Origin of the sequence: Citrobacter farmeri, assembly GCF_019048065.1 — a bacterium.
GTDB classification, from domain to species: domain Bacteria; phylum Pseudomonadota; class Gammaproteobacteria; order Enterobacterales; family Enterobacteriaceae; genus Citrobacter_A; species Citrobacter_A farmeri.
In genome coordinates, this window is sequence record NZ_CP077291.1 from 230,686 (window position 1) to 288,356 (window position 57,671).

40 protein-coding genes, 2 tRNA genes, 3 rRNA genes and 1 riboswitch (2 of these 46 only partly in view) are annotated in these 57,671 nt (G+C 53.6%); of the genes, 33 read left to right on the plus strand and 12 right to left on the minus strand.

The genetic code is table 11. The features are described from left to right. The 3 genes from metF to I6L53_RS01120 form a co-directional block, all read left to right on the plus strand. On the plus strand, positions 1-684 hold the 3' portion of the coding sequence (gene metF, locus I6L53_RS01110; RefSeq protein ID WP_042325609.1) for a methylenetetrahydrofolate reductase. Its footprint begins 207 nt before the window's first position; 684 of the gene's 891 nt are visible here — the last part of the coding sequence; its start codon lies off the left edge, out of view; its stop codon occupies positions 682-684. A 166-nt stretch (positions 685-850) separates the two neighbouring features. Then, positions 851-3,031 carry a catalase/peroxidase HPI gene (gene katG / locus I6L53_RS01115; protein ID WP_042325611.1) on the plus strand — a complete coding sequence of 727 codons (2,181 nt, stop codon included), beginning with the start codon at positions 851-853 and terminating at the stop codon, positions 3,029-3,031. 108 nt (positions 3,032-3,139) lie between these two features. Beyond that, positions 3,140-4,045 (plus strand): DMT family transporter, encoded by a 906-nt coding sequence (locus I6L53_RS01120; RefSeq protein ID WP_042325613.1) that lies wholly within the window; start codon positions 3,140-3,142, stop codon positions 4,043-4,045. A gap of 44 nt (positions 4,046-4,089) precedes the next feature. On the opposite strand, the gene gldA is transcribed toward I6L53_RS01120, so the two are convergent. Genes gldA through ptsP form a run of 3 tightly spaced genes read right to left on the minus strand, consistent with a single transcriptional unit; the run spans position 4,090 to position 8,381 of the window. Beyond that, positions 4,090-5,193: a bifunctional L-1,2-propanediol dehydrogenase/glycerol dehydrogenase gene (gene gldA, locus I6L53_RS01125; protein WP_000374020.1), complete on the minus strand. Its 1,104-nt coding sequence runs from the start codon at positions 5,191-5,193 to the stop codon at positions 4,090-4,092. A 12-nt stretch (positions 5,194-5,205) separates the two neighbouring features. Then, positions 5,206-5,868: a fructose-6-phosphate aldolase gene (fsa, locus tag I6L53_RS01130; protein ID WP_042325614.1), complete on the minus strand. Its 663-nt coding sequence runs from the start codon at positions 5,866-5,868 to the stop codon at positions 5,206-5,208. A gap of 11 nt (positions 5,869-5,879) precedes the next feature. After that, positions 5,880-8,381 carry a phosphoenolpyruvate--protein phosphotransferase gene (gene ptsP, locus I6L53_RS01135; protein WP_042325616.1) on the minus strand — a complete coding sequence of 834 codons (2,502 nt, stop codon included), beginning with the start codon at positions 8,379-8,381 and terminating at the stop codon, positions 5,880-5,882. 308 nt (positions 8,382-8,689) lie between these two features. Here ptsP and I6L53_RS01140 point away from each other — a divergent pair, with 308 nt between their 5' ends. The 5 genes from I6L53_RS01140 to I6L53_RS01160 all read left to right on the plus strand — a co-directional run bounded on the left by I6L53_RS01140 (position 8,690) and on the right by I6L53_RS01160 (position 13,707). Then, positions 8,690-9,769 carry a PTS fructose transporter subunit EIIC gene (locus I6L53_RS01140; protein ID WP_042325619.1) on the plus strand — a complete coding sequence of 360 codons (1,080 nt, stop codon included), beginning with the start codon at positions 8,690-8,692 and terminating at the stop codon, positions 9,767-9,769. Between the two features lie 15 nt (positions 9,770-9,784). Continuing rightward, positions 9,785-10,105, plus strand: a complete 321-nt coding sequence (locus I6L53_RS01145; RefSeq protein WP_042325620.1) for a PTS fructose-like transporter subunit IIB — start codon at positions 9,785-9,787, stop codon at positions 10,103-10,105. Positions 10,106-10,207: 102 nt separating this feature from the next. Further along, positions 10,208-12,505 (plus strand): formate C-acetyltransferase, encoded by a 2,298-nt coding sequence (locus I6L53_RS01150; RefSeq protein WP_042325622.1) that lies wholly within the window; start codon positions 10,208-10,210, stop codon positions 12,503-12,505. Then, a complete protein-coding gene (locus tag I6L53_RS01155) occupies positions 12,471-13,349 on the plus strand; it encodes a [formate-C-acetyltransferase]-activating enzyme (RefSeq protein ID WP_042325624.1) in 879 nt (292 codons plus the stop codon). Before I6L53_RS01150 ends, I6L53_RS01155 begins: the two co-directional genes overlap by 35 nt. 1 nt (position 13,350) lies before the next feature. Further along, positions 13,351-13,707: a PTS fructose-like transporter subunit IIB gene (locus tag I6L53_RS01160; protein ID WP_042325626.1), complete on the plus strand. Its 357-nt coding sequence runs from the start codon at positions 13,351-13,353 to the stop codon at positions 13,705-13,707. On the opposite strand, the gene I6L53_RS01165 is transcribed toward I6L53_RS01160, so the two are convergent. From I6L53_RS01165 to argE, 4 genes are all read right to left on the minus strand, one after another. Continuing rightward, positions 13,694-14,545 carry a helix-turn-helix transcriptional regulator gene (locus I6L53_RS01165; protein ID WP_042325628.1) on the minus strand — a complete coding sequence of 284 codons (852 nt, stop codon included), beginning with the start codon at positions 14,543-14,545 and terminating at the stop codon, positions 13,694-13,696. The two genes, I6L53_RS01160 and I6L53_RS01165, sit on opposite strands and share 14 nt — an antisense overlap. 87 nt (positions 14,546-14,632) lie before the next feature. Further along, positions 14,633-16,366 carry a phosphoethanolamine transferase CptA gene (locus I6L53_RS01170; protein WP_042325632.1) on the minus strand — a complete coding sequence of 578 codons (1,734 nt, stop codon included), beginning with the start codon at positions 16,364-16,366 and terminating at the stop codon, positions 14,633-14,635. A 205-nt stretch (positions 16,367-16,571) separates the two neighbouring features. Continuing rightward, on the minus strand, positions 16,572-19,223 hold the full coding sequence (ppc, locus tag I6L53_RS01175) for a phosphoenolpyruvate carboxylase (RefSeq protein ID WP_042325633.1): 2,652 nt from the start codon (positions 19,221-19,223) through the stop codon (positions 16,572-16,574). Positions 19,224-19,456: 233 nt separating this feature from the next. Continuing rightward, positions 19,457-20,608 carry an acetylornithine deacetylase gene (argE, locus tag I6L53_RS01180; protein ID WP_042325634.1) on the minus strand — a complete coding sequence of 384 codons (1,152 nt, stop codon included), beginning with the start codon at positions 20,606-20,608 and terminating at the stop codon, positions 19,457-19,459. Between the two features lie 88 nt (positions 20,609-20,696). Here argE and argC point away from each other — a divergent pair, with 88 nt between their 5' ends. From argC to argH, 3 genes are all read left to right on the plus strand, one after another. Then, complete coding sequence (gene argC / locus I6L53_RS01185) at positions 20,697-21,701, plus strand: N-acetyl-gamma-glutamyl-phosphate reductase (RefSeq protein WP_042325635.1); 1,005 nt, start codon at positions 20,697-20,699, stop codon at positions 21,699-21,701. Positions 21,702-21,708: 7 nt separating this feature from the next. Beyond that, positions 21,709-22,485 carry an acetylglutamate kinase gene (argB, locus tag I6L53_RS01190; protein ID WP_094465789.1) on the plus strand — a complete coding sequence of 259 codons (777 nt, stop codon included), beginning with the start codon at positions 21,709-21,711 and terminating at the stop codon, positions 22,483-22,485. Between the two features lie 120 nt (positions 22,486-22,605). Continuing rightward, entirely contained in the window at positions 22,606-23,979 is a 1,374-nt protein-coding gene (argH, locus tag I6L53_RS01195; RefSeq protein WP_042325638.1) for an argininosuccinate lyase, read from the plus strand. A 63-nt stretch (positions 23,980-24,042) separates the two neighbouring features. Here argH and araD read toward each other — a convergent pair whose 3' ends face one another. Further along, positions 24,043-24,735 (minus strand): L-ribulose-5-phosphate 4-epimerase, encoded by a 693-nt coding sequence (gene araD / locus I6L53_RS01200; protein ID WP_042325640.1) that lies wholly within the window; start codon positions 24,733-24,735, stop codon positions 24,043-24,045. A 440-nt stretch (positions 24,736-25,175) separates the two neighbouring features. Between araD and I6L53_RS01205 the strand changes: the two genes are divergently transcribed. From I6L53_RS01205 to oxyR, 8 genes are all read left to right on the plus strand, one after another. Further along, positions 25,176-25,985 carry a DeoR/GlpR family DNA-binding transcription regulator gene (locus I6L53_RS01205; protein ID WP_042325682.1) on the plus strand — a complete coding sequence of 270 codons (810 nt, stop codon included), beginning with the start codon at positions 25,176-25,178 and terminating at the stop codon, positions 25,983-25,985. A gap of 145 nt (positions 25,986-26,130) precedes the next feature. Then, on the plus strand, positions 26,131-27,135 hold the full coding sequence (locus I6L53_RS01210; RefSeq protein WP_042325643.1) for a substrate-binding domain-containing protein: 1,005 nt from the start codon (positions 26,131-26,133) through the stop codon (positions 27,133-27,135). A gap of 63 nt (positions 27,136-27,198) precedes the next feature. Beyond that, positions 27,199-28,713, plus strand: a complete 1,515-nt coding sequence (locus I6L53_RS01215) for a sugar ABC transporter ATP-binding protein (RefSeq protein WP_042325644.1) — start codon at positions 27,199-27,201, stop codon at positions 28,711-28,713. After that, positions 28,706-29,698, plus strand: coding sequence for an ABC transporter permease (locus I6L53_RS01220; RefSeq protein ID WP_042325647.1), 993 nt, complete (start codon positions 28,706-28,708; stop codon positions 29,696-29,698). Before I6L53_RS01215 ends, I6L53_RS01220 begins: the two co-directional genes overlap by 8 nt. Before the next feature lie 13 nt (positions 29,699-29,711). Further along, complete coding sequence (locus I6L53_RS01225) at positions 29,712-30,764, plus strand: ABC transporter permease (protein WP_042325649.1); 1,053 nt, start codon at positions 29,712-29,714, stop codon at positions 30,762-30,764. Beyond that, a complete protein-coding gene (locus tag I6L53_RS01230; protein ID WP_042325651.1) occupies positions 30,757-31,638 on the plus strand; it encodes an L-ribulose-5-phosphate 3-epimerase in 882 nt (293 codons plus the stop codon). The genes I6L53_RS01225 and I6L53_RS01230 overlap by 8 nt, the downstream gene beginning before the upstream one ends. A 10-nt stretch (positions 31,639-31,648) precedes the next feature. After that, entirely contained in the window at positions 31,649-33,133 is a 1,485-nt protein-coding gene (locus I6L53_RS01235) for an FGGY-family carbohydrate kinase (protein WP_042325653.1), read from the plus strand. A 265-nt stretch (positions 33,134-33,398) separates the two neighbouring features. After that, positions 33,399-34,316, plus strand: a complete 918-nt coding sequence (gene oxyR / locus I6L53_RS01240) for a DNA-binding transcriptional regulator OxyR (protein ID WP_042292657.1) — start codon at positions 33,399-33,401, stop codon at positions 34,314-34,316. On the opposite strand, the gene sthA is transcribed toward oxyR, so the two are convergent. After that, positions 34,299-35,699: a Si-specific NAD(P)(+) transhydrogenase gene (gene sthA, locus I6L53_RS01245; protein ID WP_042325654.1), complete on the minus strand. Its 1,401-nt coding sequence runs from the start codon at positions 35,697-35,699 to the stop codon at positions 34,299-34,301. The genes oxyR and sthA overlap by 18 nt on opposite strands. Before the next feature lie 198 nt (positions 35,700-35,897). On the opposite strand from sthA, the gene fabR reads away from it, so the two are divergent. Next, a complete protein-coding gene (gene fabR, locus I6L53_RS01250) occupies positions 35,898-36,551 on the plus strand; it encodes an HTH-type transcriptional repressor FabR (RefSeq protein ID WP_084196680.1) in 654 nt (217 codons plus the stop codon). Further along, positions 36,548-36,907 (plus strand): YijD family membrane protein, encoded by a 360-nt coding sequence (locus I6L53_RS01255; RefSeq protein WP_042325658.1) that lies wholly within the window; start codon positions 36,548-36,550, stop codon positions 36,905-36,907. Before fabR ends, I6L53_RS01255 begins: the two co-directional genes overlap by 4 nt. A gap of 49 nt (positions 36,908-36,956) precedes the next feature. Here I6L53_RS01255 and trmA read toward each other — a convergent pair whose 3' ends face one another. Further along, on the minus strand, positions 36,957-38,057 hold the full coding sequence (trmA, locus tag I6L53_RS01260) for a tRNA (uridine(54)-C5)-methyltransferase TrmA (RefSeq protein WP_042325661.1): 1,101 nt from the start codon (positions 38,055-38,057) through the stop codon (positions 36,957-36,959). A 114-nt stretch (positions 38,058-38,171) separates the two neighbouring features. After that, positions 38,172-38,364: riboswitch (cobalamin riboswitch) on the plus strand. 65 nt (positions 38,365-38,429) lie between these two features. On the opposite strand from trmA, the gene btuB reads away from it, so the two are divergent. The 7 genes from btuB to rrf all read left to right on the plus strand — a co-directional run bounded on the left by btuB (position 38,430) and on the right by rrf (position 46,604). After that, a complete protein-coding gene (btuB, locus tag I6L53_RS01265; protein WP_042325664.1) occupies positions 38,430-40,268 on the plus strand; it encodes a TonB-dependent vitamin B12 receptor BtuB in 1,839 nt (612 codons plus the stop codon). Further along, a complete protein-coding gene (murI, locus tag I6L53_RS01270; protein ID WP_042325665.1) occupies positions 40,213-41,064 on the plus strand; it encodes a glutamate racemase in 852 nt (283 codons plus the stop codon). Before btuB ends, murI begins: the two co-directional genes overlap by 56 nt. 377 nt (positions 41,065-41,441) lie before the next feature. Continuing rightward, a 16S ribosomal RNA gene (locus I6L53_RS01275) occupies positions 41,442-42,983 on the plus strand. 69 nt (positions 42,984-43,052) lie between these two features. Then, positions 43,053-43,129: transfer RNA gene (locus I6L53_RS01280), tRNA-Ile, on the plus strand. 109 nt (positions 43,130-43,238) lie between these two features. After that, positions 43,239-43,314 (plus strand) — tRNA-Ala (locus tag I6L53_RS01285). 172 nt (positions 43,315-43,486) lie between these two features. Continuing rightward, positions 43,487-46,393, plus strand: a 23S ribosomal RNA gene (locus tag I6L53_RS01290). Positions 46,394-46,488: 95 nt separating this feature from the next. Continuing rightward, positions 46,489-46,604: ribosomal RNA gene (rrf, locus tag I6L53_RS01295) — 5S ribosomal RNA — on the plus strand. The 16S, 23S and 5S rRNA genes sit together here with 2 tRNA genes alongside, the layout of an rRNA operon. Positions 46,605-46,720: 116 nt before the next feature. On the opposite strand, the gene I6L53_RS01300 is transcribed toward rrf, so the two are convergent. After that, positions 46,721-47,158 (minus strand): acetyltransferase, encoded by a 438-nt coding sequence (locus I6L53_RS01300; RefSeq protein ID WP_042320956.1) that lies wholly within the window; start codon positions 47,156-47,158, stop codon positions 46,721-46,723. A 156-nt stretch (positions 47,159-47,314) separates the two neighbouring features. Here I6L53_RS01300 and metA point away from each other — a divergent pair, with 156 nt between their 5' ends. From metA to aceK, 4 genes are all read left to right on the plus strand, one after another. Beyond that, on the plus strand, positions 47,315-48,244 hold the full coding sequence (metA, locus tag I6L53_RS01305; protein WP_042320959.1) for a homoserine O-acetyltransferase MetA: 930 nt from the start codon (positions 47,315-47,317) through the stop codon (positions 48,242-48,244). Between the two features lie 268 nt (positions 48,245-48,512). Continuing rightward, entirely contained in the window at positions 48,513-50,114 is a 1,602-nt protein-coding gene (gene aceB, locus I6L53_RS01310; RefSeq protein WP_042320961.1) for a malate synthase A, read from the plus strand. 155 nt (positions 50,115-50,269) lie between these two features. After that, positions 50,270-51,574, plus strand: a complete 1,305-nt coding sequence (gene aceA / locus I6L53_RS01315; protein WP_042321470.1) for an isocitrate lyase — start codon at positions 50,270-50,272, stop codon at positions 51,572-51,574. A gap of 102 nt (positions 51,575-51,676) precedes the next feature. After that, positions 51,677-53,401, plus strand: a complete 1,725-nt coding sequence (aceK, locus tag I6L53_RS01320; RefSeq protein ID WP_042320963.1) for a bifunctional isocitrate dehydrogenase kinase/phosphatase — start codon at positions 51,677-51,679, stop codon at positions 53,399-53,401. A gap of 112 nt (positions 53,402-53,513) precedes the next feature. Here aceK and iclR read toward each other — a convergent pair whose 3' ends face one another. Then, the gene (iclR, locus tag I6L53_RS01325; RefSeq protein WP_042320966.1) at positions 53,514-54,338 is read right to left on the minus strand and encodes a glyoxylate bypass operon transcriptional repressor IclR; all 825 of its coding nucleotides are present in this window, start codon (positions 54,336-54,338) and stop codon (positions 53,514-53,516) included. Between the two features lie 195 nt (positions 54,339-54,533). Here iclR and metH point away from each other — a divergent pair, with 195 nt between their 5' ends. After that, a protein-coding gene (metH, locus tag I6L53_RS01330) for a methionine synthase (RefSeq protein WP_042320969.1) crosses the window boundary here: on the plus strand, positions 54,534-57,671 show its 5' portion. The gene runs 546 nt beyond the window's last position; 3,138 of the gene's 3,684 nt are visible here — the first part of the coding sequence; it begins with the start codon at positions 54,534-54,536; its stop codon lies off the right edge, out of view.

A 57,671-nucleotide genomic window follows, 5' to 3' on the forward strand; every position in this document is an offset into this window, starting at 1 on the left:
ACGCACAGCATTATCAAAGGGATTAAAGATCGCACGGGTCTGGAAGCCGCACCGCACCTGACCTGTATTGACGCGACCCGTGATGAATTGCGCACCATTGCGCAGGACTACTGGAACAACGGTATCCGCCACATTGTTGCGCTGCGTGGTGACCTGCCGGCGGGTAGCGGTAAACCGGATATGTATGCTGCCGACCTGGTGAGTCTGCTGAAAGAGGTGGCTGACTTTGATATCTCCGTCGCTGCTTACCCGGAAGTACATCCGGAAGCGAAAAGCGCGCAGGCGGATCTGCTCAATCTGAAGCGTAAAGTGGATGCCGGGGCTAACCGCGCAATCACCCAATTTTTCTTTGATGTCGAAAGTTACCTGCGTTTTCGCGACCGCTGCGTCTCCGCGGGCATCGACGTAGAAATCATTCCTGGTATTCTGCCGGTCTCGAACTTTAAGCAGGCGAAGAAGTTTGCTGATATGACCAATGTGCGCATTCCATCGTGGATGTCACAAATGTTTAACGGCCTTGATGACGATGCGGAAACCCGCAAACTGGTGGGGGCAAATATCGCCATGGACATGGTGAAAATTTTAAGCCGGGAAGGGGTAAAAGATTTTCATTTCTATACACTTAACCGCGCTGAAATGAGCTACGCGATATGCCACACCCTGGGTGTCCGACCGGGTGTATAAAATGCCTCGGCCCTCCCCGGAGGGCTTTTTTACACCTCATTTTGATCTACATCTCTGTAACTAAAAATATAAAAGGTATCAGCTATCGAATCTGTGGATTATTTCGACTATATCTTATCTCTGTAGGTGTATATCGTAATGTAAACACTGTAAAGGGAGCATATAGATGAGCACGCCAGACGATATCCATAACCCGACGTCCGCCGGAAAATGTCCTTTTCATCAGGGCGGCCATGACCAGAGCGCTGGAGCAGGAACAACCAGCCGTGACTGGTGGCCTAACCAGCTTCGCGTCGACCTTTTAAACCAACATTCCAATCGCTCAAACCCGCTGGGTGAAGATTTCGATTACCGCAAAGAATTCAGCAAATTAGATTATTCCGCGCTGAAAGGCGATCTCAGAGCGCTTCTCACTGAATCTCAACCGTGGTGGCCTGCTGACTGGGGAACGTATGCCGGTCTGTTTATCCGCATGGCCTGGCACGGTGCTGGTACCTATCGTTCCGCTGACGGGCGCGGCGGCGCGGGTCGTGGACAGCAGCGTTTTGCTCCCCTGAACTCCTGGCCGGATAACGTGAGCCTGGACAAGGCGCGTCGTCTGTTGTGGCCAATCAAGCAAAAATACGGACAGAAAATTTCCTGGGCAGACTTGTTTATTCTGGCGGGTAACGTTGCGCTGGAAAACTCGGGCTTCCGTACCTTTGGTTTCGGTGCAGGTCGCGAGGACGTCTGGGAACCGGATCTGGATGTGAACTGGGGCGATGAGAAAACGTGGCTTGCCCACCGTGACCCGGAAGAACTGGCCAAACGGCCTTTAGCCGCCACCGAGATGGGGCTGATCTACGTTAACCCGGAAGGCCCTAACGCCAGTGGTGAACCGCTTTCTGCGGCCTCCGCGATTCGTGCAACCTTTGGCAACATGGGGATGGACGATGAAGAAACCGTCGCGTTGATTGCGGGCGGTCATACGTTGGGTAAAACCCACGGCGCAGGCCCCGCGACACATGTCGGGCCGGACCCGGAAGTGGCACCGATCGAAAACCAGGGTTTAGGCTGGAAAAGCGATTTTGGCAGCGGTGCGGGCGCGGATGCGATTACCTCCGGACTGGAAGTGGTCTGGACGCAAACCCCAACCCAATGGAGCAACTACTTCTTCGAGAACCTGTTCAAATATGAATGGGTACAGACGCGCAGCCCGGCTGGTGCAATCCAGTTTGAAGCGGTTGATGCGCCAGAAATCATTCCCGATCCGTTCGACCCGTCGAAAAAACGTAAGCCCACCATGCTGGTCACCGACCTGACGCTGCGCTTTGATCCGGAATTCGAAAAAATTTCCCGTCGCTTCCTGAACGATCCGCAGGCGTTTAACGAAGCCTTTGCCCGTGCGTGGTTCAAATTGACCCACCGTGATATGGGGCCAAAAGCGCGTTACATCGGACCGGAAGTGCCAAAAGAAGATCTGATTTGGCAGGATCCGCTGCCGCAACCGACTTTCAATCCAACAGAAGAAGATATCCTGAGCCTGAAGTCTGCGATTGCCGCGTCTGGCCTCTCTGTTGGTGAACTGGTGTCCGTCGCGTGGGCATCTGCGTCGACCTTCCGCGGTGGTGATAAACGTGGCGGGGCGAACGGTGCGCGTCTGGCATTAGCGCCGCAACGCGGTTGGGATGTCAATGCGATTGCCACGCGTGCGCTGCCGGTTCTGGAGAAAATTCAGCGTGACTCGGCTAAAGCCTCGCTGGCCGATATCATCGTTCTGGCCGGAGTTGTAGGGGTTGAACAAGCCGCCAGCGCCGCAGGTGTCAGCATTCACGTACCGTTCACCCCCGGTCGCGTGGACGCGCGTCAGGATCAGACGGATGTTGAGATGTTTGAACTGCTCAAACCTATCGCTGATGGTTTCCGTAACTATCGCGGTGAACCTGGCGCGGCAACGACAGAGTCTCTGCTGATTGATAAAGCGCAGCAGTTGACCCTGACCGCACCGGAAATGACCGTGCTGGTGGGTGGTCTGCGCGTTCTTGGTGCGAACTACGATGGCAGCAAGCACGGCGTCTTTACCGATCGTCCGGGCGTCCTCAGCAATGACTTCTTCGTCAACCTGCTGGATATGCGTCACGAATGGAAACCGGTTGATGAGTCAAACGAACAGTTTGAAGGTCGCGATCGTCAGACGGGTGAAGTGAAATACACCGCTTCCCGCGCGGATCTGGTCTTTGGCTCTCATGCGGTATTGCGTGCTCTGGCGGAAGTGTATGCCGGTAGCGATGCGCATGTGAAGTTCGTGAAGGACTTCGTCGCGGCATGGGTGAAAGTGATGAACCTGGACCGCTTCGACCTGCAGTAATCCCGATACTGACGTAATCTGCACCCACTTCAGCGACTGCCTGCAGTCGCTGAAGTGTATTAGTAGGGGTATAGTGTCCGCAGAAAACGTCAATCTACTGGAACTATCATGTCTGTCTCAGGAAAGGGCAATCCACTGGCAATCGGTGGTCTTATCTTGCTAACCCTTATCTGGAGCTATAGCTGGATTTTTATGAAGCAGGTCACGAGCTATATCGGCGCGTTCGACTTCACTGCATTACGCTGTATCTTCGGAGCCTTCATTTTATTCATTGTTCTCCTCCTGCGCGGTCGCGGCCTGCGCCCGACGCCGTTTCGGTTTACGCTGGCAATTGCACTGTTGCAGACCTGCGGGATGATTGGCTTTGGTCAGTGGGCGCTGGTCAGCGGTGGGGCGGGAAAGGTCGCGATTTTGACCTACACCATGCCATTCTGGGTCGTTATTCTGGCGGCGCTATTTCTGGGCGAGCGCCTGCGACGCCTGCAATACGCGGCGATCGCCATTGCGGCAATGGGGCTGGTGCTGGTAATGCAGCCGTGGCAACTGAATTTATCCACGTTGAAAAGCGTACTGCTGGCGCTTCTTTCCGGGGTGAGCTGGGGGGCGAGCGCCATTGTTGCTAAACGCATGTACGCCCGCCATCCGCACGTGGATTTGTTATCGTTAACGGCCTGGCAGATGTTATATGCCGCACTGGTGATGAGTGCGGTGGCCTGGCTGGTTCCGCAGCAGGAGGTTGACTGGCAGCCGGTGGTCCTCTGGGCACTGGGATATAGTGCGATTCTGGCGACAGCACTGGCCTGGAGCTTGTGGCTGTTTGTTCTGAAAAATTTGCCTGCCAGTATCGCCAGTTTAAGCACTCTGGCGGTGCCAGTCTGTAGTGTGCTGTTTTCCTGGTGGTTGCTTGGCGAAAATCCCGGTCCTGTCGAGGGCGGGGGAATTGTGCTGATCGTTCTGGCGCTGGCCATTGTCAGCCGCAAAAAGCGCGAAGTACGGACGGTAGAACCGATTTGATGGCATGAGAAACACTCCCGGCTATGCCGGGAGTGTAGCGCGTGTTATTCCCACTCTTGCAGATAGCGCTGACCGTACTGGTCGGCAACCAACAGCGCCGCATAAACCTGATCCGGCGTTGCGCCGCCAGGCATGTTGTGAATGGTTTCGCCTTCCGCACAGGAGGCTTCCGCCACGATACGCATCTTCGCCGGAATATCCTGTTTGATATCCAGTTGCGCCAGCGTAATCGGCAGACCGACGGAATGGCACAGTGCGGCAACGGTCTCAATCTCTTCAACCGGCGCATTTTCCAGAACCAACTGAGTCAGCGTACCAAACGCCACTTTTTCACCGTGGTAGTAGCGGTGCGCATCCGGGATCGCCGTCAGGCCATTGTGAACCGCGTGTGCGGCAGCCAGACCGCCGCTTTCAAAGCCGACGCCACTCAGATAGGTGTTAGCTTCAATCACGCGCTCAAGCGCTGGGGTGACGACGTGCTGCTCGGCGGCCAGCATCGCTTTTTCACCCTCTTCGAGCAGCGTGTTGTAGCACAGTTCAGCCAGCGCCAGCGCCGCCTGAGTGCATTTGCCGCCTGCCATGGTGATCGCACCGCTGCGTGAACACGCGCGCGCTTCAAACCAGGTTGCCAGCGCATCACCAATCCCTGCGGCTAACAGACGCGCCGGAGCACCAGCAACAATTTTGGTATCGACAATAACCATATGCGGGTTATGCGGTAGCAGCAGATAACGATCAAATTCACCGGCATCGGTGTAGATTACGGAAAGGGCGCTACATGGCGCATCGGTTGAGGCGATGGTCGGCGCGATCGCCACAGGCAGGTTCATAAAGTGGGCAAGGGCTTTCGCGGTATCCAGCGTTTTGCCGCCGCCGATGCCGAGAACAGCGCCACACTGCGCGTTTTCCGCCACGCTGCGCAAACGGTCGATCTCGTTTTGCGAGCATTCACCGCCAAACGGCGCAACTTCCAGCGCCAGTCCTGCATTTTTAAAGCTTTTTTCCAGCTCGCCCTGGGCGAAACCGAGAACAAATTTGTCGCCGACAACCAGCCAACGTTCAGCCAACGGCTTGAGGTATTCGCCAAGACGAGTGATGACATCTGCACCCTGGATGTATTTACCAGGTGATTGAATAATGCGATCCATACTTTATCTCCCTTACAGGTTGATGTTACCGAATGCGTTTTTCCAGTCTTGCTCAAACTTCTCAACAGCTGACTGTACCGCAGGGGTATCGAGCATTTGTTGCGCTACATCTAAAGGAAGGGTGATCGCTTCGCAACCCGCCAGCAGACAATCCAGCGCCTGACGCGGGGTTTTAAAACTGGCGGCCAGCACCTTGCTTTTCGGCGCATGCCGTTCCAGCAGCGTCTGTAATTCCTGTACCGTGCGGATACCATCTCCGCCCTGGGCATCCACGCGGTTGACGTAAGGCGCAACATATTTCGCCCCCGCCAGCGCGGCAAGCAGCCCCTGAGACGCGCTGTATACAGCGGTGCCCAGTGTAACAATGCCCTCTTTTTTCAACTGCTTGATAGCGACCAGTCCTTCAGAGGTGACCGGAATTTTCACCACAATTCCCGGAACGGCATTGTTCAGACGTTTGGCTTCGTTCACCATCCCTTGCGCATCGCGGCTCATGGTCTGGGCAAACAGAATGCCGTGCTCACCAATGACCTTTTGCAGACGCGGCAGTACATCCCAGATAGATTCTTTGCTTGCCGCCACAATGCTTGGGTTGGTTGTCACCCCGGCGATGGGAAAGATGCGGGCCAGACGTTCGACTTCCGCCACATTGGCGCTATCCAGATACAGTTCCATTTTGCTTCCTCTTAAAGTTCAAGCTCATGTTGCAGCAGGTTGGCAATCGCGTCTGCAGACGCGGCGTTCACCAGCGCGTTGCGAAATTCTTCGTGCATAATGCGACGAGCCAGGCGCGAGAAGATACGCATGTGCTGGTCACCCGCAGCGTGTTTGTTGAGCGTCAGCATGATGATGAACTGCGCCTCGTCATCCCCCCAGCGTACGGGGGCGTTCAGGCGCGCAACGCTTATCGTGGACTGCTCAATATGCTCAGATTTGCTGTGCGGAATAGCGAAACTGAAGCCCAGTCCGGTGGAGAATACCGCCTCGCGAGCCCACAGATCGGCTTCCAGTTTGCGGGGATAGCGGCAGCGGCTGGCGAGCAGCAGGTTGTCGGTCATCCCTTTGATCACCTCTTCTTTGCTGCGCCAGTCGCTGTCGAGGGTGATGCACTGGGCGGTGACCAGCGGGGCATCCTGCTGCGTCATGCGGAACTGCGCCAGCAGATGCTCTACTTCCAGCGATGTACGACAGGCCATCGCCTGATTCAGCAACTGTCGGCAGGCGCGGCTGTCGAGTTGCGCCATCCGCGCTTTGGCGGCAGGAATGGCGGGGGCGCTCATGCTGATTTCGTCCAGTCCCAGCCCGACCAGCAGCGGCAGAACGGAACCTTTTGCCCCGAGTTCGCCACACAGACCGATCCATTTCCCCTGACGATGTACTGCCTGCACCGCAAAATCCAGCGCGCGCAGGAAGGCCGGGTTCAGGCTGTTGTAGTGGCGGGTGACTTTGGCATTATCGCGGTCAACGGCCAGCAGGTATTGCGTCAGATCGTTACTGCCAATGCTAAAGAAATCAATTTCTTCACAACACTGATCGATGATGAACATCACTGACGGGACTTCCAGCATAATGCCGAGCGGAATCTTCTCATCAAATGGGATCTGCTCATTGCGCAGTTGCTGTTTGGCTTCCGCCAGTTTCTCTTTCACCCACAGGATCTCTTCCATTGAGGAGATCATCGGGATCATAATTTTCAGGCTACCGTGCGCCGATGCGCGGAGGATCGATCGGAGCTGAGTGGTAAACAGCGCGGCATACTCTTCATAGATACGAACGGCGCGATAGCCGAGGAACGGGTTGGTTTCGGCTGGAATATTCAGGTAATCAACGGGTTTATCGCCGCCGATATCCATCGTGCGCACAATAATGCTGCGTCCTTGCGAGGATTCCAGCGCCTGGCAAAAAATGTTGTACAGCTCGTTCTCTCCTGGAGCGCTGATCCGGTCCATATACAGCATTTCGGTACGGAACAGACCAACCGCCTCCGCGCCGTTGCCGAATGCCGCCTGCGCTTCCACGGAGTGGGCGATGTTGGCGGCAACTTCCATTCGGATACCATCAGCCGTGCGCGCTTCCTGGGTCAACCAGACACGCTGTTGCTCGCGCAGCGCCTCATGTACGCGGGCTTCCTGCTGATAGTAGCGGCTGACGGGTTCGTCAGGCGCGACCACCACCGCCCCTGCATTGCCGTCGATATAGACCTCTTGCTGCAGCCACGGGGTTAAGGCATCAATCGTGACGCCAACCAGCGTGGGAATATTGAATGAACGAGCAAGAATCACGGTGTGCGAGGTGGTGCCGCCGCTTTTCAGCAACAGCCCTTTGAGGAACGTTTTATCCAGTTCCAGGAACTGACTGGGCGTCAATTCATCCGCCATGCAGACGGTCGGCTGGGTCAGTTTTCCGGGGGCCGGAAAGCGTTTTTCGCCATAGATATGTTGCAGCAACTGGAAGCAGACGTCGCGGACGTCAAGCGCGCGTTCCTGCAAATAGCTGCTGCTGGAACGGGCAAACTCTTCGCAGAAGTGGTTGGCGCTGTCGACAATCGCCTGCGCGCAGCTTAAGCCGCGAGAAACGCCAGCCAACAGATGCTGGCGCAGGGAGGTATCGCCTGCCAGCGAACGGTGGGCCTCCAGAATGGCGCTGGTGGCACCGTCGCTGTCGAGCAAACGAAACTCAATGTTTTTCACCAGGAGCCTTAAGCCGCGATCCAGCGCCGATTGCTCGCTTTCCGCATCGTTTGCTGCGGGGAGTTCGCCGAGTGCATTGAGATCCAGCGAAGAGAGAAGCGTCAGGATACCGCCAGCGCTACCACTGCAAACGCTGCGGGCGCGGAAAAGCCGCGGATTCAGGTGAGTTAGCGAGGCCGGCAGCGGTTCTAATTCGCTGTTACTGACCTCTGTCAGCGGCGCGTCACAGAGGGGGAACTCGTCGCGCAGCCACTGGCCCAGGCGCTGATGGGCATCGGCTTCATCCGCTCCTGTAATGAGCAACTGGCAATGATCGCCGGCCAGCGTATCCGTGCCAATCAGCGCCAGTGCGCTCTTGGCGTTGCCCTTACGATCGGTTCGCAGGTTGTGCCACTCAATGTGTGAAGTAAAGGTATTACACAGTGTCTCAACATGGCTTGCCGGGCGTGCATGGACGCCATTGGGCAGCTCACAGGTAAATTCCACAATCAGGGCCATTGCCTCTCTCCCATAACGGTTTTCTGCCTACAGGATAAAAGGCCTTGCTTGTTCGCTGCCATGTGACAATTCTGCCAAAAACTGGACAAATGTAATGTAAGGCGAAAAGTGGGAGATAGTTCACAACTCCTCGTGGTGTCCATGAATTCTCTTATTCCTCAACTTATGAGGCGGATCCCATTTTTGTACTGACATTACAAAAATCCAGTAAATGGCCTTTTTATCCACTGTCTGCGCCCTTGCGGATTGCCTATTGTTTGCCACAACAACGTTATGGATATGGGCAAACACCTGCCCGGGAGCGACTTATGAATGAGTTGGTACAAATCCTGAAAAACACCCGTCAGCATCTGATGACGGGGGTGTCGCATATGATCCCCTTTGTGGTCGCGGGCGGCATATTACTGGCGGTCTCCGTCATGTTGTATGGCAAAGGCGCAGTGCCTGATGCCGCGACCGATCCGAATCTCAAAAAACTGTTTGATATCGGCGTGGCCGGGCTGACGCTGATGGTGCCTTTCCTCGCGGCGTACATCGGTTATTCCATTGCCGAACGCTCCGCGCTGGCACCCTGCGCGATTGGTGCCTGGGTGGGCAACAGCTTCGGCGCCGGGTTCTTTGGGGCGCTGATTGCCGGGATTATTGGCGGCATCGTCGTTCACTACCTGAAAAAAATCCCGGTCCATAAGGTGCTGCGTTCCGTGATGCCCATCTTTGTGATCCCTATCGTCGGAACCTTTATCACGGCGGGCATCATGATGTGGGGGTTAGGCGAACCCGTAGGCGCGTTGACGGTCAGTCTGACCCAGTGGTTGCAGGGCATGCAGCAGGGCAGCATCGTGATGTTGGCGGTGATTATGGGACTAATGCTGGCCTTTGACATGGGCGGGCCGATCAACAAAGTTGCCTACGCTTTCATGCTGATTTGCGTAGCGCAAGGGGTTTACACCGTGGTGGCCATTGCGGCTGTGGGGATCTGCGTGCCGCCGCTGGGCTTAGGACTGGCGACGCTGGTGGGGCGTAAAAACTTCTCTTCTGAAGAGCGCGAAGCCGGTAAAGCCGCGCTGGTGATGGGCTGTGTGGGCGTTACCGAAGGGGCGATTCCTTTTGCCGCCGCTGACCCGCTGCGCGTCATTCCTTCCATCATGCTGGGCTCGGCCTGTGGTGCGGTCACTGCGGCGCTGTTCGGGGCGCAGTGTTACGCCGGTTGGGGCGGACTGATTGTTCTGCCGGTAGTTGAAGGCAAACTGGGCTATGTCGCCGCGGTGGCGGTGGGTGCGGTGGTTACGGCTGTCTGTGTGAACGTGCTGAAAAGTCTGGCGCGGAAGAATGTCTCTCAGACCGACGAGAAAGAAGACGATCTGGATTTAGATTTTGAAATTAATTAAGTGAGGAGTGGCGTCATGACGAAAATTATTGCAGTAACCGCATGTCCTTCAGGTGTTGCACATACCTATATGGCCGCCGAAGCGCTGGAAAGCGCAGCCAAAGCAAAAGGTTGGGAAGTGAAAGTTGAGACGCAGGGCTCGATTGGTCTGGAAAATGAACTGACACCCTCTGATGTGGCGCAGGCAGATATCGTCATTCTCACCAAGGATATCGGGATCAAATTTGAAGAGCGTTTTGCAGGCAAAACCATCGTACGCGTCAACATCAGCGATGCGGTAAAACGCGCTGACGCGATCATGAACAAGATTGGCGCGCATCTGGCGCAGACAGCGTAACCGTTTTGTTTGCCGGATGGCGGCGTTGCCTTATCCGGCCTACGAATCTGTAGGCCGAATAAGCGTAGCGCCATCAGGCATTCATGCCCACAGGAGTCCCTCATGACCAACCGTATCCATCGTCTCAAAACCGCCCTTTTTAAAAATAACCGTGAAATCTCACTTGAACGTGCGATGCTGTATACCGCCAGCCATCAGCAGACGGAAGGGGAACCGGTTATTTTACGTCGGGCGAAAGCGACGGCTTATATTCTTGAGCATGTCGCGATTTCGATTCGTGATGAGGAACTGATTGCCGGTAACCGTACCGTTAAGCCACGGGCGGGCATCATGTCGCCGGAAATGGATCCGTACTGGCTGCTCAAGGAGTTGGATCAGTTTCCGACCCGTCCCCAGGATCGTTTCGATATCAGTGAAGAAGATAAACGCCTCTATCGCGATGTGCTTTTCCCTTATTGGGAAAAACGGTCGATGAAGGATTTCATCAACGGTCAGATGACGGATGAGGTCAAGGCCGCCGTCAGCACCCAGATTTTTAGCATCAACCAGACGGATAAGGGACAGGGGCATATCATCATTGATTATCCGCGTCTGCTGAATCACGGACTGGGTGAACTGGTGGCGCAGATGCGCGCGCACTGCCAGCAGGAACCGGATAACGTCTTTTATCAGGCGGCGCTGCTGCTGCTGGAGGCATCGCAGCGCCACATTCTGCGCTATGCCATACTGGCGGAAAGCATGGCTGAACGCTGTACGGACGCCACGCGTCGCCAGGAATTGCTGACGATTGCCGCCAACTCGCGGCACAACGCGCAGGATAAGCCGCAAACCTTCTGGCAGGCGTGCCAGTTGTTCTGGTACATGAATATCATTTTGCAGTACGAATCTAACGCCAGTTCGCTGTCGCTGGGGCGTTTCGATCAGTACATGCTGCCGTTTTATCAGGCGTCGCTGACGCAGGGTGAAGATCCCGCATTCCTGAAAGCGTTGCTCGAATCGCTGTGGGTGAAATGCAATGACATCGTGCTTTTGCGTTCGACCAGCAGCGCGCGTTATTTCGCCGGTTTCCCGACCGGGTATACCGCTCTGCTTGGCGGCCTGACGGAAAATGGCCGCAGTGCGGTAAACGTGCTTTCGTTCCTTTGCCTGGATGCCTACCAGAACGTGCAGTTACCTCAGCCAAATCTGGGCGTACGTACTAACGCGCTGATTGATAAGCCGTTTCTGATGAAGACCGCCGAGACCATCCGGCTGGGTACCGGTATTCCACAGATCTTTAATGACGAAGTGGTGATCCCGGCATTCCTCAATCGGGGGGTCTCACTGGAAGATGCACGTGATTACGCGGTGGTGGGGTGCGTGGAGTTGTCGATTCCGGGCAGAACCTACGGCCTGCACGATATCGCCATGTTCAACATGTTGAAGGTTATGGAGATAAGCCTCTATGAGAATGAAGGCAATCGCGAGCTGACCTGGGACGGCCTGCTGGCGCATATTCGCGCCAAAATTAGCCACTACATCACGCTGATGGTCGAAGGCAGCAATATTTGTGATATCGGGCACCGTGACTGGGCGCCGGTGCCGCTGCTCTCCTCGTTTATCAGCGACTGTCTGGAAAAGGGATGTGACATCACCGACGGCGGCGCGCGCTATAATTTCTCCGGCGTACAGGGCATTGGTATCGCCAACCTCAGCGACTCCCTGCATGCGCTGAACGGACTGGTGTTTGATCAGCAGCGGCTCAGTTTCGACGAGTTGCTTGCGGTGTTAAAGGCTAACTTCGCCACGCCGGAAGGGGAAAAGATCCGCGCAAGGCTGATCAACCGCTTCCAGAAGTACGGTAATGATATTGATGAAGTGGATGACATCAGCGCCGAACTGCTGCGTTATTACTGCAAAGAGGTGGAAAAATACCAGAATCCGCGCGGCGGCCAGTTTACACCGGGCTCCTATACCGTTTCCGCGCACGTTCCGTTGGGGGCGGTGGTTGGGGCGACGCCGGACGGGCGTTTTTCCGGAGAGCAACTGGCGGATGGCGGTCTGTCGCCGATGCTCGGGCAGGATATGCAGGGACCGACGGCGGTACTCAAATCGGTCAGTAAACTGGATAACACGCTGCTGTCCAACGGAACGTTGCTGAACGTGAAGTTCACGCCCGCCACGCTGGAAGGCGAGGCAGGATTACGCAAGCTGTGTGATTTTCTGCGCGCCTTTACCCAGCTAAAATTGCAGCATATTCAGTTTAACGTGGTGAATGCTGAAACGCTGCGGGAAGCGCAGCTTCGTCCCCAGGATTTCGCCGGGCTGGTGGTGCGTGTCGCAGGGTATAGCGCCTTCTTTGTCGAGCTGTCGAAGGAGATCCAGGATGACATTATTCGCCGCACCGCGCATCAGTTGTGAGGTTATGGCGTCGCGCGACGAGGAGGTTGCGCGCATCTTCAATATTCAACGCTATTCGCTGAATGACGGTCAGGGGATCCGCACGGTGGTTTTTTTTAAAGGCTGCCCGCATACCTGCCCGTGGTGCGCCAATCCGGAATCGATCTCGCCACGGATTGAAACGGTGCGACGGGAAAGTAAATGTCTGCACTGTTCGCCATGTCTGCGTGATGCTGATGAGTGTCCGTCCGGGGCGTTTGAGCGGATTGGTCGCGACGTTACCCTGGATGAACTGGAACGTGAGGTGATGAAAGATGATGTTTTCTTTCGCACCTCTGGCGGCGGGGTGACGCTGTCGGGCGGCGAAGTGCTGATGCAGGCGGCTTTTGCTACGCAATTCTTACAACGTCTGCGGCGCTGGGGTGTGCACTGTGCGATTGAAACGGCAGGCGATGCTCCTGTCCGTCGACTGCTTCCGCTGGCGAAAATGTGTGATGAGGTGCTGTTCGATTTAAAGATCATGGAGCCTGAACGGGCTCGTGAGATTGTGGCGATGAATATGCCGCGCGTGCTGGCTAATCTACAGATGCTGGTGGAGGAGGGGGTGAATGTGATCCCCCGCTTGCCGCTAATCCCCGGCTATACGCTCACGCATGAGAATATGCAGCGTGCGCTGACGTTGCTGTTATCGCTTGGTATAAAGCAACTGCACCTGTTACCGTTTCATCTCTACGGCGAACCGAAATACCGGTTGCTTGGGCGGCAATGGTCGATGAAGGACGTCCCGGCGCCAACGGAACAGGTTGTCGCCCAAATGCGTGAGATGGCGGAGAACGCAGGCTTTCAGGTCACAACGGGAGGTTAATATGTCCATTTCAACAGGGCGATATCTGGTTGCGGTGACGGCCTGCGTAAGCGGCGTGGCGCATACCTATATGGCAGCTGAACGACTGGAGAAGTTGTGTCAGCAGGAAAAGTGGGCCATCAAGATTGAAACGCAGGGGGCGCTCGGCACGGAAAATCGCTTAACCGAAGAAGATATCCGCCGGGCGGATGCCGTGCTGCTGATTACCGATATTGAGCTGGCGGGCGCGGAACGTTTCACCCAATGCCGCTATGTCCAGTCCGGGATTAACGCCTTTCTGCGCGAACCGCAGCGTGTAATGAGCGCGGTGCGTAAGTTACTTTCCGCTCCGCAATATACCCATCTTATTCTGGAGTAACCTGCTTTTCCGTTAGCTGGCTGTGATACTGACGACGATATTCTGACGGCGAGCGTTCGGTATTTTTTCGAAAAAGGCGGCAAAAGTAGTTACTGTCAACAAATCCACAGGTGTGCGCGACCTCTTTCACTTTTAAGTCGTAGCCTTTCAACAATGTTTTTGCATGTTCCAGTCGCGTATGGTTCAGGTATTCGTTGAAGCCGACAGCCCCCGTCTTTTGGAACAGATGTGAGAGGTAGTTCGGCGAGATATAGAACGCCTGCGCTACCGATTCCCGGGTGAGCGGTGATGCGTAACGCTCGTCGATATAGTCGCGGATAGCCTCAAACAACGCCTGGCTGCGTGAGGCGGTTTGAATCTGGCTGCCAAGCAGATCGCGACAGTGGCTGAGCAGGCTGGCGACAATCAGCCGCGCTGTCTGCTGCTCCTGTGGTTGCATCTGCATTTCATTGAGTGTCTGCAACAGAAAGGAACCGATACGCGGGCCACGGCGCGCCACGTGCTGTTTGACCAGGTTCTGATAGGTTTTTCCGTCCCATTGCACCACGCTGAATCCCAACTGTTGCTTACCAAACAGAATACTGAGCGTGATCACCGGGACTCGCCACTGCGGGAGGTTCCAGCCCCCTGCCGGCACATAGAGCACGTCGTATGGGGTGAGTGCGTCGGCAAGGCTGGCGTCGCTCAGTTCACCTTCCAGTACGATTTCCAGACGGGGAAAATCGACCTGATACGCCAGTTCCGGGATGGGAGTGAGCGTACTGGCAAAGAAAATCTGGCGCAACGGCGCGGGGCCATGAATCAGGCGAGAAAGGAGATGGCTGACGTCTTGATACATGATGATCCCTTGCGTTGCGCAGACAGGGAAACAGTAACCGCCATGGTGAAAAAAGGCCACTCTAAAAAGCGTGGCCTGTTGAATGACTTACTGATTTCCTACCTGATCGCCATACGGCAGGCTGTCGTAGTCAATCAGCGCATTTTTCTTGTACGGGTTGCCAATCCAGCGCGTCGTTTCTTTGAACTGCGGGCTGGTGATGGAACGCGTCGGATCGTAATCGTCGTAGGTCAAACCGGCTAAGTCGGACCAGGTGTGGATCAGTTCCGAGCTACTGTACTTACGATTCACAGCCTGTGAGAAATCACGCGGATGTGCGGCCTGCCATTTCTCTGAGGTCCACAACAGGAACGGCACGGTATACATGTGACGCGTTGGGTTGTCCTCGTTGCGACCCTGGGTTTTATGCGGCGGGGTGTCATACACCTCTTCCCCGTGGTCGGAGAAATAGAGCAGGAATCCGTTCGGATCGGTTGCTTTATAATCCTTAATCAGGCTCGCGACGACCTTGTCGTTATACAGGTTGGCGTTGTCGTAATCGTTATACGACTCCTGCTCTTCTGCGTTCAGACCTGGCGGGAGATGATCGGTACTGCCGTCGAATTTGCCCTGGTCTTCCGGGTAGCGGAATTTGTACTTAATGTGTGTGCCCAGCAGATGAACAATGATGAACTTTTTCGGGGCCGGGTCAGCCATGATTTTCTTAAATGGCGCCAGCACGTTAGTGTCGTATTCGCGAGCGCTTTGCGTACGCTGCTGGTTCATATAAAACTGCTCGTCGGTCTGCTTAGAGAAGACCGTCAGCATGGTGTTACGGGCGGTCATCGTCTGCTGGTTTGTGATCCACCAGGTTTTGTATCCCGCCTGTTTCATCATGTTCATCAGCGACGGTTTCGTCAGATACAGATCCGGGTTTTTCTCGTTCGCGAAGGTCAGCGCCTGCTGCAAGATTTCGATCGTGTAAGGGCGTGAGGTCACGACGTTGTTAAACACGGTCAGATTCGGATCTGACTTATGCAGCTCGTCCAGTTCCGGTGTCGTTTCACGCGGATAACCATACAGACTCATGCGGCCACGTTGAGTAGACTCGCCAATCACCAGCACCAGCGTGCGCGGCGCGTCGCCAGAGTTGTCTTTAAAATTGGCCAGCGGAGGCAGGGCATGGTTCTGGCTCAACAGGTTGTTGAGGGAGGTCAACTGGCGCTGATACTGATAATACCCAATAACAAACTGCCATGGGGCGGCCGGTTCCATACGCGAGGAGAGGCCGCTTAGCGTCTTCTCATACGGTGAATTGCCAAACGCAGAACGAACCACAAACGGGTTCAGAATCAGTCCATACAGCAACGCAAAAGAGACGAGCCACCGCCAGCGTCCGGGAATATAGACGGGGCGCAGTCGCGTCCAGAGAAATACGGCGACGACGGTATAAGCCAGCGCAATAGCGATGATTTTCAGACTGAAGTACTGGCTCAGGTATTCGCTGGCTTCGTTGGCATTGGTCTCAAACATCACGAACAGGACGCTTTGCGAAAACTCTTGTCCATAGATGACGAAATAGCAGAGCGAGGCCAGCGACGTAGCCCACAACACGACCCCCACCACCGCAGCAATAATGCGGGTCCGACTCGGGAACAGGAAAATCGGGATCAGCCAAAGGGAACTGTAAAGTAACGAGTCACGCAGTCCATTGGTACCGCTGAAACCCGTAATTAAAATAATGACCTGTAATAAGGTGGAGAAAAACCAAAAATAGAGAAGCGCCCAGCCAAGGGCTTTCCAGCTAAATGATGGCGTAGACTGGAGAGTTGTGGATTGCATATTGTCAGCCTGTCTTTAAACGTGGTGCCAAACGTAGCGACTAAACCTTAAGAGAATCTGAAGCACCGGCGCAAAGGCGCACGTTGCTCTGGAAAAATCTCACAGTGGAAAAAACAGACAGGAATATAGTGAATGTGCAGGGGTTATGACAGAAATATTTTCGCCGCCGCGCGCGCAATAGCACGCGCGGCGGCTGAGGGGTAAATTAGCCGGTATTACGCATACCTGCCGCCACGCCAGCGATGGTGACCATCAGCGCCTGTTCAACACGAGGATCGGGCTCTTTGCCTTGTTGTTCAGTCAGTCGCGAGCGGTGTAACAGCTCAGCCTGCAGGACGTTCAGCGGGTCGGTGTAGATATTACGTAACTGGATGGACTCGGCAATCCACGGGAGGTCGGCCATCAGGTGTGAATCGTTGGCAATGGCCAGCACCACTTTGATGTCCTCTTCCAGCAGTTCGCGCAGTTCTTTGCCCAGCGGCCACAGCTCTTTCGCGACGAGTCGCTGATCGTAATATTCCGCCAGCCACAGATCCGCTTTCGAGAACACCATTTCCAGCATGCCGAGACGAGTGGAGAAGAACGGCCAGTCGCGGCACATCGCTTCCAGTTCGCTCTGCTTACCATCTTCGACCACTTTCTGCAGCGCAGTACCGGCTCCCAGCCAGGCTGGCAGCATCAGACGGTTTTGTGTCCAGGCGAAGATCCACGGAATGGCGCGCAGGGATTCCACACCGCCGGTCGGGCGGCGTTTCGCCGGACGTGAGCCAAGCGGCAGTTTGCCCAGTTCTTGTTCCGGCGTTGCGGAGCGGAAGTACGGGACAAAGTCTTTATTTTCACGCACATAACCACGATACACGTCACAGGAAATGACCGAGAGTTCGTCCATGATATGACGCCAGGCGTCTTTGGGTTCCGGCGGCGGCAGCAGGTTCGCTTCCAGAATTGCACTGGTGTACAGCGACAGACTGCTGACGGTGACTTCCGGCAAACCGTATTTGAAGCGGATCATCTCGCCCTGCTCGGTCACGCGCAGACCGCCTTTCAGGCTGCCCGGCGGTTGTGAAAGCAACGCGGCATGGGCCGGCGCGCCCCCGCGACCGATAGAACCGCCGCGGCCGTGGAACAGCGTCAGCTCGATGCCCGCTTTCTCACAGGTTTTGATCAACGCATCCTGCGCCTGATACTGCGCCCAGGAGGCGGCCATCACTCCGGCGTCTTTTGCCGAGTCGGAATAGCCAATCATCACCATCTGCTTGCCCTGAATCAGACCGCGATACCAGTCGATGTTCAGTAGTTGAGTCATCACATCGTCGGCGTTGTTCAGGTCGTCGAGGGTTTCAAACAGCGGCGCCACCGGCATGGCGAAGCCAATTCCAGCCTCTTTCAGCAGCAGATGCACGGCCAGCACGTCAGACGGCGTTTTAGCCATTGAGATGACATAGGCGGCAATCGAACCTTTTGGCGCTTCGGCAATGACTTTACAGGTGTCGAGCACTTCACGAGTGTCATTGCTCGGTTCCCAGTTACGCGGCAGCAGCGGGCGTTTGGAATTCAGTTCGCGGATCAGGAAAGCCTGTTTGTCCGCTTCTGACCAGCTTTCGTAATCTCCGATACCGAGGTAGCGGGTCAGTTCACCCAGCGCTTCGGTGTGGCGGGTACTTTCCTGACGGATATCAATACGCACCAGCGGAACGCCAAAACATTTCACGCGACGCAGGGTGTCGAGCAGTTCGCCGTTGGCGATAATGCCCATGCCACAGGCTTGTAGCGACCGGTAACAGGCGTACAGCGGTTCCCACAGCTGTTCGTTTTGTGTCAGCAGACCTGCCGGTTTCGGCAGCTTCTCGCCTTTCAGACGCGCTTCCAGCCAGGCCTGGGTCGCCATCAGGCGTGCGCGCAGGTTTTTCATCAGATAGCGGTAAGGCTCCGATGCGCCTTCTTCACCGACCATCGCTAACAGTTCCGGCGTGGCATCGACCATTGACAACTCAGAAACCAGAACATGAATATCTTTCAGGAACAGGTCGGTTGCTTTCCAGCGGCTCAGCAGCAGAACGTGGCGGGTGATATCCGCGGTCACATTTGGGTTGCCGTCACGGTCGCCGCCCATCCACGAGGTGAAGCGAACCGGAACGAAATCAACAGGCAACTGGTAGCCCAGATTATCTTCCAACTGCTCGTTTAGTTCGCGTAAATAGTTCGGTACGCCCTGCCACAGGCTGTTCTCAACCACCGCGAAGCCCCATTTGGCTTCATCAACCGGGCTCGGGCGCTGCTTACGAATTTCATCGGTGTGCCAGGACTGCGCAATCAGCTGACGCAGACGGCGCATCAGCTGGTGGCGTTCGTATTCAACAATATCTTTGTTATCGAGTTGCTTCAGGCAGGCGTTGATTTCGCCCATTTTGTGGATCAGCGTGCGACGGGTAATTTCCGTCGGATGTGCAGTCAACACCAGCTCCAGGGACAAAGACTCCACCGCTTTTTTGATGATGGCGTCGTTCAGGTCCGGCTGGCTTTTCAGTTTACGCAGGGTGCGGGCAATCACTTCCGGGTTGCTGGCGCCTTCACCTTTTGGCGAACTGCTGTGATATTGCTCGGCGGTGTTGGCCAGGTTCAGGAACTGGCTAAACGCGCGTGCGACCGGCAGCAGCTCGTCATTCGACAGATTTTGTAGCGTGGTGAGCAACTCCTGGCGATGAGCTTCATTGCCAGCGCGTGAGGATTTTGACAGCTTACGGATTGTTTCTACGCGATCAAGAATGTTCTCTCCCAGCGCATCCTTGATGGTTTCTCCCAGCACTTTGCCGAGCATACTGACATTACTACGCAACGCGGAATATTGTTCGTTCATATTAACCCAGACACCCCATCTTTAATCTATGAGTCCTGTGATCAGGACATTTGTTAATTCATCTCACTTTATAAAGCCACGTAAAAAACCATTCGTCAATTGCGGCGAAATCGCTTCAGCAAACGAATAAATGTCGACAATTTACGAAATTTAATTCATTTTGCGGCAGATAAGTATTACTTATGAAATTGTGACAAAAGTCACCCTCCAGTGTTACCGGAGAGTGATGAAGATCAGTGCCAGCAGAAGTGATGAACAACCTGGGTAATCAGTTCACGCGTCGGTTTGATGAACCGGGTTTCCAGATATTCATCCGGTTGGTGCGCCTGATTAATCGAGCCCGGGCCCAGCACCAGCGTCGGACACAGGGTCTGAATAAATGGCGCTTCGGTGCAGTAGTTCACCACATCGGTTTTCTCGCCCAGCAGTTTCTCTACCACTTCAACCAGCTGATGGTCCGGCGGACATTCGTAGCCTGGGATCGGCGGATGGAGTTCGGAAACGGTCAAACGACCCGGCCAGCGCTCACTCACCGGCGCCAGGGCTTCTGTCAGCAGGCCATCCAGGTCGCCCAGCGTCATGCCCGGCAGCGGACGGATATCCATATGCAGTTCACAGCAGGCGCAAATTCGGTTCGACGCGTCGCCCCCGTGCAGACTGCCCAGATTCAGGGTGGGGTACGGTACGGTGAAGGCGTCGTAGTGATACCGCGATTTCAGGGTGTCGCGCAGCTGCATAATGCGACCAATCGCGTCGTGCATCAGTTCAATAGCGTTAACGCCACGCGCCGGATCGCTGGAGTGGCCGGACTGGCCCATCACCCGCACTGCCGTTGAAATATGGCCTTTGTGAGCGCGAATCGGCTGTAGCGATGTAGGCTCACCGATGATCGCGCAATCAGGACGAATCGCCGTGTTTTCTGAGAAGTAACGCGCTCCCGCCATGCTGGTCTCTTCATCTGCCGTCGCCAGGATGTAGAGCGGTTTTTTCAGCTGTGTCACATCGACGTCGCGAAGCGCGTCGAGAATAAAAGCGAAGAAGCCCTTCATATCCGCCGTCCCCAGGCCGTAGAGCTTGTTGTCATGCTCGGTGAGGGTGAAGGGATCGCGCGTCCAGCGCCCATCGTCAAACGGTACGGTGTCGGTATGACCCGTTAGCAGTAAACCGCCCGCACCTTGTCCGGTGCTGGCCAGCAGATTAAATTTATTGCGGGTTCCCGGAACCGGTTGAATCTCAACGTTGAAACCGAGATCGCTGAACCAACCCGCCAGCAGATTGATTAAAGACTCATTGCTCTGATCCAGCGCTTCTTCGGTAGCGCTGATGGATGGCGTGGCAATCAGGGCGCGGTAAATCTCGATAAATGGCGGTAAGTTCATTTTCATTGTTGACACACCTTAGGTCGTGATAGTATCAATATTCATGCAATAAATGTGCATAAAAATACATTAACGTTGAGCATAAAGGAACCTGATGTTGAATACGCTGATTGTAGGCGCTAGCGGTTATGCGGGCGCAGAGCTTGTAAGCTACGTGAATCGCCACCCCCATATGACCATAACCGCTTTGACCGTCTCAGCGCAAAGCAATGATGCGGGAAAGTTAATTTCTGATTTGCATCCGCAGCTTAAAGGCATCGTCGATCTGCCGTTGCAGCCGATGTCCGATATCAGCGAGTTTACCGATGGCGTGGATGTGGTTTTTTTAGCCACCGCCCACGAAGTCAGCCATGACCTGGCGCCGCAATTTCTGGCTGCCGGTTGCGTGGTCTTCGACCTTTCCGGTGCCTTCCGCGTAAACGATGCCGGGTTCTACGAAAAATATTATGGTTTCACCCATCAGCACCCCGAACTGCTTGCGCAAGCCGTTTACGGTCTGGCGGAGTGGAGCAGCGACAAACTGAAAGAGGCGAATCTGATTGCGGTGCCGGGGTGTTATCCCACGGCGGCGCAACTCTCTCTTAAGCCATTGATTGATGCCGGGTTGTTGGATTTGGCGCAATGGCCAGTGATTAACGCGACCAGCGGTGTCAGCGGTGCGGGGCGTAAAGCAGCGCTGTCTAACAGCTTCTGCGAAGTGAGCCTGCAACCGTATGGCGTGTTTACCCATCGTCATCAGCCGGAGATTGCCACCCATCTGGGGACCGAGGTGATTTTCACCCCGCATCTGGGTAATTTTCCGCGTGGGATTCTGGAAACGATCACCTGTCGACTGCGGCCGGGTGTGACCCATGCGCAGGTCGCTGAGGTATTGCAGCAGGCGTATGGTGATAAACCGCTGGTACGTCTGTATGACAAAGGCGTTCCGGCGCTGAAGAATGTGGTTGGGTTGCCGTTCTGCGATATCGGTTTCGCCGTACAAGGTGAACATTTGATTGTGGTGGCTACCGAAGATAACTTGTTGAAAGGTGCCGCCGCACAGGCAGTGCAGTGCGCCAATATCCGTTTCGGCTTTGCTGAAACGCAGTCTCTTATTTAAGGGTGCAATGATGAGTCCATTAATTATCAAGCTGGGTGGTGTATTACTGGATAGTGAAGAGGCGCTGGAACGTCTTTTTACCGCGCTGGTGAACTATCGTGAGTCGCATCAGCGTCCACTGGTCATTGTGCACGGCGGCGGCTGTGTCGTCGATGAACTGATGAAAGGGCTCAACCTGCCGGTGAAAAAGAAAAATGGCCTGCGCGTTACGCCTGCCGACCAGATCGACATCATCACCGGTGCGCTGGCGGGGACGGCAAACAAAACGCTGCTGGCCTGGGCGAAGAAGCATCACATTGCCTCCGTTGGTCTGTACCTTGGCGATGGCGATAGCGTAAAAGTGACTCAGCTCGACGAAGAGCTCGGCCATGTTGGACTGGCGCAGCCGGGTTCGCCTAAGCTGATTAACACGCTGTTGGAAAATGGTTTCCTGCCGGTCGTCAGTTCGATTGGGGTGACGGAAGAAGGGCAACTGATGAACGTGAACGCGGACCAGGCGGCGACGGCGCTGGCGGCGACGCTGGGGGCGGATCTGATCCTGCTCTCCGACGTGAGCGGGATTCTCGACGGTAAAGGTCAGCGTATTGCTGAAATGACCGCCGCGAAAGCGGAGCAACTGATCGACCAGGGCATCATTACGGATGGCATGATTGTGAAGGTGAATGCCGCACTGGATGCTGCGCGCACGCTGGGGCGTCCGGTGGATATCGCCTCCTGGCGTCATGCCGAGCAACTCCCGGCGCTGTTCAACGGCACGCCGATCGGTACGCGTATTCTGGCGTAATTATGTTGTGCCCGATGGCGGCTACGCCTTATCGGGCCTACGAAAACACAACCTGTAGGCCGGATTAGCGCAGCGCTATCCGGCAGTGACATTCAAAGAACGAATTTAAGGAAGCATGTTATGGCACTTTGGGGTGGGCGTTTTACTCAGGCAGCAGATCAGCGGTTCAAACAGTTCAACGATTCGTTGCGCTTTGATTACCGTCTGGCGGAGCAGGATATTGTTGGCTCTGTCGCCTGGTCCAAAGCGTTAGTCACCGTCGGCGTGTTGACCGCTGACGAACAGCTTCAGCTCGAAGAGGCGCTGAACATTCTGCTGGAAGAGGTCCGTGCCAATCCTCAGCAGATTCTGCAAAGCGATGCCGAAGATATTCATAGCTGGGTGGAAGGCAAACTGATCGACAAAGTAGGGCAATTAGGTAAAAAGCTGCATACCGGGCGTAGCCGTAATGACCAGGTCGCCACCGATTTGAAACTGTGGTGCAAAGAGACGGTGACCGAACTGCTTACCGCCAATCGTCAGTTGCAAAGCGCGCTGGTCGAGACGGCGGATAATAACCAGGATGCGGTGATGCCGGGATATACCCACCTGCAGCGTGCGCAGCCGGTGACGTTTGCGCACTGGTGTCTGGCCTATGTCGAAATGCTGGCGCGCGATGAAAGCCGTTTGCAGGATGCGTTGAAGCGTCTGGATGTTAGCCCATTAGGCTGTGGCGCTCTGGCAGGGACGGCGTATGAAATCGATCGTGAACAACTGGCCAGTTGGTTGGGTTTTGCCTCGGCAACGCGGAACAGTCTGGACAGCGTCTCCGATCGCGACCACGTGCTGGAACTGCTGTCGGACGCCGCTATCGGTATGGTGCATCTGTCGCGTTTTGCCGAAGACCTGATTTTCTTTAACACGGGTGAGGCGGGCTTTGTCGAGCTTTCCGATCGTGTGACCTCCGGTTCGTCGCTGATGCCGCAGAAGAAAAACCCGGATGCGCTGGAGTTGATTCGCGGTAAATGTGGCCGTGTTCAGGGGGCATTGACCGGCATGATGATGACGCTGAAAGGGTTGCCGCTGGCTTATAACAAAGACATGCAGGAAGACAAAGAAGGTTTGTTCGACGCGCTCGACACCTGGCTGGACTGCCTGCATATGGCTGCGCTGGTGCTGGACGGTATTCAGGTGAAACGTCCGCGTTGTCAGGAAGCAGCGCAGCAGGGTTATGCTAACGCCACCGAACTGGCGGATTATCTGGTCGCGAAAGGCGTCCCGTTCCGTGAAGCACACCATATCGTGGGGGAAACGGTCGTGGAGGCGATTCGCCAGGGGAAACCGCTGGAAGATCTGCCGCTGGCCGACCTACAGAAATTCAGTAGCGTCATCGGCGATGATGTCTATCCGATCCTCTCATTGCAGTCATGTCTGGACAAGCGCGCGGCGAAAGGCGGCGTGTCTCCTCAGCAGGTTGCGCAAGCGATCGGCTATGCGAAGGCGCGTCTGGCATAACGATTATCCGGTTTCACTCAGCCTGGCGCGATGCCAGGCTTTTTTATGTCACTGCATCAGGCATTACTGACCATAGTAGGCATTCGCGCCGTGCTTCCTTAAAAAGTGCTTGTCCAACAATGTTTGCTGCATCGCGGTGAGATGGGGTTGCAGTTGCAGTGTGAATAAATTCATATAGGCGATCTCTTCAAGTACAACGGCGTTATGCACGGCATTGGCAGGGTCTGTGCCCCAGGCAAAGGGTCCATGACTGTTTACCAGTACGGCAGGAATCTGGCAGGGAGAGAGCCCTCGTTGTTTAAAGGTTTCAATGATGACGCTGCCGGTGTCGTATTCGTAGCGTCCGTTGATTTCGTCATCCCGCATGGGGCGTGTACAAGGAATGGCGCCATAGAAATAATCCGCATGGGTTGTGCCCAGCGGCATTAAATCTTTTCCGGCCTGCGACCAGATGGTGGCGTGGCGGGAATGGGTATGGACGATGCCGCCAATGTCTGGAAAGGCGTGATACAGCGCCAGATGTGTGTCGGTATCAGACGACGGTTTTTTGTTTCCTTCGACAACGTTCCCACTGTGAATATCGACGACGACCATATCATCCAGATTCATATCGTCATAGTCGACACCGGAAGGTTTAATCACCATTACCCCTTTTTCGCGATCAATTCCGCTGACATTTCCCCAGGTAAAGGTGACCAGTTGATGAGCCGGCAAAGATAAATTAGCGGCAAGCACTTTATTCTTCAGTGTATTCATTCTTTACTCCTGAATTACCGTTTGATTTTATAAAAAACGGATGTCCTCTCGTTCTTTAATTGGCGTGGTTTCAAAGTTTTTATTTAAATTACGCCGAATAAAGAAGATGTAAAATTCAGACTGATGCTTTATACGTGCAAAACAACGAAAACGGTCAAACTCGGAACAATTCGGTCATGTTTTTACGTTTTATGCGTGCCCGCCCATGACCGAATGGTGGTTTTTCCGTGGAGGCAACAGAGAGAAATAGCGATATTTTGTGATTTATGTTGTGTTTTTTGATTGTTTGTTGCTTTTGTTGCAATTGAATTTTTGGCTTTTATCACGTTACGATGTGTGTGTTATTGCTGTAAAACGATCCTTGACACTACTCACTTTAATTCTGGGCAAAAAGATTAATGATAAACACATGATGGAATCGGATGTCGTGGGTCAATATTATGTTGCAGGCAGAACGTTATAAAATGATTTGTGCGCATGTTCAGAAAATGGGTGCAGTGCGCGTTACGGAACTGTCGCAATTATTTCAGGTTTCGCAGGAAACGATTCGCAGAGATCTGACGAGGTTGGAAAAAAATAAGAAACTCACCCGCAGCTTTGGTGGTGCAGTTTCACTGGATACGCCGGATGTTACGTCTGTGACAGTTGAAGACAATGCCTGGCAAACAAATAGCGTGGATCGGGCGGAATCTTTTCGTAAACGTACGGAAGAACATCCTGACGTTAAAGCAAAAATCGCCAAGGCAGCACTCCAGTTTATTCATCCAGGCGACTGCATTTTGATGGATAACAGCAGCACCTGCTGGTTTCTGGCCCGGCAAATCCCGGATATCGATATTACGGTCGTGACCAATTCACTCCGTATTATCCAGGCGTTAGCTTGCCGGGATAACGTTCGTATTATCGGTATTGGCGGTGAGTATTCCGAGCGTCATGATGATTTTCATGGCCCGGTTGCGGAGAGCGCCATTAGAAACTTTCAGATTAATAGTTTCTTTTTTTCCTGTCAGGGCTTGAACCTGGAAAATGGAATCCGTGATGGCAGTGAAATAAATGCCCGACTGAAACAGGTTATGTTACAGGTTTCGGCAAAAAAAATACTCATGGTTGACTCCAGTAAGTTCGAACAGTTTGCCTTTAGTAAAATATGTATGTTGGATGAAATTGATATTATGGTTACCAATAGTTGTTGTGATGAGCGTTACCGTAGTTTGCATCCACAGTTAAATGTTGTTGAAGTTGATAAGTAATAGATGTGAATCGTTATCTGAATAATTGAGATAACATCCCGATTATTTAGCCAATACCAGAGAAAAGTTGAAATTAATAAAAAGTCAGGCTGATATTTTTATCGGGTTTCCCTGACACATGACGCTATTTCTTAAGGAAATTACGATGAAAAAATTAATCTTACCCTGCCTGATGAGTGCTGTTTTGACATCCACTGTTGCCTGGGCGGAACAACCCGCTACACCGCAAAAAGCAAACAAACCTTTTACGATGGGTGTTGTGGTTAAGGTGGGAGGCATTCCCTGGTTTAACGTAATGGAACAAGGTATTAAGGAAGAAGGAAAAGCATTAGGCGTTAATGCCTGGCAAGTGGGGCCGACGACGGCAGACCCGGCTGAACAGGTCCGCGCCATCGAAGATTTAATTGCTAAAAAAGTCGATGTGATTGGCGTAGTGCCAAATGACGCGAAAGTCCTGGAGCCTGTTCTGAAGCGCGCGCAGGAAGCGGGTATTAAGGTCATTACGCATGAGTCGCCAAACCAGGCGAATGCTGACTGGGACTTTGAATTGCTTAACACCCAGACAATGGGTGCCAACCATATGAAAGATATGGCGAAATGCATGGGTGAAGAAGGAAAGTACGCCATGTTCGTGGGAAGCCTCACAGTGCCGCTGGTGAATGACTGGGCCGATGCCGCTATCGCATATCAGAAAGAGCATTATCCGAAAATGACGCTGGTTGAAGATCGCTTTGGCGTGGCGGAATCGGTAGATGATTCGATGCGTACTGCGAATGACCTGATGTCAAAATATAAAGATCTCAAAGGGATCATGTCATTTGGTTCGCAAGGTCCGATTGGCGCAGGCCGCGCAATTGATAAGCGTAAGAAAAACGACGCGATTTGCGTATTTGGTACATTCACGCCGGGACAGGGAATTAAGTTGCTGGAAAAAGGCGCCATTGATGGCGGATATATTTCTAATCCGATGACGGCGGGCAAAGTCTTTGTTCAGGTCGCCACGGCGATGATGAACGGCGAACCGATTAAGGATGGCGTAAAACTTGGCGATATGGGGCAAATTAACGTTCAGAACAATACCATTCTGAGTGATAACCCTGAAAAACTCGATCTTGAAAATACGCAACGTTTAGTGAAGTTAGGTTTGTAATTTTAGGTTTCATCACCGGGCCCGTCGTGGCCCGGATATCCTTTAGTCGTTCAGGAGCCGCAGATGACCCATATTGCAGAGCGAAATGCAGATGTGCCGTTAGTGACGTTGAAATCGCTGACTAAAAGCTTCGGCGGTCATCAGGCATTAAAAAATATTGATCTCACGCTAAATAAAGGTGAAGTCCACTGCCTTGCGGGGGCGAATGGTTGTGGCAAAAGCACGTTAATAAAAACGTTGAGCGGCGTTTATACCCCGGATACCGGTAGTGAAATTATCATTGATAATAAATCGTGGAGCAGACTTTCACCCGATAAAGCGCGTGAGTTAGGCATTCAGGTTATTTACCAGGATCTCTCTTTGTTTCCTAACCTGACGGTAGCTGAAAATATTGCCTTTGAATACAACCTGAAAGGGTATTTGCGCTGGCATAAAAAATCCCACCTGAAAGCCGTATCGCAGAAAATTATTCAGGAACTGAATTTTAATCTCGATGCAGATGCGCTGGTTCAACATTTGCCTATTGCGCAGCGCCAGCAGGTGGCGATTTGCCGTGCGCTGGTCGCAGAAGCCCGACTGGTTATCATGGATGAACCAACGGCTTCGCTTACCCGCACCGAAGTGAACCAGCTATTACGAACGGTGAATTATCTCCGTGATAAAAATATCACGGTGGTTTTTGTCAGCCACCGACTGGATGAAGTCAAAGAAATCTCCGACCGTATTACGGTGATTCGCGACGGTGAAATTATCGGAACCTGGGCGGCAGATCTATTGTCGCCGGGACGGATTACTGAACTGATGACCGGCAGAACGATCGTTCATCAGAAAAAATTACCGAATAGTATTGGTGGGAAAGTCGTTCTTGAACTGAATAAATTGAGCCGTAAAGGACAATTTGAAGATATTTCCTTCCAGCTTCACCAGGGGGAAGTGCTGGGATTATGTGGCTTATTAGGGTCAGGGCGAACAGAACTGGCATTGAGCCTTTTTGGTATTACCCACCCAGACAGTGGGGATGTTTATCTGGATGGGAAGAAGGTTGTGATTAAAGATAATACGCAAGCCGCGAAGTTGGGTATTGCTTATGTCTCTGAAGATCGCCTGACGCTGGGGGCCGTTTTACCGCAATCGGTCAGTGATAATATGGTGCTCTCGATCCTGAACCGGTTAAAAACACCCTGGCAATGTATTGATGAAAAGCGCCAGGAGACCCTTGTTAAGGAATGGATTCAGGATCTGGATATTAAAGTCACCGATCCTGATAACCCGTTGTCCACGCTTTCTGGCGGTAACCAGCAAAAAGTGGTGTTGGCGAAATGGATTTTGACTCGCCCGAAAGTATTGATTCTCGATGCGCCAACGGTAGGCGTTGATATTGGTGCGAAAGACAGTATTTATCAGCTTATCCACCGGCTTTCCGGTGTCGGTATCTCGGTGTTGCTGATTACTGATGAAGCGCCAGAAGCGTATTACAACTGCGATCGTATTTTCCATATGCAGCGCGGAAAGATTATTAACGAACTGCTGCCTTCTCTCTATACCGAACAACAACTCGCAGAGGTGATTAATGGCTAGTGTATTGCAGCCCCGGTTTCCACGTTCGGTCGAAGGATGGCTGGGCTGGGTTATTGTCCTGATGCTGGCGCTTTTTTCTCTGATGAGCGATGAGTTTCTGTCGATTCAGAATTTGCTGGACCTTACCGAAAGCTATGCCGTAACGGGGATTTTCGCCCTCGGTTTGTTTGTCGTACTGGTGACGGGAGGCATTGATATTTCGTTCGCAGCTGTCGCTTCCGTGGTGCAGTACATTGTGGCGTCGCTGTTGTTGAATGAGGCGATCGCGAATCCGCTGCTGTGCCTTGGGCTGGCGATTGTGCTGGGCGTCCTGTTTGGCCTGATTAACGCGATCCTTATTTATTACCTCAATGTGGTTTCCATCATTATCACTATCAGTATGCAATCACTGCTATTTGGCATGTTGATGTGGCTGACAAATGGTCACAGCATTTACGACTTGCCTGACTGGTGGGTGACCCAGCGATCCCTTTTCAGCTTTGGGTTTGAGGGGGAAGTTTATCAGGTTGGGCTGCCGTTGGTGGTGATGCTGGGCATGGCCTGCTTCACCTGGGTTGTGATGAATAAAACCCACATTGGACGTCAGCTTTATGCCGTGGGCGGCAGTACTGAGTCGGCGCGGCGTATTGGGATTCGGGTTTCACTCATTTATCTGTTCGCCTATGGCTATCTTGGCGCTGCGGCCGCGATTGGGGGAATGCTTCAGGCTTATCGTATGAGCGAGGTCGTGCCCAATGCGTTGGTGGGAGGGGAACTGGATGTACTGGCTGCCGCGGTGTTAGGGGGGGCGAGCTTATCCGGTGGTCGCGGGTCAGTTATTGGCACGTTGATGGGGGTGTTCCTCATCGGCATTCTGAAAAATGGTCTCAACCTGGTAGGTGTCTCCAGCTACTTCGTCAACATCGTCATCGGGGTGGTCATTGTCTCGGCAATTTGCGTCACTCACTACAAAAAACGTAAAGAAACGGACGTTGGATTCGTCTGACAGGGGGCTTGAAATGAAAAAACAGGCATATTTACCAATTGATGGCACCAGCTCCGGTTTACTGGCGATATGTTTTATCGCGGTAGTGGCATTTAGTGTGGCGATGCCCGGACGTTTTTTTACCGATAATACTTTTCTGAGTATTGCCTTCCAGTTGCCAGAACTGGGGCTGCTCACCTTCGCAATGTTTGTCCCTATGCTGAGTGGCGGGTTGAATCTGGCGATTATCGGCACGGCGAATTTGACCAGTCTGTTTATGGCCTGGCTGTTAATCCAGTATGTGCCTGCTGAGGCGTCTACCGGCCTGCAGTTGTGGTGGTTATTTCTGGCGATGCTGGGCGCGATGATGATCGCCATCGTGATAGGCGCTATCACGGGGATCATTATTTCCCGGGTGGGGGCGCACCCGATTCTGGTCACGCTGGGCAGTATGACGATTATCAGCGGCATTGGCATTTATCTTACCAAAGGGGCAGCTCTCAGTGGGATGCCACCCATTGTCCGCAGTATGGGGTCGGAAGTGATTTATGGCGTGCCGGTTCCCATGGTGATTTTTATTGTCACGACGATCATGCTGGCACTGTTCCTCGGAAAAACCCGCACAGGGAAGGTTATTTACATGTGCGGCAGCAATATCAATGCTACCTGGTTTAGTGGTATTCGGACCGACCGTGTACTGATGGCTATTTATGCCATATCCAGCCTGCTTTGCGTGCTGGCTGGACTCATTATGCTGGCCCGCTTTAACTCTGCGCGTATGGGCTATGGCGATTCTTATCTACTGCTGACAGTGCTGGCCATTGTTCTTGGCGGCACCGACCCATTCGGTGGAGTGGGTAAAGTCGGGCATGTCTTCTGCGCGCTGTTAGTGCTCCAGGTTATTGCCACCGGGCTCAGCCTGTCAGGACTGAGTCTGCATTTCAATCTGGCTGTATGGGGAATAACGTTGATTGCCGCCCTGGCCTTTAAGTTCTTCAAACAAAAATGGCAGGCGCGGCGTGCCATGAATAACAGCCTGAAAGCATTTCAACAACAACTGGCCACTCGAGAGGGAAATAATGCGTAGCCATCCATTAGGTATTTATGAAAAGGCGCTTCCCCGGAACACCAGTTGGGTAGAAAAACTGGCGCTGGCGAAATCATGCGGGTTTGATTTTGTTGAAATGTCAGTCGATGAAAGTGAAGAGCGGCTGGCTCGTCTGGACTGGTCGCTTGCCGAACGCATGGAAATTATTAGCGCCATTCAGAAAACCGGCGTGCGTATTCCGACTCTGTGTTTATCGGCTCACCGCCGGTTCCCGTTCGGTAGTCACGATAGCGACACCCGACAGCAAGCGCGAACGATCATGCAAAAAGCATTACGGCTGGCGCAGGATTTGGGTATTCGAACCATCCAGCTTGCCGGGTATGACGTCTATTACGAGCCGCAGAATGATGACACTATCGCCTCGTTTGAGGATGCGATGGCCTGGGTGGCGGAGCAGGCTGCGGCCGCACAGGTGATGTGTGCTGTGGAAATTATGGATACACCCTTTATTAACTCCATCAGTAAATGGAAAGTGCTGGATGAAAAAATCAATTCTCCGTGGTTTACCGTTTACCCCGATGTCGGCAATCTCACTGCATGGGGTAATGAGCTGGAAAGTGAGTTGGCAAAAGGTATCGACCGGATTGCCGCCATCCATCTCAAAGATACCTTTCCGGTGACGCCGGATTCGCCTGGGCAGTTTCGCGATGTTCCCTTTGGTGAAGGGTGTGTAGATTTCGTTAAGCTTTTCAGAATATTGCGTCGTCTGAACTATAGAGGGACTTTCCTGATTGAAATGTGGACAGAAAAATCCCCTGAACCGTTACTGGACGTTATCCACGCGCGCCAGTGGATAGAAAGTAAGATGCAGGCGGCGGGGTGGTATGACGAGCGTTCGTTTATCGCGAGATAAGGAGAGGACGATGAACCATTACTTTATGGGCATTGATTTGGGCGGCACCGTCACCAAAGCGGGGATCTACACTGCCGAGGGGAGAGAAATCACGGTGGCGGCTCAGACCTTATCGTTACTCAGCCCACAGGCAGGATTCTGCGAACGCGATATGGATGCCCTTTGGGCGGCAACGTGTGAGGTTATCCGGCGTGCGTTGGCTGAAAGTCATCTGTCGGCGGAACACATTACCGGAATCGGTTTTTCTTCACACGGCAAAGGACTTTATCTGGTCGATAAGTCAGGAAGGCCAGTACGCAACGGGATTGTCTCTTCGGATTCCCGGGCGCAGTCTCTGGTTACGGCCTGGAAAGCGCAGGATATCGACCGTCTGGCGTATCCGCATAGCTTTCAGCAGTTATGGCCTTCACATCCTGCGGCATTGCTTAGGTGGCTGAAACAGCACGAACCGGAACGTTACGCGCGTACGGGTTATGTGTTGATGGCCCACGATTATATCCGTTATCGTTTGACGGCTGAATTCACCTGTGAAGAAACCAATATTTCGGGAAGTCAGTTATTTAATTTACAGCGGAATGATTTCGATCCTGCGCTGTTCACCCTGTTCGGCATTGAAGAGATGATGGACTGCATGCCGAAGGTGATTGGTTCCGCTGAGCTGGCAGGGGTTGTCACAACGGACGCCGCTGCATCATGCGGATTAAAAGCAGGAACGCCGGTATTTGGCGGGGTGTTTGATGTCGTTGGCGCGGCAATGACTTCCGGCGTTTATGACAGTACGCAGCTCAGTGCGGTTGCCGGAACGTGGTCGATTGCCACCCGTGTTTTTAATGAAATCATCCCGGCAGACTATCCGTATGTATGGGGTAAATTCAGTATTCCGGGGCACTATTTCGCTCACGAAGGCAGCCCCACCTCCGCCAGCAATCTGACCTGGTTTATTCAGCACTTTTTACCGGCAATGCAGGATGACCATGACACGCTTAACCAGTGGGCGGCGCGTGGGTATGAGAAACCCGACAGCATTCTGTTTTTCCCCTGGTTGTACGGTTCGAATTATGATGACTCACTGAGTGGCGGATTCTTCGGGTTGGGGGGGCACCACGACGCGGCAGACATTGTTTACGCTATCTATCAGGGGATAGTGTTCTCGCACTTACTGCATCAGGACAAACTGTTGCAGCTCGGAGACGGTACTCAAACGATTCGTTTCACCGGCGGCCCTACGCATTCACGTATCTGGATGCAAATGTTTTGCGATGCCAGCAATTTGCCGCTTGAAATTGTCGACGTTGAGCAGTCTGGTTGCCGGGCGGCGGCGATGTGTGCGGCTGTAGGCACAGGTGATTATCCTGGGTTTGAGCAGGCAATTAAAGCGACCCTGCCACCGGTGATTCGTCTGGAGCCGGATGCGAAGAAACACCGTATGTTGCGTAGCCGTTTCGAACGGTTCAGGCGTATCGCCGACGCGCTGAGTACCGTCGAACATGAGTAACGACCTGTTTCAGTCTTATCACTGCCTGGCGTTAAGCCGGGCTTTTTTATGTAAAAAAAAATGCGGACCGTCGGTCCGCAAAAGTTCACGTTGGCTTTAGTTATTTGGGTATGAGAGAGACTCTCAGAACGGGCAGTGGCTTCAAGGGTTAAACGAGACCGCTCCGTTTCTGTGATGGATTATCAGACAGAAAGCTTGATAGGGATAATCGTTCGTTGCTATGCTACCTATCGCCATGAACTATCGTGGCGATGGAGGATGAATAATGAATATTCGTGATCTTGAATACCTGGTGGCATTAGCCGAACATCGCCACTTCCGGCGCGCGGCGGACTCCTGTCACGTCAGCCAGCCAACGCTGAGCGGTCAAATCCGCAAGCTGGAAGATGAACTGGGCGTGATGCTGCTGGAGCGTACGAGTCGTAAAGTGCTTTTCACCCAGGCAGGTTTACTGCTGGTGGATCAGGCACGCACCGTGCTGCGTGAGGTCAAAGTGCTCAAGGAGATGGCAAGCCAACAGGGCGAGACCATGTCAGGCCCGCTGCACATTGGTTTGATTCCCACTGTTGGTCCTTACCTGCTGCCGCATATTATTCCGATGCTGCACCAGACTTTCCCGAAGCTGGAAATGTATCTGCATGAAGCGCAGACCCATCAGTTGCTGGCGCAACTGGATAGCGGCAAGCTCGATTGTGTGATTCTGGCGCTGGTGAAAGAAAGTGAGGCATTTATTGAAGTGCCGCTGTTCGACGAGCCAATGCTGCTGGCGATCTATGAGGATCACCCGTGGGCGAATCGCGACTGCGTGCCGATGTCCGATCTGGCAGGCGAAAAACTGCTGATGCTGGAGGACGGTCACTGCCTGCGCGATCAGGCGATGGGTTTCTGCTTTGAAGCCGGTGCTGACGAAGACACCCACTTCCGCGCGACCAGTCTGGAAACGCTGCGTAACATGGTGGCGGCGGGAAGCGGTATTACGTTGCTGCCGGCGTTGGCGGTTCCACAGGAACGCAAGCGCGATGGCGTCGTGTATCTGCCCTGTATTAAGCCAGAGCCACGTCGCACGGTAGGACTGGTTTATCGTCCGGGTTCACCTCTGCGCAGTCGCTATGAGCAACTGGCAGAGGCCATCCGTGGTGCGATGGATGGCCATTTCGACAATGCGTTAAAAAAGGCGGTTTAAGCCATTTAGCGCGGCGACCCGATAGGCTTCCGCCATGGTCGGATAGTTAAAGGTGGTGTTAACGAAGTACTCAATCGTGTTACCACCACCTTTCTGTTCCATAATCGCCTGACCGATGTGAATAATCTCGGCAGCGCGCTCGCCAAAGCAGTGAATTCCCAGAATTTCTTTTGTTTCCCGATGAAACAAAATCTTCAGCGTGCCCACGTTCATGCCGACGATTTGCGCACGCGCCAGGTGTTTAAACTGGGCTCGTCCCACTTCGTAAGGCACTTTCATCGCCGTCAGTTGCTGTTCGGTTTTACCCACGGAACTGATCTCGGGAATGGTATAAATCCCGGTTGGGATATCTTCAATCAGATGCGCGTTCGCTTCTCCTTTCACCAGCGCCTGGGCGGCAATGCGCCCCTGGTCGTATGCCGCGGATGCCAGGCTCGGGTAACCAATCACATCACCTACCGCGTAAACATGTGGCAGCGCGGTCTGGTACATGCTGTTGACCTTGAGTTGACCACGGCTGTCGGTTTCCAGACCGATATTCTGTAACGCCAGGGAATCGGTATTCCCGGTACGACCATTGGCATACAGCAGGCAATCGGCCTTCAGTTTCTTACCGGACTTCAGGTGCATGATCACGCCGTCATCGCAGCCTTCGATCTTCTCATACTCTTCATTGTGACGAATGACGACGCCACTGTTCCAGAAGTGGTAAGAGAGGGAGTCGGACATCTCCTGATCGAGGAACGCCAGCAGACGATCACGGGTGTTGATGAGGTCAACTTTGACTTCCATTCCGCGGAAAATCGACGCATATTCGCAGCCGATCACCCCGGCGCCATAAATAATGACGTGGCGAGGTTCGTGGTGCAGGCTGAGGATCGAATCGCTGTCATAAATGCGCGGGTGCGAGAAGTCCACATCTGCCGGATGATAAGGGCGCGAGCCACAGGCAATGACAAACTTCTCTGCCGTCAGGGTCTCAACCGTACCATCATGGCATTCCAGCGCCAGCGTGTGTTCGTCAACAAAATGGGCGTTGCCCTGCAAGATTTCACAGTGATTACGCTCATAAAAACCCTGTCGCATCCGTGTTTGTTGATTTATCACGTTGTCGGCATGGTTGAGAATATCGGCGAATGAGGAACGGAGCAGGCGGGAATGATCGCTGTAAAGAGGATTCTGATTGAATTCGATAATACGACTGACTGCGTGACGGAGCGCTTTCGACGGGATGGTGCCCCAGTGGGTGCAACCGCCGCCAACGTTATGATAACGCTCGATAACGGCAACGCGAGCTCCTTGCTTAACCAGACCCATTGCAGCACCTTCGCCGCCGGGGCCGGAACCTATTACTATGGCATCGTAATCGTAGGAATGTGGCATGGTAAGGCTTACCTGTTCTTATACATAAAAGCAACAGAATAGTAACATCATTGCCGGGATAACCCAATTATCGTTGTGCTTTTTTGCGAAGCTGAAGCACAAACTGCGCGTAAACAATCATTCACAAAGCGGAAGAAGCAGATTAACTTTGAACTCTGGTATAGTGCCAGACAAGACATTTGGAAGGATTCAGACATCGTGATGGGCGTTAGAGCGCAGCAAAAAGAAAAAACCCGGCGTTCGCTGGTTGAGGCCGCATTTAGTCAACTAAGCGCGGAGCGTAGCTTCGCCAGTCTCAGTTTGCGTGAAGTTGCGCGTGAAGCGGGCATTGCGCCGACCTCGTTTTATCGTCATTTCCGTGATGTTGATGAACTTGGCCTGACCATGGTCGATGAAAGCGGTCTGATGTTACGACAATTGATGCGCCAGGCACGTCAGCGTATCGCCAAGGGCGGGAGTGTGATCCGCACCTCGGTCTCCACATTTATGGAGTTCATCGGTAACAACCCCAACGCCTTCCGTTTATTATTGCGTGAACGTTCTGGCACCTCAGCGGCTTTCCGTGCCGCCGTTGCGCGAGAAATTCAGCACTTCATCGCGGAACTTGCGGACTATCTGGAACTCGAAAACCATATGCCGCGTGCGTTTACTGAAGCGCAAGCCGAAGCGATGGTGACGATTGTTTTCAGCGCAGGCGCCGAGGCGCTGGACGTGGGCGCGGAACAGCGTCGGCAGTTAGAAGAGCGACTGGTATTGCAGCTGCGCATGATTTCGAAAGGCGCGTATTACTGGTATCGCCGTGAACAAGAGAAGATGCCCCTTATTCCGGGTAACGTGAAGGAAGAGCAATGAAACAGTCAGTTCAGGATAAAGGTACGCTGTTGCTGGCGCTGGTCGCTGGCTTGTCGATCAATGGCACATTCGCGGCGCTGTTTAGCTCCATCGTGCCGTTCTCTGTATTCCCGATTATCTCGCTGGTGCTGACGGTGTACTGTCTGCATCAACGTTATCAGAATCGCACCATGCCTGTGGGGTTACCGGGCCTGTCTGCCGCCTGCTTTATTCTCGGCGTTCTGCTTTACAGCACCGTGGTGCGCGCGGAGTATCCGGATATCGGTTCCAACTTCTTCCCGGCGGTTCTGTCGGTCATTCTGGTCTTCTGGATCGGGGTGAAAATGCGTAACCGCAAGCAGGAAGTGTCGGAATAAGCGCTGTGGACCGGATGAGGCGCGGCGCGTCATCATCCGGTACCGGAAATTACTTCGCCGTCAACAACACCCCACATTCCATATGATGCGTATACGGAAACTGATCAAACAGCGCCAGGCGTGAGATGTTATGCGTCTGGCTTAACGTTTCCAGGTTCTTACACAATGTCTCTGGGTTACATGAGATATAGAGAATGCGCGGGTAGGCCTGCACCATTTTCTCCGTCTCGCTGTCCAGACCGCTGCGGGGCGGATCGACAAAAATCGTTTCGCACTGATAGCTTTTCAGATCGATGCCCTGCAAGCGGTTAAACTCGCGTACGCCGTTCATCGCCTGCGTAAACTCTTCCGCCGCCATGCGGATAATCTGCACGTTATCAATCTGATTCGCCGCAATGTTGTATTGCGCGGCGGCAACCGATGGCTTGGCGATTTCGGTCGCCAGTACGCGCTCAAAGTTGCGCGCCAGCGCGAGTGAAAAGTTGCCATTTCCGCAGTACAGTTCAAGCAGATCGCCTTTCGATTCGCGGGTGACATCCAGCGCCCACTCCAGCATCTGAATGTTCATTGCCGCATTGGGCTGCGTAAAACTGTTCTCGACCTGACGATAGACCATCTCTTTGCCCGCGACCGGCAAGCGTTCGTCGATGTAATCCTGGTCCAGCGCGATTTTCGTTTTCGTCGCGCGACCAATCAAATGCACATTCAGGTTCTGCGCACGCAGCGCATCGCGCAACGCTTCGGCGGCTTCACGCCACTCATCGTCCAGCTTTTTATGATACAGCAGCGAAACCACCGCCTGATTGCTCATCGTGGTGAGATAATCAATCTGGAACAGCTTATGGCGCAGTACGCGGTTGTCGCGCACGCCTGCGATCATCGCGGTCATCAACTGGTTGATCAGTTCACTCGCCGCCGGGAAGCTGTCGACGCGGATCCGGCTTTTGCTCTGCTGGTCAAAAATGATGTGATACAGGTCGTCACCGTCGTGCCAGATGCGGAACTCCGCACGCATACGGTAGTGACTGACCGGCGAGCGAAACACTTCCGGAACCAGGCCAGAAAAGGGCGCCATCATACTCTGCAAGCGCACCACTTTCTCGGCGAGCTGCGCGTCATACTGTTCTGTCGGAAGGTGTTCGGGGGTCATGATGTATCCTGAAAAATATAAGTACGCGGGGATTGTAGGGATTGCTCAACAGATGTCCAGACATTGATGACTTCCGATATTTAACAAACGCGCTGGACAGTAAGATGTTACAAACTGTAGCATCCGTGTGCCGGTCCTGTGAGTTAATAGGGAATCCAGTGTAAATCTGGAGCTGACGCGCAGCGGTAAGGAAAGGTGAGATGAGAGCGTAAGCAGACACTGCCCCTGGGCGGGAAGTCTTCATTTCTATTATCCCTGACGGGGATACCTTCCAAGCCCGAAGACCTGCCGGCTAACGTCGCAACTGGTTTTCATCATCGCGTACTATCGGTGGGACCTGCGGCATCCTTCTTCTATTGTGGATGCTTTACAATGATTAAAAAAACATCGCTGTTGACGGCGCTCTCCGTCACGGCCTTTTCGGGTTGGGCACAGGATGCCACCCCTGACACGCTTGTCGTGACGGCAAACCGCTTTCAGCAACCCGTTAATACCGTTCTGGCTCCAACTGACATTGTCACGCGTGAAGATATCGAACGCTGGCAGTCCCGAACCGTCCTTGATGTCATGCGTCGCCTGCCTGGCGTGGATGTGGCTCAGAATGGCGGCATGGGGCAAAGCTCTTCTCTGTTTGTGCGGGGTACCGAAGCGAAACACGTTCTGGTGTTAGTGGATGGTATTCCGGTCGCCCGTCCGGGCATTTCGAATAACTCCGATATAGACCAGATCCCGGTCTCGCTGGTGCAGCGTATCGAGTATATCCGCGGCCCGCGTTCAGCGATTTATGGCTCTGGCGCGATTGGCGGCGTGGTGAACATTATCACCATGGCCGGTGAGGAGCGTTCGCAGATCAATGCTGGTGTGGGGTCAAAAGGTTATCAGCAATATGACGGCACTTACCGCCAACGTTTTGGCGATACCGTAGTGACCGCAGCCGGGGCGTATCAGACCACCAAAGGCTTCGATGTGCAGCCACGCTCCAGCTACAGCGGCGACAGCGATCGTGATGGCTATCGCAATAAGCTGTTCTGGGGAGGCGTTGAGCACAAATTTAACGATCAATTCGATGGTTACTTCCGTGGCTACGGCTATGCCAGTAATGCCGATTATGACCAGGGGAAATGGGGTTATGACGGCGGAAACGACGAGCATCAGAATTATACCCAGTCGTGGGATACGGGGCTGCGCTTCAATTCCGGTATCTACTCTTCGCAACTGGTCGCCAACTACCAGCGTATTAAGGACTATAACTACAGCAGCCTGAACGGGCGCTATGCGACAGGTTACAGTCTTGATGACATGGAGCAGCGCTATGTCCAGTGGGGCAACAACGTTATTGTTGGGCATGGTGCTGTCAGCGCGGGCGTCGACTGGAAGCAAGAAAAGCTAATGTCCTTTGGCGAGTATGGGACAGACAACTATAAGCGTGATAACACGGGGCTCTACCTGACCGGGCAACAGCAGATTGATAGCGTGACGCTGGAAGCGTCTGGTCGTGAGGACCATGACGACCAGTTTGGCTGGCATGGTACCTGGCAAACGGCGGCGGGCTGGCAGTTTGTTGATGACTATAAGGTAACGCTCTCCTATGGCACAGGTTTCCTTGCGCCTTCACTGGGCCAACAGTTTGGTGCAGAGCGCTTTGGTATCGCCTCGAACCCGAACCTGAAGCCGGAAGAGTCAAAGCAGTGGGAGGCTGGGTTAGAAGGGCTGACCGGTCCGCTTGACTGGCGCTTGTCGACCTATCGCTACAAAATCCAGAATCTGATCGACTACAACAACAATACCTACTTCAACGTCAAATCCGCGACCATCAAAGGGCTGGAATGGACGGGGAACCTGACAACCGGTCCGGTCGATCACCGCCTAACGTTGCAGTATGTGGATCCGCGCGATGATGAAACCGATCAGCAACTTTATCGCCGTGCGAAGCAGCAGGTGAAGTATGAGCTGAGCGGACAGGTCTACGAGCTGGGCTGGGATGTGACCTATCAGTACATTGGTGAGCGTTACGATTACGACTATGACAATTCCCGTAAGGTGAAAATGGGCGGACTGAGCGTGTGGGACATCGGACTTTCATATCCGGTCACCTCACATCTCATAGTTCGTGGTAAAATAGCCAACCTGTTCGATAAAGATTACGAGACAGTTTATGGCTACCAAACTGCAGGACGGGAATACACCTTGTCTGGCAGCTACACCTTCTGATCCACGCCCCACCGTGCTGGTATTTGATTCCGGTGTCGGTGGGCTGTCGGTCTATGATGAGATCCGGCATCTCCTGCCGGATCTCCACTATATCTACGCTTTCGATAACGTGGCTTTTCCTTATGGGGAGAAGAGTGAGGCGTTTATCGTTGAGCGCGTTGTTGAGATCGTGACGGCGGTACAGCAGCGCTATCCTCTTTCCCTGGCAGTTATCGCCTGTAACACGGCCAGTACGGTCTCCCTTCCGGCCTTGCGTGAGAAGTTTGCTTTCCCGGTCGTGGGCGTGGTACCGGCGATCAAACCGGCGGCACGTCTGACGGCAAATGGTGTTGTCGGGCTGCTGGCAACACGCGGGACGGTGAAGCGTCCTTATACGCATGAGCTGATTGCGCGCTTTGCGAATGAGTGCCAGATCGCCATGCTGGGGTCAGCAGAACTGGTGGAGCTGGCGGAAGCGAAGTTGCATGGCGAGCCAGTGCCGCTGGAAGAGTTGCAACGGATTCTGCGTCCATGGCTGCGGATGCCGGAACCGCCTGATACGGTGGTGCTTGGTTGCACCCATTTCCCTTTGTTACAGGAAGAACTCTTACAGGTTCTGCCTGAAGGGACGCGACTGGTAGATTCCGGTGCGGCCATTGCGCGCCGCACGGCCTGGTTACTGGAGCATGAAGCGCCGGATGCGAAATCAGCAGATGCCAATATTGCCTATTGCATGGCGATGACGCCGGAAACTGAGCAATTGTTACCCGTTTTGCAGCGCTACGGCTTTGAATCGCTCGAAAAACTGGCAGTCTAAACCTGTTTTGGGTAAATATTGCGCACTCGGAAGATTATTTTAAATTTCCCCTTGTCAGCCCGAAATAACTCCCTATAATGCGCCTCCACTGACACGGAACAACGGCACGCAAGCCGCCGGGTCAGCGGGGTTCAGCGATGAACGCCCACAGAGAAAAGCGAAATAAATGCTTGACTCTGAAGCGGGAAAGCGTATTATGCACACCCCGCGCCGCTGAGAAAAAGCGAAGCGGCACTGCTCTTTAACAATTTATCAGACAATCTGTGTGGGCACTCAAAGTGACATGGATTCTTAACGTCGCAAGACGAAAAATGAATACCAAGTCTCTGAGTGAACACGTAATTCATTACGAAGTTTAATTCACGAGCATCAAACTTAAATTGAAGAGTTTGATCATGGCTCAGATTGAACGCTGGCGGCAGGCCTAACACATGCAAGTCGAACGGTAACAGGAAGCAGCTTGCTGCTTCGCTGACGAGTGGCGGACGGGTGAGTAATGTCTGGGAAACTGCCCGATGGAGGGGGATAACTACTGGAAACGGTAGCTAATACCGCATAACGTCGCAAGACCAAAGAGGGGGACCTTCGGGCCTCTTGCCATCGGATGTGCCCAGATGGGATTAGCTTGTTGGTGAGGTAACGGCTCACCAAGGCGACGATCCCTAGCTGGTCTGAGAGGATGACCAGCCACACTGGAACTGAGACACGGTCCAGACTCCTACGGGAGGCAGCAGTGGGGAATATTGCACAATGGGCGCAAGCCTGATGCAGCCATGCCGCGTGTATGAAGAAGGCCTTCGGGTTGTAAAGTACTTTCAGCGGGGAGGAAGGGGTTAAGGTTAATAACCTTAGCCATTGACGTTACCCGCAGAAGAAGCACCGGCTAACTCCGTGCCAGCAGCCGCGGTAATACGGAGGGTGCAAGCGTTAATCGGAATTACTGGGCGTAAAGCGCACGCAGGCGGTCTGTCAAGTCGGATGTGAAATCCCCGGGCTCAACCTGGGAACTGCATTCGAAACTGGCAGGCTTGAGTCTCGTAGAGGGGGGTAGAATTCCAGGTGTAGCGGTGAAATGCGTAGAGATCTGGAGGAATACCGGTGGCGAAGGCGGCCCCCTGGACGAAGACTGACGCTCAGGTGCGAAAGCGTGGGGAGCAAACAGGATTAGATACCCTGGTAGTCCACGCCGTAAACGATGTCTATTTGGAGGTTGTGCCCTTGAGGCGTGGCTTCCGGAGCTAACGCGTTAAATAGACCGCCTGGGGAGTACGGCCGCAAGGTTAAAACTCAAATGAATTGACGGGGGCCCGCACAAGCGGTGGAGCATGTGGTTTAATTCGATGCAACGCGAAGAACCTTACCTGGTCTTGACATCCACAGAACTTGGCAGAGATGCCTTGGTGCCTTCGGGAACTGTGAGACAGGTGCTGCATGGCTGTCGTCAGCTCGTGTTGTGAAATGTTGGGTTAAGTCCCGCAACGAGCGCAACCCTTATCCTTTGTTGCCAGCGGTCCGGCCGGGAACTCAAAGGAGACTGCCAGTGATAAACTGGAGGAAGGTGGGGATGACGTCAAGTCATCATGGCCCTTACGACCAGGGCTACACACGTGCTACAATGGCATATACAAAGAGAAGCGACCTCGCGAGAGCAAGCGGACCTCATAAAGTATGTCGTAGTCCGGATTGGAGTCTGCAACTCGACTCCATGAAGTCGGAATCGCTAGTAATCGTGGATCAGAATGCCACGGTGAATACGTTCCCGGGCCTTGTACACACCGCCCGTCACACCATGGGAGTGGGTTGCAAAAGAAGTAGGTAGCTTAACCTTCGGGAGGGCGCTTACCACTTTGTGATTCATGACTGGGGTGAAGTCGTAACAAGGTAACCGTAGGGGAACCTGCGGTTGGATCACCTCCTTACCTTAAAGAACCTGCCTTTGTAGTGTCCACACAGATTGTCTGATGAAAAACGAGCAGTAAAACCTCTACAGGCTTGTAGCTCAGGTGGTTAGAGCGCACCCCTGATAAGGGTGAGGTCGGTGGTTCAAGTCCACTCAGGCCTACCAAATTCGCTCCCGTGCTTTGTTGTGGCAATGCTCGCATACTTCAGTATGCTTCGCCTCACCACGCCGCGCCCGGAAACGAATTAGGGACGAGGTTTTAACTACACTGTATGGGGCTATAGCTCAGCTGGGAGAGCGCCTGCTTTGCACGCAGGAGGTCTGCGGTTCGATCCCGCATAGCTCCACCATACTGTAGAACGTAATCAAGAAAACTTCAGAGTGTACCTGAAAGGGTTCACTGCGAAGTTTTGCTCTTTAAAAATCTGGATCAAGCTGAAAATTGAAACGACACATCTTTAATGGTGTGTTCGAGTCTCTCAAATTTTCGCAATCATGAAGTGAAACATCTTCGGGTTGTGAGGTTAAGCGACTAAGCGTACACGGTGGATGCCCTGGCAGTCAGAGGCGATGAAGGACGTGCTAATCTGCGAAAAGCGTCGGTAAGGTGATATGAACCGTTATAGCCGGCGATGTCCGAATGGGGAAACCCAGTGCAATCCGTTGCACTATCGTTAAGTGAATACATAGCTTAACGAGGCGAACCGGGGGAACTGAAACATCTAAGTACCCCGAGGAAAAGAAATCAACCGAGATTCCCCCAGTAGCGGCGAGCGAACGGGGAGCAGCCCAGAGCCTGAATCAGCATGTGTGGTAGTGGAACGGTCTGGAAAGGCCGGCGATACAGGGTGACAGCCCCGTACACAAAATTGCACGTGCTGTGAGCTCGATGAGTAGGGCGGGACACGTGGTATCCTGTCTGAATATGGGGGGACCATCCTCCAAGGCTAAATACTCCTGACTGACCGATAGTGAACCAGTACCGTGAGGGAAAGGCGAAAAGAACCCCGGCGAGGGGAGTGAAAAAGAACCTGAAACCGTGTACGTACAAGCAGTGGGAGCCTCTTTTATGGGGTGACTGCGTACCTTTTGTATAATGGGTCAGCGACTTATATTCTGTAGCAAGGTTAACCGAATAGGGGAGCCGAAGGGAAACCGAGTCTTAACTGGGCGTTAAGTTGCAGGGTATAGACCCGAAACCCGGTGATCTAGCCATGGGCAGGTTGAAGGTTGGGTAACACTAACTGGAGGACCGAACCGACTAATGTTGAAAAATTAGCGGATGACTTGTGGCTGGGGGTGAAAGGCCAATCAAACCGGGAGATAGCTGGTTCTCCCCGAAAGCTATTTAGGTAGCGCCTCGTGAACTCATCTTCGGGGGTAGAGCACTGTTTCGGCTAGGGGGTCATCCCGACTTACCAACCCGATGCAAACTGCGAATACCGAAGAATGTTATCACGGGAGACACACGGCGGGTGCTAACGTCCGTCGTGAAGAGGGAAACAACCCAGACCGCCAGCTAAGGTCCCAAAGTCATGGTTAAGTGGGAAACGATGTGGGAAGGCTCAGACAGCCAGGATGTTGGCTTAGAAGCAGCCATCATTTAAAGAAAGCGTAATAGCTCACTGGTCGAGTCGGCCTGCGCGGAAGATGTAACGGGGCTAAACCATGCACCGAAGCTGCGGCAGCGACACTATGTGTTGTTGGGTAGGGGAGCGTTCTGTAAGCCTGCGAAGGTGTGCTGTGAGGCATGCTGGAGGTATCAGAAGTGCGAATGCTGACATAAGTAACGATAAAGCGGGTGAAAAGCCCGCTCGCCGGAAGACCAAGGGTTCCTGTCCAACGTTAATCGGGGCAGGGTGAGTCGACCCCTAAGGCGAGGCCGAAAGGCGTAGTCGATGGGAAACAGGTTAATATTCCTGTACTTGGTGTTACTGCGAAGGGGGGACGGAGAAGGCTATGTTGGCCGGGCGACGGTTGTCCCGGTTTAAGCGTGTAGGTGTGTGTTCCAGGTAAATCCGGTTCACTTTAACACTGAGGCGTGATGACGAGGCACTACGGTGCTGAAGTAACAAATGCCCTGCTTCCAGGAAAAGCCTCTAAGCATCAGGTAACATCAAATCGTACCCCAAACCGACACAGGTGGTCAGGTAGAGAATACCAAGGCGCTTGAGAGAACTCGGGTGAAGGAACTAGGCAAAATGGTGCCGTAACTTCGGGAGAAGGCACGCTGATACGTAGGTGAAGCGATTTACTCGTGGAGCTGAAATCAGTCGAAGATACCAGCTGGCTGCAACTGTTTATTAAAAACACAGCACTGTGCAAACACGAAAGTGGACGTATACGGTGTGACGCCTGCCCGGTGCCGGAAGGTTAATTGATGGGGTTATCCGTAAGGAGAAGCTCTTGATCGAAGCCCCGGTAAACGGCGGCCGTAACTATAACGGTCCTAAGGTAGCGAAATTCCTTGTCGGGTAAGTTCCGACCTGCACGAATGGCGTAATGATGGCCAGGCTGTCTCCACCCGAGACTCAGTGAAATTGAACTCGCTGTGAAGATGCAGTGTACCCGCGGCAAGACGGAAAGACCCCGTGAACCTTTACTATAGCTTGACACTGAACACTGGTCCTTGATGTGTAGGATAGGTGGGAGGCTTTGAAGTGTGGACGCCAGTCTGCATGGAGCCGCCCTTGAAATACCACCCTTTAATGGCTGGTGTTCTAACGTAGGCCCGTTACCCGGGTTGCGGACAGTGTCTGGTGGGTAGTTTGACTGGGGCGGTCTCCTCCTAAAGAGTAACGGAGGAGCACGAAGGTTAGCTAATCCTGGTCGGACATCAGGAGGTTAGTGCAAAGGCATAAGCTAGCTTGACTGCGAGCGTGACGGCGCGAGCAGGTGCGAAAGCAGGTCTTAGTGATCCGGTGGTTCTGAATGGAAGGGCCATCGCTCAACGGATAAAAGGTACTCCGGGGATAACAGGCTGATACCGCCCAAGAGTTCATATCGACGGCGGTGTTTGGCACCTCGATGTCGGCTCATCACATCCTGGGGCTGAAGTAGGTCCCAAGGGTATGGCTGTTCGCCATTTAAAGTGGTACGCGAGCTGGGTTTAGAACGTCGTGAGACAGTTCGGTCCCTATCTGCCGTGGGCGCTGGAGAATTGAGGGGGGCTGCTCCTAGTACGAGAGGACCGGAGTGGACGCATCACTGGTGTTCGGGTTGTCATGCCAATGGCACTGCCCGGTAGCTAAATGCGGAAGAGATAAGTGCTGAAAGCATCTAAGCACGAAACTTGCCCCGAGATGAGTTCTCCCTGACTCCTTGAGAGTCCTGAAGGAACGTTGAAGACGACGACGTTGATAGGCCGGGTGTGTAAGCGCAGCGATGCGTTGAGCTAACCGGTACTAATGAACCGTGAGGCTTAACCTTACAACGCCGAAGATGTTTTGGCGTGAGAGACATCAATATCAGCTTGATAACAGATTATGTCACTTCGTGGAAACGGGGTGATGAAACAGAATTTGCCTGGCGGCAGTAGCGCGGTGGTCCCACCTGACCCCATGCCGAACTCAGAAGTGAAACGCCGTAGCGCCGATGGTAGTGTGGGGTCTCCCCATGTGAGAGTAGGGAACTGCCAGGCATCAAATAAACAAGAAAACCTCATGCGAAAGCATGGGGTTTTTTTGTTTGTCTGCAGTTTGTCGGAGAGAGACGGCTCTGAGCAGGACAAATGTGTCGGAAACGGATTTGCACCTGTCAGCGATATGCCAGATGCAATAACGGATATGGCCACCCAAGTTCATCGAGCTCTGCGCGCCCCGTCACCCTGAATCCTAATTTCTTATAGAATCCAACGGCTTGTTCATTCTGTTCGTTTACGTTAGTTGTCAACGTGGGTGCTAACGAAAGTGCATGCTCAATCAATAATTTACCCACGCCACAACCCCGGGCTTCGGGATCAACAAACAGCGCATCCATATGATCCCCGGTCAGTAACATAAACGCGACAGGCTCATCCTGCTCATCAGCGGCAACCCATAAAGGTGCTTCGGGCAAAAATGATCGGACTAACTTCTCCAGCTCAATACGGTACTCTTTAGACAGAAAATCATGAGTGGCGTCGACCGAACGACACCAGATCGCAATCAGTTTTTCCCCTTCATCATGCCGGGATCGGCGTATGTTAATAACCATATTCTCTCCTTTTCGTTATGCTTATATTCTAACGTATTCGTCGTCGTGAAACTTTCTCACCTTTAACATGCAGACTCGACATTGGTGCGATTTCTGGTTATCTTCAGCTATCTGGATGTCTAAACGTTTAAACGTATGTAATGAGGTTATCAGGTTATGCCGATTCGCGTGATGGATGAGCTACCCGCCGTCAATTTCTTGCGTGAGGAAAATGTCTTTGTTATGACGACTTCCCGCGCTTCAGGTCAGGAAATTCGTCCGCTAAAGGTGCTTATCCTCAATCTGATGCCGAAGAAAATCGAAACGGAAAATCAGTTTTTGCGTCTTCTGTCGAACTCTCCGCTGCAGGTAGATGTTCAGTTACTGCGTATTGATGCCCGTGAGTCGCGTAATACGCCAGCCGAGCACCTGAACAACTTTTACTGCAACTTTGAGGATATCTGCGATCAGAACTTCGATGGCCTGATCGTCACCGGCGCGCCGCTGGGTTTGGTAGAGTTCAATGACGTTGCCTACTGGCCACAGATCAAACAGGTGCTGGAGTGGGCGAAAGATCATGTCACGTCAACGCTGTTTGTCTGTTGGGCGGTGCAAGCCGCGCTCAATATCCTCTATGGTATTCCGAAACAAACCCGCACCGATAAACTCTCTGGCGTTTATGAGCATCATATCCTTCACCCTCATGCGCTGCTGACGCGGGGTTTTGATGATTCATTCCTCGCCCCGCATTCTCGCTACGCTGACTTCCCGGCTGTGCTAATCCGTGACTACACCGATCTTGAAATCCTCGCTGAAACTGAGGATGGTGATGCCTACCTGTTTGCCAGCAAAGATAAACGCATTGCGTTTGTAACGGGCCATCCGGAATATGACGCCAACACGTTGGGCAGTGAATATTTTCGTGATGTGGAAGCCGGGTTAAACCCCGACGTTCCGTACAATTATTTTCCGAAAAACGATCCCCAAAACAAACCTCGAGCAACCTGGCGAAGCCACGGTAATTTGCTGTTCATTAATTGGCTCAACTATTACGTCTATCAGATTACGCCATATGATCTGCGTCACATGAATCCAACGCTGGATTAATCGTCTGTCGCTGACGATCCTAAAGCGTTTCAGCATATTGAATCAGGCACCTTCGGGTGCCTTTTTTATTTCCGAAATACACCTCATCTTGTAATTAAACTTTATTTTTATTGTTATCAATAAGTTAATTGATAATTCAATTAAAAATGGAAATTGTTTTTGATTTTGGTTTTGAAATGAGTAGTCTTAGTTGTGCTGAACGAAAAGCACACAACGATCCTTCGTTCGCATTGGGAATGCTTTGTTATCAATGACGAGGAGTTACAGAATGAATCAACAGGCAACGACTACCGATGAATTGATCTTTACCAGGCCTCATGGTGAGTCAGAGAAGCAGATCCTGACCGCTGAGGCGGTCGAGTTTCTCACTGAACTGGTGGCGCGCTTTACGGCAAAGCGTAATAAGTTGCTCGCGGCTCGTATTCAGCAGCAGCAGGATATCGACAACGGTATATTGCCTGATTTTATTTCGGAAACAGTTTCCATTAGAAATGATAACTGGAAAATTCGCGGTATTCCGGAGGATTTACAGGATCGTCGGGTTGAAATTACCGGGCCGGTTGAGCGCAAGATGGTCATTAATGCGCTGAACGCGAATGTGAAGGTTTTTATGGCCGATTTCGAAGATTCGCTGGCGCCGGAATGGAGCAAGGTGATCGATGGGCATATCAACCTGCGGGATGCAGTCAATGGCACCATCAGCTACACCAATGAAGCCGGTAAAATCTACCAGTTGAAGCCCAATCCGGCATTACTGATTTGTCGCGTGCGCGGCTTGCACCTGCCGGAAAAACATGTGACCTGGCGCGGTGAAGCGATCCCTGGCAGCTTGTTCGATTTTGCTCTGTATTTCTTCCATAACTACAAATCGTTGCTGGCCAAAGGCAGCGGTCCCTATTTTTACCTGCCAAAAACGCAGGCGTGGCAGGAAGCGGCCTGGTGGAGTGAAGTCTTCAGCTATACCGAAGATCGCTTCAACCTGGCACGCGGCACGATTAAAGCCACACTGCTGATTGAAACCCTGCCGGCAGTGTTCCAGATGGATGAGATCCTTCACGCGCTGCGCGATCATATCGTCGGTCTGAACTGTGGGCGCTGGGATTACATTTTCAGCTATATCAAAACCTTGAAGAATCACCCAGATCGCGTTCTGCCTGACCGTCAGGTGGTGACGATGGATAAGCCTTTCCTCAGCGCCTATTCGCGTCTGTTGATTAAAACCTGCCATAAACGTGGTGCCTTTGCGATGGGCGGTATGGCGGCATTCATCCCGAGTAAGGATGTTGAACGCAACAATCAGGTGCTCAGTAAGGTGAAAGCGGATAAAGCGCTGGAGGCCAATAACGGCCACGATGGCACGTGGATCGCGCATCCGGGGCTGGCGGACACCGCGATGGCGGTCTTCAACGAGGTGCTGGGCGAGAACAAAAACCAATTGTTTGTGACCCGTGATGAAGACGCGCCGATTACCGCAGAACAATTACTGGCACCGTGTGAAGGTGAGCGCACTGAAGAGGGGATGCGCGCCAATATTCGCGTTGCGGTGCAGTACATCGAAGCGTGGATCTCCGGCAACGGCTGCGTGCCGATTTATGGCCTGATGGAAGATGCGGCAACAGCGGAAATTTCCCGAACGTCAATCTGGCAGTGGATCCATCACGAGAAAACCCTGAGCAATGGCAAACCGGTCACCAAAGCGCTGTTCCGCCAAATGCTGGCTGAAGAGATGCGTGTCATCCAGGACGAACTGGGCGAACACCGCTACAGCAGCGGCCGTTTTGACGATGCCGCGCGCCTGATGGAACAAATCACCACCTCGGACGAATTAATCGATTTCCTGACGTTGCCAGGCTACCGCCTGCTGGCTTAATTGCCCAGGCTATTTTGTTCGCCATTTTGGCCCGGGCAGTGCGCAAAATCCCCACGTACTTTTAGTACGTTCCGGTTTTTGCGCACAGGCCGCGACCAAACTGCCTTCACCAATAACGCCTGGGAAGCCAGGAAGATAATATGGAGCATCTGCACATGAAAACCCGTACCCAACAGATCGAAGAATTACAGAAAGAATGGACACAACCGCGCTGGGAAGGCATTCGCCGCCCATACAGCGCGGAGGAAGTGGTGAAATTACGCGGCTCGGTCAATCCGGAATGCACGCTGGCACAACTGGGCGCGGCCAAAATGTGGCGTCTGCTGCACGGTGAATCGAAAAAAGGCTACATCAACAGCCTTGGTGCGCTGACCGGTGGCCAGGCGTTACAGCAGGCGAAAGCGGGCATCGAAGCGGTGTATCTGTCGGGCTGGCAGGTTGCGGCGGACGCTAACCTGGCGTCCAGCATGTACCCGGATCAATCACTCTACCCGGCGAACTCGGTTCCGGCTGTGGTGGATCGGATCAACAACACTTTCCGTCGTGCGGATCAGATCCAATGGTCCAGCGGTATTGAACCCAACGATCCGCGCTATGTGGATTACTTTCTGCCGATCGTTGCTGATGCGGAAGCCGGTTTTGGCGGCGTACTGAATGCCTTTGAGCTGATGAAATCGATGATTGAGGCCGGTGCAGCGGCTGTTCACTTCGAAGATCAACTGGCTTCGGTGAAGAAGTGCGGCCATATGGGCGGTAAGGTGCTGGTGCCGACTCAGGAAGCGATTCAGAAACTGGTTGCAGCCCGTCTGGCGGCTGACGTCATGGGCGTACCGACGCTGGTCATCGCCCGTACCGATGCGGATGCGGCGGATCTGATCACTTCCGACTGCGATCCGTATGACAGCGAATTTATTACCGGTGAGCGTACCAGTGAAGGGTTCTTCCGCACGCATGCCGGCATTGAGCAAGCGATTAGCCGTGGTCTGGCCTATGCCCCGTATGCCGACCTGGTCTGGTGTGAAACCTCTACGCCGGATCTTGAACTGGCGAAGCGTTTTGCCGATGCCATTCACGCGAAGTATCCGGGCAAACTGCTGGCCTACAACTGCTCGCCGTCGTTCAACTGGCAAAAGAATCTGGATGACAAGACCATCGCCAGCTTCCAGCAGCAGTTATCTGATATGGGCTACAAGTATCAGTTCATCACCCTGGCCGGCATCCACAGCATGTGGTTCAACATGTTCGATCTCGCACGTTCTTATGCACAGGGCGAAGGCATGAAGCATTACGTTGAAAAGGTACAGCAGCCGGAATTCGCCGCGGGCCCGGACGGTTACACGTTCGTCTCTCACCAACAGGAAGTGGGCACCGGCTACTTCGATAAAGTTACCACCATTATTCAGGGCGGCGCATCATCGGTGACCGCGCTGACTGGTTCGACCGAAGAATCGCAGTTCTGATTAATGCCCGGTGGCGCTACGCTTACCGGGCCTACGAAGGGATGTAGGCCGGATAAGCGAACGCGCCATCCGGCATGACGTTGTGCCGGATGGGGAGAAGCGATGACGCGTGGCCTGGAGTTACTGATTGCTCAGACGATTTTGCAAGGTTTCGACGCCCAGTATGGTCGATTTCTGGAAGTCACCTCCGGCGCGCAACAGCGGTTTGAACAAGCCGACTGGCATGCCGTGCAGCAGGCGATGAAAAGCCGTATTCACCTCTACGATCATCATGTGGGTCTGGTGGTGGAACAACTGCGCTGCATTACGGGCGGCAAAAGTACCGACGCCGCGTTTTTGCTGCGTGTAAAAGAGCATTACACCGGGCTCCTGCCGGATTACCCGCGCTTCGAGATTGCGGAGAGCTTTTTTAACTCCGTATATTGCCGGTTATTTGACCACCGCTCGCTCACACCCGAGCGGCTCTTTATTTTTAGCTCCCAGCCAGAACGCCGTTTCCGGACGATCCCGCGTCCTCTGGCGAAAGATTTCTTCCCCGATCATGGATGGGAACCGCTGCTCACCCGCATTCTCAGCGATCTGCCGTTGCGTCTACCCTGGCAGAACAAAGGGCGAGATATTCGCTACATCATCATGCATCTGAGCGAAACGTTTGGCGAAGAGACGTTACAGCAATCTCATCTACAGGTAGCTAACGAACTGTTTTATCGCAATAAAGCCGCCTGGCTCGTCGGTAAACTCATCACGCCGACGGCGACCGTGCCTTTTTTACTGCCGATCCATCGTACCGATGAGGGTGAACTGTTTGTGGATACCTGCCTGACCACCACGGCAGAAGCCAGTATCGTGTTCGGCTTCGCCCGCTCTTATTTTATGGTGTATGCGCCGCTGCCCGCCGCGCTGGTGGAATGGCTGCGCGAGATCCTGCCGGGAAAAACTACCGCAGAGTTATACATGGCGATTGGCTGTCAGAAACATGCGAAGACCGAGAGCTATCGCGAGTATCTGTTGTATCTGCGCAGCTGCGATGAGCAGTTTATTGAAGCGCCGGGTATACGCGGGATGGTGATGCTGGTCTTTACGCTGCCGGGCTTCGACCGGGTATTCAAAATTATTAAAGATAAGTTCGCGCCGCAAAAAGAGATGTCTGCCGCCCACGTTCGCGCCTGCTATCAACTGGTGAAAGAGCACGATCGCGTGGGGCGCATGGCGGATACCCAGGAGTTCGAAAACTTCGTACTGGATAAACGCCAGATCGATCCGGCACTGATGGCGCTATTGCTTGAGGAAGTGCCGGAAAAGATTACCGATCTTGGCGAGCAGATTGTCATCCGTCATCTCTATATTGAGCGGCGGATGGTGCCGCTCAATATCTGGCTTGAGCAGGTGGAAGGCCAGCAGTTGCGGGATGCGATTGAGGAGTACGGTAACGCGATTCGCCAGCTTGCCGCGGCCAATATTTTCCCCGGCGATATGCTGTTCAAAAATTTCGGTGTCACCCGTCATGGACGCGTGGTGTTCTACGATTACGATGAAATCTGCTACATGACGGAAGTGAATTTCCGCCATATTCCGCCGCCACGCTATCCGGAAGATGAGCTGTCGGGTGAGCCGTGGTACAGCGTTTCGCCGGGCGATGTGTTTCCTGAGGAGTTTCGCCACTGGCTGTGCGCCGACCCGCGAATCCAGCCGCTGTTTGAAGAGATGCACGCCGATCTGTTTCGCGCCGACTACTGGCGTGCGCTACAGACGCGGATCCGCGAAGGGCATGTGGAGGATGTTTACGCCTATCGTCGTCGACAGCGATTTAGCGTACGGTTTACCTGATTACTGTAGGCCGGACAAGGCGCTTACGCCGCCATCCGGCAATATGCGCCGATCTGCCTGATGGCGCTATGCTTATCAGGCCTACCGAAAATCCCCCTGAGGGGGATTTTGCTTACCGGATCCCGCCGTATGCCAGCGTCACCTCTTTCGCTGCCTTGATCACCATCGCGCCAAACTCGGTAACGCGATCGTCGGTGATGCGCGAAATCGGGCCGGAGATGGAGATCGCAGCAAACGGTTCGCGATGTTCGTCATAAATGCACGACGCCACGCAGCGCAGGCCGAGCGCATGTTCCTCATCATCAAAAGAATAACCGCGCTTACGGGTCTGGGCGAGGTCGTCCTTCAGATGAACCGGGGAGACCAGCGTCGCATGGGTGTACGCATGCAGCCCTTTTCGGTGCAGCAACTGAGTCACCTGTTCCTCGCTCAACTGCGCTAAAAATGCTTTGCCCGCGCCGGAGGCGTGCATCGGCAGTTTACCGCCAATCGGCGCAGACATGCGCATCAGCTGGGTGCACTGTACCTGGTCAATGATAATCGCCTGATGGTCACTCTGATCCAGCACCGCCAGATTCACCGTTTCGCCGGAATCTTCCATCAGTTTGCGCAGAATGGGATGGACAATTGCCAGCAGATTGCGGCTCTGTAAAAAGCTGCTGCCGACGATGAACGCATGGGCACCTATCGCCCAGTGCCCAAGATCGCCCACCTGACGCACAAAACCCTGCTGCTGCATGGTGGTCAGCAAACGGTGGGTGGTGGAGTTCGGCAGGCCCGCTTGCTGTGCCAGTTCAGTCAAGGCTACGCTACCGTTGGATTCCGCGATCCATTCCAGTAGTTTCAGGCCACGGGTCAGTGACTGAACCTGTCCGGCAGCGGGGGCGGTCGTCGCGGCGGGTTTTCTGCCGCGTTTGGCAGGTACGGGTGCAACCATAGCGGATTCCTTTTCTGTATCGTGGAAATCATTTTCGTTTTATTCAATTATAATGCAAGAAATCTTGTACTGATCGGATGAGTGAAGCTGAACATGTCTCATGTTGCCCGTTGTTGGCTTTTCCGTCATTAATGTTTATGCGAGTATGTTTCGTTGAGCTTTTTTCAGTCTGGTTGAGCGTTGTCGGGAGCAAGTGTGAGCAGCAAAGTTGAACAACTGCGTGCGCAGTTAAATGAACGTATTCTGGTGCTGGATGGCGGCATGGGCACGATGATCCAGAGCTACCGTCTGAGCGAAGAGGATTTCCGTGGTGAACGCTTTGCCGACTGGCCGTGCGACCTGAAAGGCAACAATGACCTGCTGGTGCTGAGCAAGCCCGAGGCGATCGCTGCCATTCACAACGCGTACTTTGACGCGGGCGCGGACATCATTGAAACCAACACCTTCAACTCCACCCCCATCGCGATGGCGGATTACCAGATGGAATCCCTGTCGGCGGAGATCAACTTTGCCGCCGCGAAACTGGCGCGCGCCTGTGCTGATGAGTGGACCGCTCGTACCCCGGAAAAACCACGCTATGTTGCGGGCGTTCTCGGCCCAACCAACCGGACCGCGTCGATCTCGCCGGATGTGAATGACCCGGCATTTCGTAATATCACCTTTGACCAGCTGGTGGCCGCGTACCGCGAATCGACCAAAGCGCTGGTGGAAGGCGGAAGTGACCTGATTTTAATTGAAACCGTCTTTGATACGCTGAACGCGAAAGCGGCAATTTTCGCCGTTAAAGAGGAGATGGAAGCGCTGGGCGTCGACCTGCCGATCATGATTTCCGGCACCATTACCGATGCTTCAGGCCGTACGCTTTCCGGTCAGACCACGGAGGCGTTTTATAACTCCCTGCGCCATGCCGAACCGCTCACCTTCGGTCTCAACTGCGCGCTGGGGCCGGACGAACTGCGCCAGTATGTGCAAGAGCTTTCACGCATTGCCGAATGCTACGTGACGGCGCACCCGAACGCCGGGTTGCCTAATGCTTTCGGTGAATACGATCTTGATGCCGATACGATGGCGAGTCAGATCCGCGAGTGGGCCGAAGCGGGTTTTCTGAATATCGTCGGCGGTTGCTGCGGCACCACCCCGGAACACATTACGGCGATGAGTCGTGCGGTCGAGGGGCTGCCGCCGCGTCAGCTGCCGGAGATCCCGGTAGCCTGTCGTCTGTCCGGTCTTGAACCGTTGAATATTGGCGATGACAGCCTGTTTGTGAACGTCGGCGAGCGTACCAACGTCACGGGCTCTGCCAAATTCAAGCGCCTGATTAAAGAAGAAAAATACAGCGAAGCACTGGATGTTGCCCGTCAGCAGGTAGAAAGCGGTGCGCAGATTATTGATATCAACATGGATGAGGGGATGCTCGACGCCGAAGCGGCGATGGTGCGTTTCCTCAACCTGATCGCCGGTGAGCCGGATATTGCTCGTGTGCCGATCATGATTGACTCGTCGAAATGGGAAGTCATTGAGAAAGGGCTGAAGTGCATTCAGGGCAAAGGCATCGTTAACTCCATCTCCATGAAAGAGGGGGTTGAGATCTTCACCCATCACGCGAAGCTGCTGCGTCGCTATGGCGCGGCGGTAGTGGTGATGGCCTTTGATGAACAGGGCCAGGCGGATACCCGCGCGCGTAAAATCGAGATTTGCCGCCGTGCGTACAAGATTCTCACCGAAGAGGTGGGCTTCCCGCCGGAAGACATCATTTTCGACCCGAATATTTTCGCGGTGGCGACCGGGATTGAAGAGCACAACAACTACGCGCAGGACTTTATCGGTGCCTGTGAAGACATCAAACGCGAGCTGCCGCATGCGCTGATCTCCGGCGGTGTATCTAACGTTTCGTTCTCGTTCCGCGGTAACGACCCGGTGCGCGAAGCGATTCACGCCGTGTTCCTCTACTACGCCATTCGCAATGGTATGGACATGGGGATTGTGAACGCCGGCCAACTGGCGATTTACGACGATCTGCCTGCTGAATTGCGCGATGCGGTCGAGGACGTGATCCTCAACCGCCGTGATGACGGCACTGAGCGATTGCTGGAGCTGGCGGAGAGATACCGTGGCAGCAAGAGTGATGAGACGGCCAACGCCCAACTGGCGGAATGGCGCACCTGGGAAGTTAAAAAACGCCTTGAGTACTCGCTGGTCAAAGGCATCACCGAATTTATCGAGCAGGACACCGAAGAGGCGCGTCAGCAGGCTACCCGTCCGATTGAAGTGATTGAAGGGCCGCTGATGGACGGTATGAACGTCGTCGGCGACCTGTTCGGTGAGGGTAAGATGTTCCTGCCGCAGGTGGTGAAATCCGCCCGCGTAATGAAACAGGCGGTGGCGTATCTCGAACCGTTTATTGAAGCCAGCAAAGAGAAAGGTTCCAGCAACGGTAAAATGGTGATCGCCACCGTGAAGGGCGACGTTCACGATATCGGCAAGAATATTGTTGGCGTGGTTCTGCAATGTAACAACTACGAAATCGTCGATCTTGGCGTGATGGTGCCGGCGGAGAAGATTCTCAGAACGGCTAAAGAAGTGAACGCGGATCTGATCGGTCTTTCCGGGCTGATTACCCCGTCACTGGACGAAATGGTCAATGTGGCGAAAGAGATGGAACGTCAGGGCTTCACCATACCGCTGCTGATTGGCGGGGCGACGACCTCGAAAGCGCATACGGCGGTGAAAATCGAGCAGAACTACAGTGGCCCAACGGTTTACGTGCAGAACGCCTCGCGCACCGTTGGCGTGGTTGCCGCGCTGCTTTCTGATACTCAGCGCGATGACTTCGTCGCTCGTACCCGTAAAGAGTATGAAACCGTGCGTATCCAGCATGGTCGCAAAAAACCGCGCACGCCACCCGTTTCCCTGCAGGCTGCGCGCGATAACGATCTGGCCTTCGACTGGGAAAGCTACACGCCGCCGGTGGCGCATCGTCTGGGCGTGCAGGCGGTCGAAGCCAGTATTGAAACGCTGCGTAACTACATCGACTGGACCCCGTTCTTTATGACCTGGTCGCTGGCGGGTAAATATCCGCGCATCCTTGAAGATGAGGTGGTCGGCGTTGAGGCGAAGCGCCTGTTTAACGATGCCAACGACATGCTGGATAAACTGAGTGCTGAGAAGGCGCTGAATCCGCGCGGCGTGGTGGGGCTGTTCCCGGCAAACCGGGTGGGTGATGACATCGAAATCTATCGTGATGAAACACGCACCCACGTGCTAACCGTTAGTCATCATCTGCGTCAGCAAACGGAAAAAGTTGGTTTCGCCAACTACTGTCTGTCCGATTTT

What these genes read in the sequence shown, in the direction of transcription:
- katG (WP_042325611.1), top strand. Translation starts at nt 851, where the DNA reads ATGAGCACGCCAGACGATATCCATAACCCGACGTCCGCCGGAAAATGT.
- I6L53_RS01120 (WP_042325613.1), top strand. Translation starts at nt 3,140, where the DNA reads ATGTCTGTCTCAGGAAAGGGCAATCCACTGGCAATCGGTGGTCTTATC.
- gldA (WP_000374020.1), bottom strand. Translation starts at nt 5,193, where the DNA reads ATGGATCGCATTATTCAATCACCTGGTAAATACATCCAGGGTGCAGAT.
- fsa (WP_042325614.1), bottom strand. Translation starts at nt 5,868, where the DNA reads ATGGAACTGTATCTGGATAGCGCCAATGTGGCGGAAGTCGAACGTCTG.
- ptsP (WP_042325616.1), bottom strand. Translation starts at nt 8,381, where the DNA reads ATGGCCCTGATTGTGGAATTTACCTGTGAGCTGCCCAATGGCGTCCAT.
- I6L53_RS01140 (WP_042325619.1), top strand. Translation starts at nt 8,690, where the DNA reads ATGAATGAGTTGGTACAAATCCTGAAAAACACCCGTCAGCATCTGATG.
- I6L53_RS01145 (WP_042325620.1), top strand. Translation starts at nt 9,785, where the DNA reads ATGACGAAAATTATTGCAGTAACCGCATGTCCTTCAGGTGTTGCACAT.
- I6L53_RS01150 (WP_042325622.1), top strand. Translation starts at nt 10,208, where the DNA reads ATGACCAACCGTATCCATCGTCTCAAAACCGCCCTTTTTAAAAATAAC.
- I6L53_RS01155 (WP_042325624.1), top strand. Translation starts at nt 12,471, where the DNA reads ATGACATTATTCGCCGCACCGCGCATCAGTTGTGAGGTTATGGCGTCG.
- I6L53_RS01160 (WP_042325626.1), top strand. Translation starts at nt 13,351, where the DNA reads ATGTCCATTTCAACAGGGCGATATCTGGTTGCGGTGACGGCCTGCGTA.
- I6L53_RS01165 (WP_042325628.1), bottom strand. Translation starts at nt 14,545, where the DNA reads ATGTATCAAGACGTCAGCCATCTCCTTTCTCGCCTGATTCATGGCCCC.
- I6L53_RS01170 (WP_042325632.1), bottom strand. Translation starts at nt 16,366, where the DNA reads ATGCAATCCACAACTCTCCAGTCTACGCCATCATTTAGCTGGAAAGCC.
- ppc (WP_042325633.1), bottom strand. Translation starts at nt 19,223, where the DNA reads ATGAACGAACAATATTCCGCGTTGCGTAGTAATGTCAGTATGCTCGGC.
- argE (WP_042325634.1), bottom strand. Translation starts at nt 20,608, where the DNA reads ATGAAAATGAACTTACCGCCATTTATCGAGATTTACCGCGCCCTGATT.
- argC (WP_042325635.1), top strand. Translation starts at nt 20,697, where the DNA reads ATGTTGAATACGCTGATTGTAGGCGCTAGCGGTTATGCGGGCGCAGAG.
- argB (WP_094465789.1), top strand. Translation starts at nt 21,709, where the DNA reads ATGATGAGTCCATTAATTATCAAGCTGGGTGGTGTATTACTGGATAGT.
- argH (WP_042325638.1), top strand. Translation starts at nt 22,606, where the DNA reads ATGGCACTTTGGGGTGGGCGTTTTACTCAGGCAGCAGATCAGCGGTTC.
- araD (WP_042325640.1), bottom strand. Translation starts at nt 24,735, where the DNA reads ATGAATACACTGAAGAATAAAGTGCTTGCCGCTAATTTATCTTTGCCG.
- I6L53_RS01205 (WP_042325682.1), top strand. Translation starts at nt 25,176, where the DNA reads ATGTTGCAGGCAGAACGTTATAAAATGATTTGTGCGCATGTTCAGAAA.
- I6L53_RS01210 (WP_042325643.1), top strand. Translation starts at nt 26,131, where the DNA reads ATGAAAAAATTAATCTTACCCTGCCTGATGAGTGCTGTTTTGACATCC.
- I6L53_RS01215 (WP_042325644.1), top strand. Translation starts at nt 27,199, where the DNA reads ATGACCCATATTGCAGAGCGAAATGCAGATGTGCCGTTAGTGACGTTG.
- I6L53_RS01220 (WP_042325647.1), top strand. Translation starts at nt 28,706, where the DNA reads ATGGCTAGTGTATTGCAGCCCCGGTTTCCACGTTCGGTCGAAGGATGG.
- I6L53_RS01225 (WP_042325649.1), top strand. Translation starts at nt 29,712, where the DNA reads ATGAAAAAACAGGCATATTTACCAATTGATGGCACCAGCTCCGGTTTA.
- I6L53_RS01230 (WP_042325651.1), top strand. Translation starts at nt 30,757, where the DNA reads ATGCGTAGCCATCCATTAGGTATTTATGAAAAGGCGCTTCCCCGGAAC.
- I6L53_RS01235 (WP_042325653.1), top strand. Translation starts at nt 31,649, where the DNA reads ATGAACCATTACTTTATGGGCATTGATTTGGGCGGCACCGTCACCAAA.
- oxyR (WP_042292657.1), top strand. Translation starts at nt 33,399, where the DNA reads ATGAATATTCGTGATCTTGAATACCTGGTGGCATTAGCCGAACATCGC.
- sthA (WP_042325654.1), bottom strand. Translation starts at nt 35,699, where the DNA reads ATGCCACATTCCTACGATTACGATGCCATAGTAATAGGTTCCGGCCCC.
- I6L53_RS01255 (WP_042325658.1), top strand. Translation starts at nt 36,548, where the DNA reads ATGAAACAGTCAGTTCAGGATAAAGGTACGCTGTTGCTGGCGCTGGTC.
- trmA (WP_042325661.1), bottom strand. Translation starts at nt 38,057, where the DNA reads ATGACCCCCGAACACCTTCCGACAGAACAGTATGACGCGCAGCTCGCC.
- btuB (WP_042325664.1), top strand. Translation starts at nt 38,430, where the DNA reads ATGATTAAAAAAACATCGCTGTTGACGGCGCTCTCCGTCACGGCCTTT.
- murI (WP_042325665.1), top strand. Translation starts at nt 40,213, where the DNA reads ATGGCTACCAAACTGCAGGACGGGAATACACCTTGTCTGGCAGCTACA.
- I6L53_RS01300 (WP_042320956.1), bottom strand. Translation starts at nt 47,158, where the DNA reads ATGGTTATTAACATACGCCGATCCCGGCATGATGAAGGGGAAAAACTG.
- metA (WP_042320959.1), top strand. Translation starts at nt 47,315, where the DNA reads ATGCCGATTCGCGTGATGGATGAGCTACCCGCCGTCAATTTCTTGCGT.
- aceB (WP_042320961.1), top strand. Translation starts at nt 48,513, where the DNA reads ATGAATCAACAGGCAACGACTACCGATGAATTGATCTTTACCAGGCCT.
- aceA (WP_042321470.1), top strand. Translation starts at nt 50,270, where the DNA reads ATGAAAACCCGTACCCAACAGATCGAAGAATTACAGAAAGAATGGACA.
- aceK (WP_042320963.1), top strand. Translation starts at nt 51,677, where the DNA reads ATGACGCGTGGCCTGGAGTTACTGATTGCTCAGACGATTTTGCAAGGT.
- iclR (WP_042320966.1), bottom strand. Translation starts at nt 54,338, where the DNA reads ATGGTTGCACCCGTACCTGCCAAACGCGGCAGAAAACCCGCCGCGACG.